The sequence below is a fragment of the Phocaeicola sp. RTP21359st1_B8_RTP21360_211022 genome (genome assembly GCF_040911965.1).
In the GTDB taxonomy this organism is placed as follows: Bacteria; Bacteroidota; Bacteroidia; order Bacteroidales; family Bacteroidaceae; genus Phocaeicola; species Phocaeicola vulgatus.
Genome location: NZ_JBDFXP010000007.1, coordinates 1 through 57,671, shown reverse-complemented (window position 1 = coordinate 57,671; position 57,671 = coordinate 1). Strand labels below are relative to the sequence as shown.

Sequence of the window (57,671 nt, the reverse complement as noted above, 5' to 3'; positions counted from 1 at the left end):
TGGCTAAGTATGATTTGAAGACCGGTTTGTTGCAGCCACTGACTTTCGGTTATCACAATGTCTGGGCTGCCGATATTTCCAATGACGGCCGGTATCTTTTGATGATGACCAGTCAGAGCCGTCTGACCAAGCGTCCTACTACTTTATTCTCACTATATCGGTTGGATATGCAGACTTTACAGGCGGAACTGCTGATAGATAAAGATGGTTTTATCAGTGGAGCCCGTTTTTCACCTGACGGAACGCAGGTATTGGTATCCGGCTCGCCTGAATCGCTGGGTGGAATAGGGAAAAATGTAAAGGAGGGGCAGACTCCGAGTATGACGGACGGTCAGCTTTATTTGCTGAATATAGCTGATAAGAGAGTCACTCCGCTGACGAAAGATTTTAATCCCAGCGTACAGCGTGCCGTGTGGAATAAGGTCGACGGGCAAGTCTATTTCACGGCCGAGAACCGTGACTGTTACAGTTTGTACCGGATGAATCCCGCTGATGGGAAAATTCAGCAACTGGAGGTTTCAGAAGATTTGGTCAACTCATTCTCATTGGCGCAAAATGCTCCGGTTATGGCCTATTATGGACAGAGCGCCTCAAATTCCGACCGTTTATACACCATGAATACCAAAAAGATAAAATCATCTTTGTTGGAAGACTTAAGTAAAGACATATTGAAAGATGTGGAGCTGGGCGAATGCAAGACCTGGAGTTTTACCAATTCTCGTGGTGATACCATTTATGGTCGTTATTACCTGCCGCCTCATTTTGACGCCAACCGGAAATATCCTATGATTGTGAATTATTATGGTGGGTGCAGTCCGGTCAGCCGTAATTTCGAAAGCCGTTATCCGCATCATGCATACGCGGCATTGGGCTATGTGGTGTATGTGATAGAACCTAGCGGTGCTACCGGTTTCGGACAGGAATTTTCTGCCCGCCACGTCAATACAGCTGGGGAAGGGGTGGCACAGGATATCATAGAAGGTACAAAGCAGTTTTGTAAAGAACATGCTTTTGTCAATGACAAGAAAATAGGCTGTATAGGTGCATCCTATGGCGGCTTCATGACACAATACTTGCAAACACAGACCGATATTTTTGCAGCGGCCATCTCTCATGCCGGTATCAGTGATCATACCAGTTATTGGGGGGAAGGATATTGGGGATATTCGTACAGTGAAGTTTCCATGGCGAATAGTTATCCGTGGAGCAATCCTGATCTTTTTGTAAAACAAAGCCCGTTGTTCAATGCGGACAAGATACATACGCCTTTGCTGTTCTTGCACGGTGATGCGGATGTGAATGTACCGGTGGGAGAGAGTATTCAGATGTTTACAGCACTGAAGTTACTGGGGCGCGAAACGGCTTTTGTGGCTGTAACGGGACAAGATCATCATATTGTAGATTATGGCAAGAGGATTCAGTGGCAGAATACGATCTTTGCCTGGTTTGCCAAATGGTTGCAGGATGATGCGACTTGGTGGAACGCTATTTATAAGCCGAAAAACTTATAACTTTTATATAGGTGTAAGAGACTTTGGAATGTTAGTATTGTTAGTATGTATAAGCTTATATGTTAGTATGTGTAGGCTTATACGTACTAACGTCTGACCTTACACATACTAACGTGGGCTGAGTCTGTTTTCACTATCCGTTTTCCCTATACTGTTTCGGTGACATTCCTGTATATCTTTTAAAATATTTCCCAAAGAATGAGATGTCTGGGAAATTAAGTGAATAGGCTATTTCCTGAATGGTAAAGTCTGTGGATTTTAGTTTGGCTTCCGCATCTGTTATCACTAGTTTGGCGATGATATCTGTAACAGTTTTTCCCGTAATCTTATTGACAGTAGTGCTGAGGTGCTGAGGGGATATATGAAGCAGGTCGGCATAAAAAGCTACACTCCGTTCTTTCGTATAATGTTTGATGATATATTGGACCAGGCGTTTCACAATTTCTTCTCCACGGTTGAAAGTACGTGTGGTTACATTGGTGTTCTGATGAATGCTGCCTACACCGTGCAATATAGTGAGCAGCATGGTGCTGATTAACTCTTTATTGGGCTTGGCTCCCATACGTTTCATTTTTATCAGCAACCGGAAATAGTCTTGAAACAACTCGGTTATTTCGGGACGCAGAGGGATAATGGGTGTGTCAATCAGGGCTGAAAGATAGTTCATGGTGGAATTGAAGAGATTTATTCCGTTCAGCAACTCTTTGTTGAATCCTATCAAGTACAGACGACAGTCGGGACTTTGCCGGTGAACATGTACAAAGGTTTCTGGCAGAATAGTGACAATGTCGTTCTTTTGTATCTTGTGTTCAGACAGATGGATCGTTATGTCACATTCACCTCGCAGGCACAGAAGGAACAAGCATCCTTCCATTCGTTGCGGGTAGTGGTAAATACGGCCTAATGATCCTGTCATGTCAATTTCTGCAACGAAATCCTTATTCGATTTAAATAAGTTAATGTCATCTATATACTTCATAAAAATAAAGAAGGTTTTGATTATGCACCACAAATATAGGGCAGTTAGAGCAGATAACAAAGAAAATGCTTAAAAATAGACTAATATATCTTACTGTTAGCACTTGTACGCTTTTAATAATTATAAGAACTTTGCAGCGAAACTAATAGTGAAGATAAACAGTATGAAAGGTAAAAATTTGTCTATTATGGCAATGATTGCGGCAGTGTTCTGTTCTTGCGGACAGCAACCTGCACAAGAACGCGGTCCTCGTCCCGTGAAATTGGCGGAAGTGACCTCGTTAAGCAGGATCGAAAAATCGTATTCAGGTGTTGTGTCGCCTGATCAGTTCAGTGACTTGGCATTTAAAATGTCCGGTCCGCTGGTAGCAATGAATGTACTCGAAGGACAACGGGTGAAGAAAGGACAGGTAGTGGCCGAAATTGATCCGACAGATTACAAACTGGATTATGACGCTAAGAGGGCTTCATTCCAAAAGGCGTCATCACAGATGCAACGCGCAGAAAAGCTGTTGGCCAAGAATGCTATTTCCATGCAAGAGTTCGAAACGACCCAAGCTTCGTATACCAATGCCAAATCGGCATTTGAAAATGCGCAAAACACATTGAATGACACCAAGCTACGCGCTCCATTTGATGGCTTTATCCAAAAAAAATATGTTGAAAACTATCAGCGTGTACAGCCAGGACAAGGAGTGGTGTGTTTGATTAATCCGGCTAAATTGCAAGTGGAGTTCACTATCCCCGAAACGAATATTTCTTATGTAACTTCTCCTTCTACTATTTACGTAGAATTTGATGCCTATAAAGGAAAATTATTTCAGGCAAAAGTAAAGGAGTATGTAGAGGCTTCTCCCGATGGGGCAGGAGTTCCTGTATTCCTTTACATTGATGATCCGGAATTTGATTTGAAAAAATATAAGGTATCGGTGGGCTTTTCTTGCCGTGTTATTGTCAATATTGAGAATGATGTGGTAAAAGAAGGAATTACAGTGCCTTTGTCCGCTGTAGTGTTTGATAATAACTTGAATAGCAAGATCGTATTTATATATAATCCGTCTACACAGAAAGTAGAACTGCGTAAAGTCAGTGATGAGGGAATTATTGTAGGACGTAACGACCTGATAGTATCCGGAAATATTGAACCGGGCGAACAGGTTGTGTCTGCCGGAGCGTCTTATCTGGTAGATGGCCAGCAAGTAAAAATATTAACAGAATAAAAAAGGAGAGAGCATATCATGAATATTCCAAAATATTCTTTGGAGAACCGGAAGGTTATCTATTTCTTTTTGGCTATTTTGTTGATAGGCGGAGTAATCTCCTTCTTCAAGCTGCCTAAGAAAGAAGATGCGCCTTTTGTGATAAAGACTGCGGTATTGGTTACCCAGTATCCGGGAGCGAATCCACATGAAGTGGAGAAACTGATTACGGAACCGATTGAACGTGAAATTCAGTCCATGACAGATGTATATCAGATTAAATCGGAATCTTATTTCGGACTGTCTAAGATTTCTATTGAACTTCAGCCTACGATTGATCCGGATTATATGCCTGTAAAATGGGACGAATTACGTCGTAAAGTGGCGAATATACAACCCAAGTTGCCTAGTGGGGCGTCTACCATTACTGTAAATGATGACTTTGGTGATGTGTATGGTATTTATTATGCTTTGACAGCTGATGAGGGCTTCTCGTATACCGATTTGCGTGACTGGGCACAGCGTATCCGTACTCAGCTGACCCCGATTGAGGGAGTACAGAAAGTAATGTTATACGGAGAGCAGACCGAAGTGATCAATGTCAAGATATCTACCTCCAAACTTTCGGCATTGGGTATTGATCCCACTTCGATTATGGGCATCTTGCAGAAGCAGAATATACAGGTGAATACAGGAGATATAGCGACAGAAATTTATCAGTTGCGCTTGCGTACGGAAGGGACTTATACCAGTCTGGAAGATATAGAAAACCAGTTGATTATCAGCAAGGACGGACGGGAAGTCCGTTTGGGGGATATTGCAACAGTGGAGCGTGGATACTATGATCCGCCTTCAACCTTGATGCGGGTCAATGGTAAACGTGCTATCGGTATAGGTGTGGCCAGTGGAGCAAAGGATAATGTGGTGGCTGTGGGTAAAGCAGTGGACGAAAGGTTGGCGGAAATAGAGCAATTGTTGCCTATCGGCATTGAACTGACCTCGCTTTATCCTGAGGACAAGATTGCTGATGAGGCGAATAATGGCTTTATCCTGAATTTGATAGAATCATTGGTTATTGTTATCCTGATTATCTTTGTGGTGATGGGATCGCGTGCCGGTATGCTGATAGGTAGTTCGTTACTTTTCTCGGTAGGTGGTACTTTGCTTATTATGTTGATGTGGGGGGTAGGATTGAACCGTACTTCTTTGGCGGCATTTATTATCGCCATGGGGATGCTGGTGGATAATGCCATTGTGGTGACAGATAATGCGCAGATAGGTATCAAGCGCGGAAAATCACGTTACCTGTCATTGATAGAGGGAGCCATCAAGCCGCAATGGGCATTGCTGGGTGCTACCTTTATTGCTATCTGCTCTTTCCTGCCTTTGTATCTGGCACCGGCATCCGTGGCCGAGATTGTGAAACCGCTATTTGTTGTATTGGCTGTATCACTGGGATTGAGTTGGATTCTGGCTTTGTGTCAGACTACGACTTTTGGTAATTTTATTTTGAAAGAAGCTGTTCCCGGCGGTGCGATGAAAGACCCGTATGATACTAAACTCTATCATAGATTCGAGAAGTTTCTGACCTTGCTGATTAAACGCCGTTTTGTGACATTGACCACGGTTTTTGTAACTTTGGTGCTTTCTTTGGTTATTATGGCTGTTATGCCTCAGAGTTTTTTCCCGAAAATGAATAAGCCTTATTTCCGTGCTGATCTGGTATTCCCTGAGGGATTTAGTATTCATGCGGTAGATCAGGATGTGATGAAGGTGGAGGATTACTTGAAGAATCATGAGAAAGTTAAATCATATTCGGTGACATTGGGTGGTACTCCGTTGCGTTACTATTTGGCAAGTTCTTCTTTTGGACCGAAGTCTAACTATGCCAATGTGATGGTGGAAACTAAAGACCCCGAAGATGCAGCCGAAGTAGAACAGCAGTTTTATGAGCACATGACTCAGAACTTTCCCAATATCATTACCCGTTCGGCACTTTTTGCTTTGTCTCCGGTGCCTGAAGCTGCTATTGAGATCGGTTTTATCGGTGAAAACCCCGATACATTGACCGCATTGGTTGAAAGGGCGAAAAAAATAGCCCGCCAGTGTGATATGGTGACGGATATCCGTTCCAACTGGGGAGATAAGGTGCCCGTGTGGAAACCGATGTTCTCTCAACAGAAAGGTTTACGCTTGGGGATTACCCGTCAGCAGGTTGCCAACTCATTCCGTACGGCTACCAATGGTTTGCCTTTGGGAGAATATCGTGAGGGGGATGTTTCCTTGCCTATCCTGCTGAAAGATGAGGATGTGGAAAAAATGAACTTGAATGATGTGAAAAGTGTGCCTGTATTCAGTACGAAAGGAAATTCCGTGAAAGTGGAACAGGTAATCGATAATTTCGCTTTGGGTTATGATTATAATGTAGTCCGTCGCTTTAACCGCGAGCGTTGTATGATGATGCAATGTGAACCTAAACGTGGAGCCAATACGATGGCTGCGTTTAAACAGGTGCTTACTGCCGTACAAGAGCAGATGCAGTTGCCCGAAGGGTATAAAATGAAATATTTCGGTGAGCAGGAAACACAGGATGTAAGTAATGCTGCATTGGCGAAGAATATTCCGCTGACTTTCCTGTTGATTTATGTGGTTCTGCTGTTTCTTTTCCCCAGCAACTACCGCAAGCCGGTATTGATTATGCTTATGTTGCCGCTGGTGTTTATCGGTGTGGTATGGGGATTGCTCTTGTTTGGCAAGTCATTGGACTTCTTTGCCATCCTCGGTCTGTTGGGATTGATTGGTATGAATATCAAGAATGCCATTGTGCTGGTCGATGAAATCGGACTTCAGTTGAAGGATGGAAAGGGGGCTGTGCCTGCCGTGGTCGAGGCTACCAAGACACGTATCGTTCCGGTGACCATGGCTTCCGGAACTACTATTCTGGGTATGCTTCCATTGTTGGGCGATGCCATGTTTGCAGGTATGGCGGCTACCATTATGGGTGGTTTGTTCGTATCGACGGTACTGACCATTTTTGTTCTTCCGGTAACTTATTGTATTTTCTTTAAAATCAGAGCAGACAGATAATGAAAACTAAGATGATCTATATTATAGGTGTGGCTTGTATGACCGGTACACTTTCGGCTCAGACTGTCGTGGATTATTCTACCTTTGAACAAAAGGTACTGGATTATAGCCAAACCTTAAAACAGAGTGTGGCACAACGTACAGCTATGCAGAAAGCTATGAAAGCGGCAAAAACCGCTTTCTTCCCGGCTGTTGATGCAACGGGAAGCTATCAGTATCGTATTAACAAATACGAGATGGATCTTGGCGGAATGGCTGTTCCTATGGAGCACGATTCATACAGTGCCGAAGTAGGGGTATCACAACCTATTTATGCCGGTGGAAGCATCTATCACAATTACAAGGCTTCCCAAATACAAACCCAGATGGCGGATAAGTCGGTGGATTTGACAACGGATAATATTATCTATGCTGCTGAAGCCAGTTATTGGGGAACAGCCGCACAAAAAGAAATGTATGAAACGATGTGCCAGTATGTGCAGATTATTGAGCAGTTGACCAAAGTGCTGCAAGACAAGTACGATGATGGCTATATCAGCAAGACGGATCTCATTCAGATGCAGACCCGTTTGAAAGAGGCTGAATTGCAACGTTCCAGCAGCTACCAGTCTTATCAGGTCGCCTTGCAGAATATGAATGTGCTGATGGGATTGGAACCGCTGGCTGAAATGGATTTGACGGATTCTATTTCTACCATATTGCCTATGCCTGCCTTTATTGGAGCGGAAACAGCCTTGAATGTGCGTCCCGATTATGCTATCTCACAGTTGGATGTGGATTATCAGAAAAGACAGGTAAGTCTGGCTGCCGCCAAGTACAATCCTTCTCTTTCTATCGGTTTTAAAGAGACATGGGGAACACAGATGTTGAACATTTCGGGCGAAACTATGTTTAATAGTAATGTGTATGCCTCTATTAAATTGCCGATTTTCCATTGGGGAGCCCGCTTTAAATCGACGGCTGCACAGAAGGCTATTTTATTAAGCAAGCAGTATGCATTGCAAGATAAGCAAGACCAAATAAGCAAAGAAGTGGCGAAGGCGTGGACTAGTCTGACCGAGAATACCCGTCAGATAAGTATTGCCGAGGAGAACTGCAAACTGGCAGAAGAGAATTTGGATTTGAACACTTTTAGTTATACTGAAGGTAAGTTGACTATTTTGGATGTGCTTTCTGCACAGCTGACATGGATACAGGCATATACAAACCTTATCCAATCTTATTATGAGCAGAAGATTGCGTTGGCTGATTACAGAAAAGCAACCGGTATAAGGTATTTAGGACAGAAATAGGTAAATTCAGACCAGATTCTTATTATATAAAAAAGTCACAATAAAGCAGGTTTGGCTATCTTTGTATCCAGACCTGCTTTATTTGTTTTTATTCAGTTTATGTTTACTGTAAAGCTTGTTTTAACAGTGGAAAAAAGAATAGATTACAATGAAGAAAATATCATTTTGGATCGTAATCTTTATATGTATGGCAGATGCGGCTTTGGCAGTCACGCAAGAGGGTGGGCTGTTTTATTTGCCTGAAGATACGACAACGCAACACAAAGACAGCACAGTACAGAAAAGGACTTTTTTCAAAAAGTTTCTGGACTATTTTAATGATGCTAATAAAGATAAGAATCATAAGAAATTTGATTTCAGTATTATTGGCGGACCACATTACAGTACGGATACCAAACTGGGGCTGGGACTGGTGGCGGCGGGGCTTTATCGTACCGATAGAAATGACATGCTTCTTCCTCCGTCCAATGTATCTTTATTCGGAGATGTTTCCACTGTTGGCTTCTATATGTTGGGGATACGCGGAACTCATATCTTTCCGCAGGACAAATACCGGCTGGATTATACTCTTTATTTTTATTCCTTTCCTTCCAAGTTTTGGGGAATAGGGTACGATATGGGTAAGGTAGATGCCAATGAATCTGATTTAGATCGCTGGCAAGCACAAGTTAAAGCTAGTTTCCTGTTTCGGATAGCGGATAATCTATATGTAGGTCCTATGGCATCTTATGATTATGTGCATGGTAAGAATATGGAACGCCCCGAACTACTGGAGGGGATGAATCTTACTACTGCTAATTATGGAGTGGGCCTTTCTTTGGCATATGATTCGCGCGATGTGTTGACCAATCCCCATAAGGGATATTATTTGAATATTACCCAGTGTTTCCGTCCTAAGTTTTTAGGAAACGATTATGCATTCAGTACTACGGATTTGCGTACCAGTTATTATCATCCTGTATGGAAAGGAGGATTGTTGGCAGGAGAATTACGCGGTACTTTTAATTTCGGTAATCCGTCATGGGCCATGATGGCGTTGTTGGGAAACTCGTATTCCATGCGTGGTTATTACGAAGGGCGCTATCGTGACAAGCATAAAATAGAGGGGCAGGTGGAATTGCGTCAGCATGTATGGAAACGTAATGGTGTTGTAGTTTGGATAGGGGCCGGAACTGTATTCAATAAGTTCAGTGCTTTGTGCATGGACAGAGTGTTGCCTAATTATGGAATAGGTTATCGTTGGGAGTTTAAAAAGAATGTAAATGTTCGTCTGGACTATGGATTTGGAAAAAATGGACAGTCTGGTTTTATCTTTAATATAAATGAAGCATTTTAAAGAATTTATTCAGTGGTGTTGTGAGCCACAACGGTTGTTCGTTCTGTTCATCGTTGTCTTGGCCATTCCCAATGTGGCATTGTTTTTTACAGAACAGCAAATGACACTTTGGGCACGTATTTGTAATGTCATTCTGCCGGTATCGGTTTATTGGTTGATTATGACATTGGGGCGTAAACCTGGAAAGACTATTTGGATCTTATTTCCGTTTGTTTTCTTTGCGGCATTCCAACTGGTATTGCTATACCTGTTCGGGCGTTCTATCATTGCAGTAGATATGTTCCTGAATCTGACAACTACTAATTCCGGGGAGGCGCTGGAACTGTTGGATAATTTACTGCCGGCTGTAATTGGTGTTTTTGTTGTTTACATTCCTGCTTTGGTCTTGGGAGGTTTTTCATGGGCCCGGGGTAATCAGTTGGAATATTCTTTTATTCGTTCTCAACGTAAGTATGCCTTGGCAGGCATTGTTGCAGGAGCGTTATTGACCGTTATCTGCTATGCGACGCAACGTGATTATCAAGTAAAGATCGAAATGTATCCGGCTAATGTATGTTATAATCTAGTATTGGCTGCAGAACGTGCGGGCGAAACAGCCGGATATGCGGAAACTTCAAGGGATTTTACTTTTAATGCCAGTGCCGCACATGATGAAAACAGCCGGGAAGTTTATGTCTTGGTGATAGGGGAAACGGCCCGTGCCTGTAATTTCGGACTTTATGGTTATGAAAGGAATACTACTCCATTACTTGATAAAATGGAGGGGGTGGTAACTTTCACGGATGTGCTTACCCAGTCTAATACTACTCATAAAAGTGTGCCTATGTTGCTTTCGGCAGCTTCGGCTGAGGATTATGACTGTCTTTATAGACAGAAAGGAATCATTACCGCTTTCAAGGAAGCAGGATTTCATACTGCCTTTTTTTCGAACCAGCTTCCTAACCATTCTTTTATTGATTTTTTGGGGATGGAGGCAGATGATTGGAAGTTTATCAAGAAAGATGCTCCGAAAGGAGCCAATATTTCGGATGACGAACTATTGTTTCTGGTAGAAAAGGAGCTAAAGGCAGGTCATCAAAAATTATTCATCGTGCTGCATGCCTATGGATCACATTTTAATTATAAAGAACGTTATCCCGAATCCATGTCTGTCTTTAAACCGGATAATCTGACAGACGCCAAATATGAGAATAAAGAGTATTTGATGAATGCATATGATAATACCATCCGTTATACAGATGGTTTCCTGGCTTCTTTGATCACTTTATTGCAGAAAACAAACTCTTTTTCGGCTATGCTTTATACTTCGGATCATGGAGAGGATATTTTTGATGATAATCGAAAATTATTTTTACATGCATCCCCAGTCCCGTCTTATTATCAACTGCATGTGCCATTTTTAATTTGGTTGTCCAAAACATATAGAGAAAAGAATGTGGAAGTACATGAAGCTATATTGCAGAACCGTGAAAAACCGGTGGCGGGAAATGCCTCCGTGTTTCATACCATGCTGAATTTGGCAGGGGTACAGACACCTTATAGGGCAGATAGCCTATCGGTAGCAAACAGACAATATCTCATTCGTCCGCGTTATTATCTTAATGACCATAATCTTCCTAAGTCATTGGATAAGATAGGATTAAAAAAGGAAGACATAGAACAGTTCAGACGGAATAATCTTGTTTTTCCTTGATGTGAAAAAGATTTAAAATGGTTGGAGAATTATAATAGAATTACGTATTAATGATTATTTTCGCACAGCTTTGTTATTGTATTTATTACGAAAACTATTATAATCCTTTTATTATGAAAAACAAGAAAAACAATTTCTATCTGATGGGAGTGGTGTTTATAGCCATTCTCGGCGGTTTACTTTTCGGTTATGATACAGCTGTTATTTCGGGGGCGGAGCAGGCTCTGCAAAAACATTTGGGATTAGATGCTTTCTGGCATGGCGTGACTGCTTCCAGTGCATTGATAGGTTGCGTCATTGGCAGTGCTTTTTCCGGTTATTTTGCTTCGGGGCTAGGACGTCGTAATTCGTTGCGTCTGGCTGCTTTATTGTTCTTCCTGTCTGCTTTAGGCTCTTATTATCCCGAATTTTTATTTTTCTCGAAAGGAGATACTTCGTTTGCATTGATCCTTGCTTTTAACTTTTATCGTATCATCGGGGGAATCGGTGTAGGACTTGCCTCTGCTGTTTGTCCGATGTACATTGCCGAAATTGCCCCTTCCGAAATTCGTGGTAAATTGGTTTCCTGTAATCAGTTTGCTATTATTTTTGGCATGTTGGTAGTCTATTTTGTCAATTATATGATTAAAGATGGTATGCCGGATGAAGTGCTTGTTTCCGATGGTTGGAGATATATGTTTGGTTCAGAAGCGGTTCCGGCTGCATTATTTGGCATTTTATTGTTTTTGGTTCCTGAAACTCCGCGCTATTTGGCTATGACCCATCAGGATGATAAAGCGTTTTCTGTACTTGAAAAAGTAAATGGAACAGATAAGGCTAAAACTATTTTGTCTGAAATAAAGGCTGTAACTTCCGAGAAAACGGAAAAACTGCTTACATACGGGCTGACAGTTATTGTAGTCGGCATCTTGCTTTCTGTATTTCAGCAAGCTATCGGCATTAATGCTGTGCTTTATTATGCACCGCGTATTTTTGAAAAAATCGGTGGCGGTGGCGATGGTATGATGCAGACTGTGGTAATGGGGGTAGTTAATATTCTCTTTACATTGATTGCCATCTTTACCGTAGAGAAGATGGGACGTAAACCCTTGTTGATTGTTGGTTCTATTGGCATGGCTGTAGGTGCATTCTGTGTTGCGTTTTGTGATGAGTTTCAGGTGGAAGGTATTCTTCCTGTTCTTTCCATCATAGTTTATGCTGCATTCTTTATGATGTCATGGGGACCTATCTGCTGGGTGTTGATTGCAGAGATATTTCCGAATACTATCCGCGGTAAGGCAGTGGCTATCGCTGTAGCTTTCCAATGGATATTCAATTATCTGGTTTCTTCCACTTTTCCTGCCATGTATGAATTCAGTCCGGTATTTGCCTATGGGCTTTATGGCGTGATTTGTGTGCTTGCAGCTCTGTTTGTGTGGAAGATGGTTCCTGAAACAAAAGGAAAGACTTTGGAAGATATGACTCGTCTTTGGAAAGAAAGAGCAAGATAAGTTGGTGCGATGCCGGAAACGGTGTCTTTCATACCGGAGAATAGAAACCATCCCTTTCAACTTAACAAATAGAAAGTTGGACGCGAAAATGCCCTCATGCCCTCACTTTGGCTCTAACTGGTTTATAATGAACTGCTTATTAGTGATGGTAGTATCTGTGTTAGTGAGGGCATTGCCCTCACTAACACAGATGCTTGAAAATAAATTATTCTAACTTTATCATGTGATATAAAGTACCTTTTCTGCTGGCTTTTGGGTGAATGTTCAGTTTGCGGATAATGTGTCTGTATTAATTTATCTTGTTGATTGACAGGTTTTTCACGCTTGTACTCTTGCAAATAATTGAAAATCTTCATGTGCGGTCAGCCTTTCTCCCTTCTTCTCTGTAGTGGCGGAATAGAAGTGACATTTAAACAACTGTTCCAAAGGCGAAATTTACTCAAATTCGGTGTTGTTTTGCCAAAATACCTTCTCATTTTCATCATTCAACCCATAACGTTCGTTCTTATAAAGCAGCTGCATGGCTTGTGCAGCGAGTTGGCGGTAGTCTATGTATGCATATTTCCCTGTCTCTTATCTGTTTTCTCCCTTTTATTTTCTCACTTTTATATGTTTGTAATTGCTTATTCACTACTGTGACTAAGTTTAATTACAGTAGTGGTTAAAGTTAACTACAATAGTGATTAGACTTAATTACATTCGTGATTAACAGATATTGAACTTTTAATCGTCAAAGAAGAACAGTATGATACAAACTACGACACCGTTATTTATGCCGTTTGTGCAAGGAAGAAAAACTGAAAAAACAGGGGGCTTACCAAATAACCGGTTTATAGGCTTGTGAATGTATATTATATTGTGAATGAGTGTCTTAAGAGATGAGAATGAGGAATAAGGAGTGAGGGTAATGACTTTACAATGAGTGGGTTATAGTTGGAAATGAGGGCATGAGTGGGAACAACTTATAGAGCATCATTATGACATATTTAAGTATGCTCAGCATAGATGCCCCATACATTATCTTGCTGTAATGTATAAAAAAGAGCCGTATCATTACTTGGGAGTAGAGTTGATACGGCTCTTTTTATGGCTGATAAAGGGTGTCAAAGTATCCTCGGATGAAAAGTCCTTTTCCTCAAAGGTTGTGTTTTGACACCTTTTTCTTTTTATCAGGATGGGATTGTTTTATTTCTTTTCCCCTATTGTTTTCAGCATTTCTTGTACGGCTGCTTCCAACTGCTGGTCTTCACCTGCCAATGCCTTTTCTGGAGTATTATAAACTTCAATGTCTGGAGAAAGTTGGTGATTTTCCGCATATTGTCCACGCATATCCATACAACCCACCTGAGGAATACCGAACACAATGCTCGGGTCGATCTGGTTTTCCCACCATACGGCAGTCATTGTGCCCGGAACCGGAGCACCAATCAGTTTGCCTATCTTTAATTCCTTGTAAACCCATGGGAAGCCATGTGCGTTACTGTAATTGTCCTCGCATACCAATACGCAGGATGGCTTGAGCCATTTATTGAATGGGTCGCTGCCTATGTATTGTCCGCGTGGAACGAAACGCTGATATTCCTTGCCGCTTAATAAAGTGGCCAAGTCATCATGTAGCCATCCGCCTCCATTGTGGCGTGTGTCTACAATAATAGCTTCTTTGTTGCGGCAGCGTCCCAATACTTCACTATATACTTCGCGGAAACTTTGACTGTCCATGCCTTTTACGTGTACATAGCCGATGCGGTCTTCGGATAACTTATCGACTATATTGCGGCAACGTTCTACCCAACGTTTGTACAGCAAGTTACTTTGTTCGCCCATGCTGATAGCTTTGATGGTGATATCAAAACGTTTGCCGGTAGCCGGATTATATATGGCCAGTAACACTTTTCTTCCGGCTTTGCCTTCCAGCAGCGGGAAGTAGTCTTGCCCTTTCACGATAGGTTTGCCGTCAATTTTCTCGATGATGCAACCGGGAGTAACATCCGTTTTTTTCACGGCAAATGGGCCTTTTGCCAATATTTCTTTAATTTTTAACCCGTCACCATCATAAGTTTCGTCATAGAATACTCCTAGGGTCGCTGTGGATAGTATAGGACCGTTTGAGTAGTAACGTGCTCCGGTGTGCGAACCGTTTAACTCACCCAGCATTTCACTCAGCATTTCCTGAAAATCATAATTGTTATTGATGTATGGAAGAAAGCGTGCGTATGCTTCGTGATAGCCTTTCCAGTCTACTCCGTGCAGATCTTTTACATAGAATTTATCTTCTACTTGTTGCCATACATGATCGAAAATATATTCGCGTTCACCATAGGGTTGGTAGTCGAAGAAAGCTTCGAATTCTACAGGTTTGGTTTCACCACTGCTGACAGTGACTTTCTTGATACCACCTTGGCTGCAAAGGAACAGATTCTCGCCTTTCTTATCAGGAAGCAGGGCTCCGCCACCGACTTTTTTCATGACGATTTTAGTCTTGTTTTCTTTAAGATCGTGTTCCCATAAATCATATCCGCTTTCGAAGGCTGCTTGATAATATAGTTTGTCACCCTTCGGAGTTAATACAGCATCTCCCAATCGTGAAGAATTTACAGTCAGACGAATCACACGGTCACGGCTGTTTTCAAGGTCGAAAACCAGTGGCTTTACTTCCTTCTTGTCATCTTCTTTCTTGGAGTCTTTCTTTTTATCTTTTTTATGATCGGCCTTCTCCTTCTCTTCACTCTTCTCTTTGTCTTTCTTTTCCGAGTCTTCCAGTAAGGCAAGCTCTTCCTTGCTCATTCTGAAACGGTCGTATGCGTCCAGGTCGAAGAACATGATATAGATATCCGCTTCAGCACCCCAGCTTCCGTGACTGCGGAATCCTGCGCGGTCACTTTCCCAAATCATGGCTTTTCCATCCAATACCCATTTGGCATTGCCGTCACTGTATCCACTTTCGGTCAGATTATGAATTTCTCCGTTACCAGATGCGTTGACCAGTGCAACATCCTTGTTATTCCATCCGCCAATACCTATGTAGTTGGTAAGAATCCATTTGCTGTCCGGACTCCATTGATACCATTGGTCGCCGTCACTATAAGAATATTCGTACTTGCCGTCCATGACGGTGCGTACAGCTTTTGATTTCAGATTCAGAACACGGATGGTAGTACGGTTTTCAAGAAAGGCTACTTCTTTGCCGTCAGGACTGTATTGAGGTTGGAATGAAGTGATATCCGAATTGGTCAGTCTTTCCTCTTTGATATCGGTTGCGTAAGCGAACTGTTTTTCTTCCTTTTTAGCTAGACTGGTTTGATAAATCTGCCATAATCCGTTTCTTTCGGAAGCGTAAACAATACTTCTTCCGTCCGGAGAAAAGTGAATATCGCGTTCCTGTTGCGGAGTATTGGTGATTTGTTTGGTAGTGCTGTATTCTGTTGATGTGACATATACATCTCCGCGTAGTACAAAAGCAATTTCCTTTGCATCGGGCGAAAGGGATATCTCTGTTGCTCCGCTACGCTTGATCTGGCGGATGAGATCTTTGTCGTTCTTGTCGGTGACAATGGAAATCTGAACTTTTTGCGGAATGGCACCTTCTTTTACCGTGTAGATTTCGCCATCATATCCATAGCATAATGTTCCATTGGAGGCGGCACTCAGGAAGCGTACCGGATGTTTGGTATGGTTGGTAATTTGTTTGGATGTATTACCGTCAATATCACGTTTGAAAATATTAAATGAGCCTTTTTCCTCACTTAAATAATAGAATGATTTATCATCTGAAGCCCAAACGGGAGTGCGGTCCTCACCATTGAAAGCAGTTTGTTTGCGAAAGGTACGGTTTCCATTCAGAGAACACAGCCAAATATCGCGGGTAATGGATGAAGTGTGATGTTTACGCCAAGGGTCTTCATATCCTTTTTTGTCATGGTAGAGTAAAGTATTGCCTGTATGATTGATACTGATATCTTCCATCGGCATGGAAGAGAAGAGGATGGGGCGTCCGCCTTCGGTATTGACTTCATATACTTGTTGGAATTGTCCGGAGGGGAATTGTGCGTCTTCTGCTGTTGGCATTATATTGGCTAGAAACAGAATGTGTCCGGCATCTTTATAAGCCACCGGTGTTTCATTACCCGAATGGGTAGTTAATCTTTTGGGGATACCCCCTTCCTTGTTTACCTCAAAAATATCCATACTTCCCATTCGGTCTGATGCGAAAGCAATTTTTTTTCCGTCAGGGCTCCAGATGGGTTTGGTGTCGTGGGCAGGGTTGGTTGTAATCTGACTGGCCCTGCCGCCTGTAGAGGGTACTGTGTAGATGTCACCTTTATAGGTGAATGCGATGGTGGTTCCATCCGGAGAAATGGCACAATAACGCATCCATAATGGATTGTCCTGTGCATACGTGGAAATTGACAACAAAATTGCCGCCACACCTAGTAGCTGTCTTTTCATGTGGATAAAATGTTGTGGTTAATACTAAGTTATTTCTTTTTTTTCAGGAAATATCCTCTGATTCTTTGCATGATCTTGATACCGGTCCGTACTCCGTCATAAACGGCGATTCCTGTATTGATATGTTGCATAATGCCTTCTACGCCTCCTTTGTGTTCTACAGGCGCAAAAAGTTCATGTATGGTTTGTACCATTTCTTTTTTAGCTTGCTGTACTTCTTCCAACTTCTCAGCTTTTCGTTGTGCTATCACTTCCAAAGTGATGATGGGCGTTTTATTAGGAGTATTCTCTTTCATAATCAGTTGTCATTTAAAAGCAAGTTGGCAAGGAAATTTACCATAGGCTGAACAATCAGCCGTTTGCGGAATAAAACGATTAACAGAATCAGCAGAATAATGCATCCGGTAATGATTCCATAACTGGCCATAAGCCCGCCTACATGAGGTGCGAGTACATAGGCCAATGTAAATGATAAGTAGAAAAGGGCGATAATACCTAATATCAATAATATAAAGACAAGGATGAGGGTTGATATCAGTATAGTAAGTTTTTCTACTAAATGTAGTTTTACATAATCCTTTTGTAACTCTGCGTACTTTTTAAGCTCTGCCAGAAGTTGTTGCAGATTATCTATATTTTTATCGTTTGCAAACATGCGTGGAGTTTTGATTTAAAAATTATTGTCATTCCGGACTTGTATCCGGAATGACAATACACTTTTGTGGGCGTTGCTTATTCTTTTACCTCGGCTGCAATTTCATCGACCAGATTTTCCATATCTGTGCGACTTAATTTGATACCTCTTTTACGTAAAGCATCAGCAATTTTGCTACGAGTGTCTTCTCCGCTTTCAGGAGCAAATAAAATACCGGCTGCTGCACCAACTACGGCTCCGCCTAGGAATGCAGCTAAAATACTTAATCCTTTCATAGTTTTTTGTTTTTTGTACCTTACAAATCTAACAAATAAAACTGAATGTTGTTGTTTATTTTGTCTATTTTTGAATAGAAATTGGAGATTCTTCTCTGATTAACTAAATTTAACTCCGTTCTTGCTGTGAAAGCTGTTGATATATTGCTACTTTTGCACCAATATAATGGAATTAAACTAGAGTATTAATTTATAAAAGATTGAGTAATCATGAAAAAATTAGTTGTGTTGGGTATGGGATTGTGCGTAGCCTTGGCATTTTCCTCATGTAAATCTAGCGAAAGTGCTTACAAGAAGGCTTATGAAAAGGCAAAACAACAGGAATTGGCTGAAGCTCCTGCCGATCAGGTAGAAGCGACTCCGGTTGAAGCTGCTCCGGTAGTATCTGCCCCCGTGACAACTGCTCCTGTTGCCGGTCCGGTTCGCGAAGAGAAAGTAGAACTGGTTTCAGGTGACGGCTTAAAAGCATATAGCGTAGTATGTGGTAGCTTTGGCGTGAAAGCGAATGCGGAAGGTCTGAAACAATATTTGGATGGCCAAGGCTATAATGCCAAAGTGGTTTATAATGCTGAAAGAAATACGTATCGCGTTATAGCATCTTCATACGATGACCGTGCGGAGGCTACTCAGGCAAAGGAGGAATTTAAGGCAAAATATCCTAACCGTGACGATTTCCAAAAGGCATGGTTACTATATAGAGTATATTAATGATTTCTTTTTGGTAAATTAAGAAGAAAATATAGTCTATTTTTCTTTATTAAAAGCGGCAACTGTGAAGTTGCCGCTTTTTTTTATAGCTTTGCCGGTTCTAAACAACAATAAAAACTAAGGGTATGAAATATTATGGCAGATTATCGGTCGCTGCTCTTTTGGCTATAGCACCGCTGTATGGCTTTGCCCAGGAAAAGGTGGTACCTATTAAATACGGAGATATGGATCAGTGGATAATCCGTAAGGTTCATGAGTCCGGTGTTATAGGCGGCAATACCAAACTTCTTTATGAGATAGGCCCTACAAAGGAAATAGATGGTAACAAACCTTATAAGAATATGGGAGGGTCTCCTTGGGGAACCTCTAATGTGATGGCTAAGGTAGTGGGCATTGTTAAAACAAATAATTCTGTTTACAGGGACAAACGGGACAATGGATATTGTGCTCGTCTGGAAACGCATATAGAGAGCGTCAAGGTATTGGGAATGGTGAATATTACTGTATTGGCAGCCGGATCCATTTATTTGGGTGATATGTTGGAGCCGATAACAGGAACCAAGAATGCTGAGAAGAATATGAATTGGGGAGTTCCTTTTACCCAACGTCCCAAAGCTGTCCGTTATGATTATAAGGTAAAGATGTCTGGTGAGAAAGATCGTATCCGGTTGACAGGCTTCAGCAAGAAAGGTCAGGTGGCAGGGCAGGATTGTGCGATAACTGTTTTCTTTTTGCAAAAACGTATGGAGGACGCTGAAGGAAATATTACTGCGAAGAGGGTAGGAACTATGGTGGTGAAGTATGATAAGGACTCGGATGGTTGGGTGAATGGTGCTACTTATGAAGTGCTGTATGGTGATATAACCAAGCATCCGTCTTATGATCATGAAACGATGGGGTTGAGAGAGAGAGATTATACTAGAAATAGTAAGGGAGAAAGTGTCTTGATTAAAGAAACAGGATGGGCGGGGGCCAATGAGAATCCTACCCACATGATACTGCAATTTTCGTCCAGTCATGGGGGAGCTTTTATCGGTTCTCCCGGAAATACGCTTTGGGTTGACAATGTGAAGCTGGTCTATTGAAGATAAGTAAATGCTTTTGTTTGTGTAATGTTGCAGGTGCAAGATATATATCTTGCACCTGCAACATTATATGCCCTTTGCTTATATATCCTGGGAGTATTTTAAAAAAGCTTTTTGTTTGTGATATAGCCCGGTATCTTGTTACAAGATTCGGTAAATGTTGCCTCAAGTTTCCGGAATTGTATAGCCGAGATTCGTAGATTCTTGTTATACGGTTTGTTTGCTGTTGCTGTTTGTGTGATTAAAATGCAGTTGAAGAAAAAAAAGAGGGAGCATCGTTTGTTACGATACCCCCTTCTTTAATTTATCAGAGTTTTATCAGGTAGCAATGATTATTTTACTTCCAGAATAACTACGCGGTTCAGATAGTTCTTGCCAAACATATTGTCTGTTCCACCCATAGCAACTTTTTCAAGTTGGCTTTCTTTTACGCCTTCTGCAACCAATGCATCGTAAACAGCCTGAGCACGTTTTTCAGACAAAGTCTGGTTGAATGAAGCAGATCCTGTAGCTTTATCAGCGAAACCTGCGATTTTGTACTTAGCGTTAGGATTAGCTTTGATAGCTTTAGCCATTAACTGTACATTAACCATGCCTTCCGGACTGATCTTTGCTTTACCGATCTTGAAGAAGATAGCAACTTCTGCAGCGCTAGGAACTTCTTTAATCACTTCCTTGACTACTTCTTTCGGAACTTCACGAACCACTTCCTTGATCACTTCTTTTTCTACTACACGGTCTTCAACTTTAGCAAACTTCTTGCCGCCAAAAGTATAGCTTACACCTGCTGTGATCATACCTGTACCTTCTGCCTTACGGTGATCGCTGATGTTACCGAAGATTGAAGGAGCGATTGCACCACGAGCTTCAACATCGATAGCCCATTTATTGTTTAAGTTAAACTTTAAACCTAAACCGGCAGAAGCGCCTATACGAGCTTTAGCTTTTGCTTCACCGGATGTAGAAACACCAGTTCTTTCACCTGTGTTGCCATCGTAAGTATAAACAACATTTGCAGATTTTGCAACAGATAACTGAGGACCTACAAAACCATAAACTTCAAAGAAACGGTTAGGATTAGCGCCTGCAAATAAAGATGACAAGTTTACCATTGCATCAATATTCGCTCCAACATAGTTCTTGTTGTGTTCGTGATAGCCAATTTCTTGTAAACATAAACTTTGCCATATTCCGTTCACTTGACCGCGTATTCCCCAAGTCGGAGTAATATATTTACCAAGCGAAATACTGAAATTCGGAGATATTCTGTTAAATCCATCGTTTGCTACAGAGTGTATACCACCACCTACGCTAATAAAAATATTATCGCTCCATTTCGGAGTATAATAATTAGTTTCTTGTGCTTTAATTGTTGTTGCACATACGCCTGCCAATAATAAAGACAGGGTTAAAAATTTATATTTCATTATATTATGTTTTTAGTGATTAAATCAAAATATTAACTGGCTATTAGTCTGCAATAATAATACCACCACCGGCATTGCTGTCATCTCCATGTCCATGACCGTGGCCGTGACTTGGAGCATGTCCATGACCCGGTATTTGCTCATTTTTAGGAGAAACTATAGTATTGTAAGAATCGACTGTGAAGCTTGCAACAGGATTTCCATCTCTTTTAGGTGATTTTTCGAATATCTGATAAACAGATGTTGTTTTCATATAGTCCACAAAAACACTAAAACGGGAATGTGCTAATACCTGTACATCATTTAGAGTCACTTTGTCTTCTCGGACACCTTTATCATAAGCATCTATAATGTTATTTATTTCGCTGTCGTCTCCCTCATAATCGTTCTTTATAACTTCACTACCTTCTTTTTTAGTGTAAGTTACTGTAATGTAATACCAATAATCACTGGTATTATCCTTGAACCCACTGTGTTTAGTTGTTTCTATTTGAGAATTACTACTTTCTTCTTGTGCAAAGAAATTCTCGCTTAAGATAATAGTAACTTCTTTTGCACCGAATTGACCTGCTTTTAGTGCAGGAATAGTAACTGATGCAGAACCAGTCATTCCCTTGTATTTTGCATTTATATTAATGGATTCACTAGCTAGTTCAGGTGTACCTTCGTAGGTTCCGTTACCTTTACTGAAAGAAATTTCTGCACTTTGAGTTACATCTGTACCTGTAGTCGCATCAATAACCACGGGGGTTATAATAAATTTTGCATTTACGGGGGTAACCTCAATTCCAATATTTTCCTTCTCACAAGAAGTAAACATTGTTGTTGTCAATGCTACTATGGCCAGTGCCAATTTAGCACTTAAACCACTTAAAAATTTGTTTTTTTTCATCTCGATAAAATTAAAATTTTAATAATTCTGATTTAATAAAATATGGATTAAAACTATTACTTTCCATTATGTTGTCACTCGTTTCAGCTTTATATTGTTTATAATATTTTCGTTCATTTCCTGCGTTATAAATAATTCCCATATTATTTGAGAAGTTTACACGCGGTATATATTTATGTCTTTTGTTTTTATAAAAAGGAAGCGCGACTTGAAACCTGAATCCACCATTACTGTTGGCATGTTCTGCTTTCATTGCGTAAAAACCTATGGACGCATATCGGAAATGACGTATCATTTCAAACTTGATACCTTTTTCTCCTAATAAATATCTTTCTCCTTTTAAGCTAAATTGTGTATTATATCTCGGCCAATAAAAGTTTCCTCCAATTGTCCATGTTGTTGTCATTTTCGTATCATAATGTAGCTTGAAGCCATTCCAATAACCTATACCTACATAACCAATACGTGCTTCTATAGAGAAACGTTCGTCTTTAAACGGATAAAACAATGATAAATCACTTCCCCATCTGTCTGCATTAAAATAGCCTATAGTTGCTTTCCCATATATATTATATGGCAGACGGAAACGCTGGGAAAGGGTTATATGTCCCGGATGAACTTTATCTTCCAATATCCCATATCCATCGTTATACACAGGTATCTTTATCTGTCCTGTTAACTTACTTCCTGGCCATAAGGAAACTTCAATAGCTGGGCTTAAGTCAAATAACACCTGATATATTTGTGTAATAATCATATTCATATATGATAATTGAGGATATACCATAATATCTACTTTAAACAGCGAACTGTTCTTTTTCTTTTCTTTCTTCACCTTGTCCCAACTGTCACCTATATCATAACTGACTTTCCAGTCTTCACCGCTTACCACTGTTGTGTCACCGGCAAGAGGCTGATAGGTCAGTGAGACCTGAGGTATATTATAGTTGGTAACAATCAACTTACAAGATTTGTCCTTGGGTAATCCCATCGACTGTATGATATCTACAGCCTTTCTGATACCCAACGCTTGAATTTTGTAAGCACTGTTTTCAACCACATAAACTCTTTCTTCAGGAGTATCTGTCCATCTTACATTTTCAAATCCCATTTTTACAAGACTATCTGTTGTTAATTCTCCTGTTGATTGGCTGAAACTTTTTAATGGAATCATAACAAGCAACAATATAGCTATACAATACAACAAACATCTATATGAAACTCCTTTGGAAGAGCTCTGATTTTTCATTTTATAACAAATACTTGTTTCGATTTAACAATTATGCGGCCTCTACGTTAAGCCACATATTCGGTGCAAAAATAAGTACTATTTTTTAAATAGCAAATAAAATTAAACGAAATGAATCATTCCTTTTGAAAAAACAGTTGAAAAAGCATATTTTAATCTTTATATATAAAATAGGTATGGAATAAATTTGTATTTTTGCAAACTATATGAGTAGAATATTAGCGATAGATTACGGTAAAAAGCGCACAGGTGTGGCTGTGACGGATGTTTTGCAGATTATTGCAAACGGGTTGACGACTGTTCCTACACACCAACTACTGGACTTTATTCTGAAATATGTGGAAAAAGAGCCTGTGGAACGCATCATTGTGGGGCATCCTAAGCAAATGAATAATCAGGAGTCGGAAAATATGCGTAATATTGTCCCTTTTGTCAATCAACTAAGGAAAAAATTACCGGATATACCGGTAGAGTTTGTTGACGAGCGGTTTACGTCCGTATTGGCCCACCAAGCCATGTTGGATGGAGGCTTGAAGAAAAAAGACAGGCAGAACAAAGCCTTGGTTGATGAAATCAGTGCTACGATAATCTTACAGTCTTATTTGGAGTCGAAGAAATATATTTAATAAATAAAAACAGATTAAGAAAAATGATATTACCTATTTATGTGTACGGACAACCGGTGTTGCGTAAAGAAGCAGAGGATATTACCCCGGATTACCCTAATTTGAAAGAGTTGATAGCAAATATGTTTGAAACCATGAATCGTGCAGATGGTGTGGGCTTGGCTGCTCCGCAAATAGGTCTGCCTATTCGTGTTGTAACTATTGATTTGGATGTGATGTCTGATGACTTGCCCGAATTCAAGGATTTCCGCCGTGCCTATATAAATCCTCATATTTTAGAAGTGGGTGGAGAGGAAGTCAGCATGGAAGAAGGTTGTTTGAGTTTGCCCGGTATCCATGAAACGGTGAAACGTCCGGACCGTATTCATGTGACTTATTTGGATGAGGAACTGAAAGAACATGACGAGTGGGTGGAAGGCTATTTGGCAAGGGTCATGCAGCATGAATTTGATCATCTGGACGGAAAAATGTTCATTGATCATTTGTCTGCATTACGCAAACAGATGATTAAAGGAAAGCTGGGGGCCATGCTGAAGGGCAAGGCGCGTTGCTCCTATAAGGTCAAGACTATAAAATGATAACTCCGCAATTTTGATCTATGCGCCACTAGTGGCGCATTTGTGGGAAAACCGTATTTTTATAAATACAAAATGATAAAACGGATACTCTATACATTATTAATAATGTTCCCTGTAGTGGCTTCGGCACAGATAAATACGGACAGGGTGATGGCGATAGGGCGTAATGCGCTTTATTTTGAGGATTATGTCCTTTCGATTCAATATTTCAATCAGGTGATTAATGCAAAGCCTTATTTGTCTGATCCTTATTTCTATAGAGGTCTGGCGAAGATAAATTTGGATGATTTTCAGGGGGCGGAGAGTGATTGTTCGGAAGCTATTGAGAGGAATCCGTTTGTGGTAAGTGCTTATCAGGTGCGTGGATTGGCACGGATCCAGCAGAATAATTTTGCGGGAGCTATAGAAGATTATACCAAGGCGTTGGAATTTGATCCTGAGAACATAGGGGTATGGCATAATATGGCCCTTTGCCGTATCAGGCAGGAGGATTATAAGGGGGCGAAGAATGATCTGGATAAGCTGATCGCCATTTCCCCCCGATATACAAAGGCCTATTTGATGCGTGGTGAGGTGGATTTGAAGCAGAAAGATACTTTGGCTGCCGAAAAAGACTTTGGCAAGGCGATTGAAATAGACCGTTATGATGCAGATACATGGGCCAGCCGTGCTATCCTTCGTCTGCAACAGCAGAGATATAAAGATGCGGAAGCCGATTTTGATCATGCCATCCGTCTGTCCACCCGGAATTCAGGTGTTTATATCAACCGTGCTTTGGCCCGTTACCATCAGAATAACCTGAGAGGAGCGATGAGTGACTATGATATTGCATTGGATATTGATCCCAATAATTTCATCGGCCATTATAACCGGGGTTTGTTACGTGCACAAGTAGGAGATGACAACCGGGCTATTCAAGACTTTAATTTTGTTATCGAAATGGAGCCTGACAATATGATGGCTATTTTCAACCGTGGTCTGTTGTTGGATCAGACAGGAGATTATAAAGGGGCAATTAAAGATTATTCTACGGTGATAAATGAATATCCCAATTTCTTGCTGGGATATCAGTACAGAGCGCAGGCGCGTAGGAAAATAGGGGATGTGAAAGGTGCTGATGCAGATGAATTCAAGGTGTTGAAAGCACAGTTGGATAAACAGAACGGAGTAGATCCTAATAAGCAGACTGCCGATAATACGGAGAATAATAAAACCCGTAAGAAGTCCGACAAGAACATGAACAACTATCGTAAGATAGTGGTTGCCGACAACGAAGAGGGAGAAGAAAAATATAAGAGTGACTATCGTGGACGCGTGCAGGATAAGAATGTGAATATTGTTCCCCAGCCCATGTTCGTGCTTACCTATTATGAAAAGCACGATGATGTGAAACGGCAGGTCAACTATTATAAGTTCATTGAAACATTGAATAATCAGAAAGTACTTCCCGGCCGTCTGATTATAACTAATGAGGAAGCTCCTCTGACGGAAGAACAAGCTACAAAACATTTTGCATCCATTGACGAACAGACTGCTGCCATTGTGGCTGATCCGAATGATGTGAACAAACGTTTTGCACGTTCATTGGACTTTTATCTGGTGCAGGATTTTGCAAGTGCCATTGAAGATTTGAATCAGGCTATTATTATAGAAGATCATTTCTTCCCGGTTTATTTCAACCGTGCTCTCATCCGTTATAAGCAGCTGGAATACCAGAAGATGGAAAAAGAGTATGATTTGAAAGCCGGTCCGGGAGAGAAGAGTGCAGTGAAAGCTGCGGACTATGAAATGGTAAAGCGCGATTTGGACAAGGTGATTGAGCTGGCTCCGGATTTTGTCTATGCTTATTATAATAGAGGTAATGTGCTTTCTATCTTGAAAGACTATCGTGCGGCAATTGTTGATTATGACAGAGCCATCCAGTTGGATCCTAAATTTGCGGATGCTTATTTCAATCGCGGCTTGACACATATTTTCTTGGGTAACAACAGGCAAGGTATACAGGACCTGAGTAAAGCAGGTGAGTTGGGGCTTTTCTCTGCTTACAATATCATCAAACGCTTTACGGAACGAAAAGAATAACATTTTTTTGCTAAAAAGAGGATAAGTCAAAAAGATTTCGTTATTTTTGCATCCTCAAGAAAGAATATAAATAGAAGATTATGATAAAGATAACATTCCCCGACGGCTCCGTTCGCGAATATAACGAAGGAGTTACTGGTCTGCAGATTGCAGAAAGTATCAGTTCACGGCTGGCACAAGATGTTTTAGCTTGTGGCGTGAACGGTGAAACGATTGATTTATCTCGCCCTATCAATGAAGATGCAAACTTCGTTCTTTATAAATGGGAAGACGAACAGGGCAAACATGCTTTCTGGCATACTAGTGCCCACTTGCTGGCCGAAGCATTGCAAGAACTTTATCCGGGCATTCAGTTTGGTATCGGTCCGGCCATTGAAAACGGTTTTTACTATGATGTAGACCCGGGTGAAGCAATCATTAAGGAAGCAGATCTACCCGCTATCGAGGCCAAGATGGCCGAGTTGGCTGCAAAGAAAGAGATATTGGTGCGTCAGAGCATCGCTAAAGAGGATGCGTTGAAGAAATTCGGTGAAAGAGGTGAAACTTATAAATGTGAATTGATTTCCGAACTGGAGGATGGACACATCACCACTTATACACAAGGTGCGTTTACCGACCTTTGCCGTGGTCCTCACTTGACCTCTACCGCTCCTATCAAAGCTATCAAGCTGCTTTCTGTAGCCGGTGCTTATTGGAGAGGACAGGAAGACCGCAAGCAGATGACACGTATTTATGGTATAACTTTCCCGAAGAAGAAAATGCTGGACGAATATCTGGTAATGCTGGAAGAAGCCAAGAAACGCGACCATCGTAAGATAGGTAAGGAAATGGATTTGTTCATGTTTACCGATATGGTGGGCAAGGGACTTCCCATGTGGTTGCCGAAAGGTACTGCCTTGCGTATCCGTTTGCAGGATTTCTTGCGCCGTATCCAGGCCCGTTATGATTATCAGGAAGTAATGTGTCCGCCTATTGGCAACAAGAACCTGTATATCACTTCCGGACACTACGCCAAGTACGGTAAGGACTCGTTCCAGCCTATTCATACACCCGAAGAAGGGGAAGAATATTTCCTGAAACCGATGAACTGTCCTCATCACTGTATGATTTATAAGAATTCTCCACGTTCTTATAAGGACCTGCCGTTGCGTATCGCGGAATTCGGAACCGTATGCCGCTACGAACAAAGTGGTGAATTGCACGGACTGACCCGTGTGCGCAGTTTTACACAAGATGATGCTCACTTGTTCTGTCGTCCCGACCAAGTGAAGGAAGAATTCCTTCGCGTGATGGATATCATCAACATTGTGTTCAAGTCTATGAATTTTGAGAATGTGGAAGCTCAGATTTCTCTTCGTGACAAGGTGAACCGCGAAAAGTACATCGGTAGTGATGAGAATTGGGAAAAAGCCGAACAGGCCATTATTGAAGCTTGCGAAGAAAAAGGCCTGATTGCGAAAGTGGAATATGGTGAGGCTGCATTCTATGGTCCTAAATTGGACTTTATGGTGAAAGACGCTATCGGTCGTCGCTGGCAATTGGGAACAATTCAGGTAGACTACAACTTGCCCGAACGCTTCCAGTTGGAATATATGGGCTCAGATAACCAAAAGCATCGTCCGGTAATGATTCACCGTGCGCCTTTCGGATCAATGGAACGTTTTGTTGCCGTATTGATTGAGCATACTGCCGGTAAATTCCCGCTGTGGCTGACTCCTGACCAGGTAGCTATTCTGCCTATTTCTGAGAAATTCAATGAGTATGCGGAACAAGTGAAAGCGGAACTGAGAAAATTCGATGTTCGTGCTATTGTGGATGACCGTAATGAAAAAATCGGCCGTAAGATTCGTGACAATGAAATGAAGCGTATTCCTTACATGTTGATTGTAGGCGAGAAAGAAGCTGAAAACGGTGAAGTTGCAGTCCGCAAGCAGGGCGAAGGCGACAAAGGAACCATGAAAATAGAAGAATTCGGAAAAAATCTTGCCGAAGAAGTTTCTAATATGATAAATAAATGGTAACTTTGCAGCCGTTTGCAAAAGAGCGCATTGTTAAACCTTTATGTATTCTTTTGCGTTAAGATAAAGAAATACTAATTAAAATAAGAAGAAACAAACAGGAACTAAAAGTTTTTTAATGAAGAATGACAGTTTAAAAGGGCAACACAGAATCAATGAACAGATTCGTGCCAAAGAAGTCCGCATAGTGGGCGACGATGTAGAATCGGCAGTTTATCCGATAGCTCAAGCTTTAAAAATGGCTGAGGATCATGAGGCTGACCTAGTTGAAATTTCACCCAATGCTGTTCCTCCAGTTTGTAGAATTATTGATTATTCTAAATTTCTTTATCAATTAAAGAAACGTCAAAAGGAACAAAAGGCTAAACAGGTAAAGGTAAACGTAAAGGAAATCCGTTTCGGACCTCAAACAGATGATCATGACTACAACTTCAAGTTGAAACATGCCATCGGATTCTTGCAGGACGGAGACAAGGTGAAAGCATATGTGTTCTTTAAAGGTCGTTCCATTCTTTTCAAAGAACAAGGCGAAGTATTGTTGCTTCGTTTTGCGAATGACTTGGAAGAATATGCAAAAGTAGAGCAGATGCCCTTGTTGGAAGGTAAGAGAATGACTATTTCTTTGGCTCCGAAGAAAGCGGGCTCTCCGAAGAAGGCAGAAACGGATACTGCTAAAAAGGAAAATCCGAAAAAGGCAGTAGAAACAAAAGAATGAAAAAAGAGTGCGTAACGCGCCGGTATAGTGCGTTACCACCATTTGAATAATAATTTAAAATTAAAAACAAGATGCCAAAGATCAAGACTAACTCCGGTTCTAAAAAAAGATTCGTTCTTACCGGAACAGGTAAAATCAAAAGAAAGCACGCTTTTCACAGTCATATTTTGACTAAGAAGACTAAAAAGCAGAAAAGAAACCTTGTACACTCAGGTCTAGTAGCTAATGCTAACTTGGATCAGGTTAAGGAATTGCTTTGCATGAAGTAATCTAAAAACAACGAAAGCGTAAACGTATTATTTAAAGTATTAACCGAATGTCTTTAGCTTTAAGTTCACCGTGTGAAACAGTGGCGCTAACATTCAAAAAGAATTAAAACTATGCCAAGATCAGTAAATCATGTTGCTTCTAGAGCAAGAAGAAAGAAAATTTTAGGTCTTACCAAAGGTTACTTTGGTGCAAGAAAGAATGTATGGACAGTAGCAAAAAACACTTGGGAAAAAGGTTTGACCTACGCATACCGTGACCGTAAGAACAAGAAACGTAATTTCCGCGCTTTGTGGATTCAGCGTATCAACGCTGCCGCTCGTCTGGAAGGAATGTCTTATTCTAAATTGATGGGTGCATTGCACAAAGCAGGTATCGAAATCAACCGTAAGGTGTTAGCTGATTTAGCTATGAACCATCCGGAAGCATTCAAAGCAATTGTTGCTAAAGCAAAAGCAGCTTAATTCTTCTGTAAACGGCGATATAAAGATTTATGAAAGAGCAATCTCTAAGGGGTTGCTCTTTTTTATTGCGGATGCCTTGTGATGTTTCCTTAAGAAATGGAAACAACAATAAGCAGAATTACAGAGAGTTATTTTCTTGCTTATTATTTTTAACAAACAAATTCTGCTATACTCTTGTTTATATCATAAAAAGGACGTATATTTGTCATACGGAAAGAGATGAAAAGCGAGCCGCATTAGTTGGATTGGGAAACTCATCAAACTAATCTGAAAACCGAGACATAGCTTCATCTTCCAATGGCGGGCCACGCCTTCGGGTAGCATTTATGCCGGTGGATTACAAAGGAGGAGAGCACTCAAAACCTGTCATTCGGAGTTTCATCGCATCACTGGTGCGGCTTCATTATAAGGCGATGCTAATTCAAAAGATTAGCATCGCTTCTTTTTATAAAAATAGTACGGATATGATATTTTATTTTTCAGGTACAGGTAATTCGGCTTGGGTGGCAAGGCAGCTGGCGGAAGGACAGAATGAGGAATTGTTGTCCATAGCTATGGAAATAGACAGGAACAAAGCGTATAAGCTGAAAGAAGGGGAAAAAGTAGGTTTTGTTTTTCCTGTATATGCATGGGGCCCTCCCAAGATAGTACTTCGTTTTATTCATCAGCTAAAGTTGGATAAGCCGGGATACCTTTTCTTTGTCTGTACTTGCGGAGATGATACAGGCCGGACTGCACAAATTTTTTCTTCTGCCGTTACCCGGAAAGGTTGGCAATGTGTTGCCGGCTATTCGGTTACTATGCCGAATACGTATGTTTCTTTGCCCGGTTTTGATGTAGATGATAAAGATATAGAAACCCAGAAAGTACAGAATGCTGTTGCCCGTGTGCGTTTTATCAACGAAGAAATTACATCAAGGGCTCAAATGAAACAATATAATTGTCATGAAGGTGCGCTTCCATTTACTAAATCCTATTTGCTGCGCCCTCTTTTCAATGCTTTTCTGATGTCTCCCAAGCCTTTTCATGCAACGGAAGCCTGCATTGGTTGTAAGAAGTGTGAGAAGGTTTGTCCTGTGGGCAATATAACAGTGACGGATCGTCCCGTTTGGGGAGGTAACTGTACTCAATGTCTGGCTTGTTACCATGTTTGTCCGGTACATGCAGTGGAATATGGAAAGATGACCGGGAAAAAAGGACAATACAAAGGAAGGTTGCTGAAAGATTTATAGATACACATTAAATAATCCATTGGGAGGGCGGACCTATAGTCCGCTCCTTTTATTTTATTTTTCGCCGGTTTAACGCTTGTTGATAGCGTCTTGCATTAGCTTGATGCTGGGCTGCTGTGACAGCGAAATTATGAGTGCCTGAGAAATCTTCTTTTGCACACATATAAATATAATGATGCTGTGTATAGTTCAGTACGCTTTCCAATCCTTGGATGGATGGGATTCGGATAGGTCCCGGAGGTAAACCTGCATGTTTGTAGGTATTATAAGGAGAATCCACTTCCAGATGTTTGAAAAGAATGCGTTTCAGTCCGAATTCCTGTAAACCAAATTTTACCGTCGGGTCTGCTTGCAACAACATCCCTTTATTCAATCTGTTAATATAAAGTCCTGCGACCATGGGCTTTTCGGGACCATTGGCCGTTTCTTCTTCCACGATAGAGGCCAGGGTGGACACTTCTTCAGGAGTAAGTCCGATATGTTGAGCCTTTTTCAGCCTGTCATTATTCCAAAAGGCAGCATGTTCTTTTTGCATTCGTTTCATGAAAGCGTCAGCACTCATATTCCAATAAACCTCGTAAGTGTTAGGAATAAAAAGGGAGGGTAGTGTCTCTTGGGTATATCCCATTTGTGCACAGTAAGCACTGTCGGAAATTAATTTGGCAATATCCAGAGAATCAATCATGAGCTGGCGCGAAACGGCCCGCACTAATCTGTCCACGGTGCGTACACTGGGTACAGTCAGATTAATGGGAGTCTGGTATCCCATGGAAAGACGTCGGAAGAGGTAGCGCATATTGTCCGATGGATTGAGAGCGTAACGTCCTGTCCGTATATTGTCGCCATACTTCTCTTTTTCTGCCAGATATTGAAAACCGAACATACTTTTAGGATGTCCGTTCCGGATTATTTTATGGTATACAGAATCCAGGTTATCATCTCTGTCTATATAAATATAGGTGGTTTTTGTAAGTTGGAATTGTTTGGCAAAGAAATAGTAATATATACTTCCTGCACCGCCTGCTCCTGTCAGGATAATGATAAGGATAACAATCCATACAATAGTACGCTTCTTTTTATTCATTTTAGTCTATCGGGCTTTTTTGTATGCAAATATAGGCAAATATCCGTTTCTTTTCTACTTTTGACGATTTTGTACCCCTAAAAATACAATTTTGTCCACTATCCGGTTGATGTAAAATGTGTAAATTTGACCAAACGAAAAACGAGAACGCAAATATAGTATAATTAATTATTTTATTTTTAATCATGAAAAATGCACTTATGGGCTTGGCATTGTTCGCTGCAATGCCGGTATTTGCCCAACAGAAAGCGACTATCAATGTACATCCCGAGCAAGGGAAAGAAATCATCAGTAAACATATTTACGGGCAATTTGCAGAGCATTTGGGAACCTGTATCTATGGAGGCTTGTGGGTAGGTGAGGATTCTAAAATTCCCAATACCCAAGGCTATCGTAATGATGTGCTTCAGGCATTGAAAGACTTGAAAGTGCCGGTGCTTCGTTGGCCGGGCGGATGTTTTGCCGATGAATATCATTGGATGGATGGTATCGGTCCGAAAGAGAACCGCCCCCGAATGGTCAATAACAATTGGGGAGGTACAGTGGAAGATAATAGTTTCGGAACACATGAATTTCTGAACTTGTGTGAGCTGATAGGTTGTGAGCCTTATATCAGCGGTAATGTAGGAAGTGGGAGTGTGGAAGAAATGGCGAAATGGGTGGAATACATGACTTCCGAACAAGGTAGCCCGATGGCGAAACTGCGTAAGGAGAACGGTCGTGAAAAACCATGGAAAGTGAAATTCTTTGGGGTAGGTAATGAAAGTTGGGGATGCGGAGGCAGTATGCGTCCTGAATATTATGCAGACTTGTACCGCCGTTATTCCACTTATTGTCGTGACTATGATGGCAATCACTTGTTCAAGATTGCAAGTGGTGCCAGTGATTATGACTATAACTGGACAGAAGTACTGATGAAGAATGTAGGTCACCGTATGGCCGGTGTGTCTTTACATTATTATACAGTGATGGGATGGAGTGGAAGCAAAGGATCGGCTACACAGTTCACTGATGATGATTATTATTGGACTATGGGCAAATGTCTGGAAATAGAACCGGTGCTGAAGAAGCATATGGCAATTATGGATAAATATGATCCGAAGAAGCAAATCGGTTTGATGGTGGACGAGTGGGGAACCTGGTGGGATGAAGAGCCGGGAACTGTCCGTGGACATCTGTATCAGCAGAACACGTTGCGCGATGCTTTCGTGGCCTCTTTGACACTGGATGTTTTCCATAAATATACGGATCGCATCAAGATGACAAACATTGCCCAGATTGCCAATGTGCTTCAGTCTATGATTTTGACAAAGGACGACAAGATGGTTCTGACACCGACTTACCATGTCTTTGAAATGTATAAAGTGCATCAGGATGCTACTTATCTTCCTTTGGAACTGAACTGTGAACGCAAGATTGTACGCGACGACCGTATTGTCCCGATGGTAAGTGCTACAGCTTCACGGGATGCAAACGGTTTGATTCATATTTCCTTGTCTAATGTGGATTTGCAGGAATCGCAGGAAATAGAGTTGAACTTGGGTGAGGTAAAGGCCAAGAGTGTTACCGGCCGTATTCTGACTGCTAACAATATAGGTGATTACAATAGTTTCGAGAAACCGAATGTGGTTGCCCCGAAAGAATTTACCGGAGCAAAGGTCAATAAAGGAAGCTTGAAAGTGACTCTTCCTGCCAAGTCTATCGTAGTGCTGGAAGTGAAATAAAACCCGTACGTTCGTGTGCCCCCACACATACGTATGTGTGGGGGTATACATACGTATGTATCGTTTCATGCCTGCGTATGTGTGATAGACTACGGTAATTCTTGTACCAACTCCGCTTCGATTCTGTTTTCTATTTCATCCGGCAGGGCAGGGAAGAAATCGATATCCGTTCTTTTCTCTACGCTGTCTACTGTTACCATATATTTCTTCAGTGGCTTATGTCCGGCGCTGTTGGGGAAAATAAATCCTATGGCTTGCGGATTTTTCTTATCATTTATCAATATGACTTTATAGAAAGCATGGGGGACTGCCACTTTATTGTTGCCAATTCTTTTGGGGCGTTTAGTATCATATATAGGTCCGCAGGCAATATACACGGCTCCATATTTTTTTGCCCATTGGCGTGACTTTTCCTCCAGGTCATTCCAGTCGCCGCGGTTCAGATTCGGATTTTGCGGACAAATGTTGCTCATATAAAAAGATTCTTCCATGGCTTGTTTGTTCCATTTCATATCGGCGGCAGGGGCCATGTGTCCCCGGTCGTATCCTGATTTTGTATAATCTCCCGTATATGCTTTGGCTCCACGTACGTCCGGGTCGGGCAAGAATTTATTTGTTCGCCCTTCTTTTCCTTTTGTTTCTTTTTTAGTAAGTTCCCACGCCACCCATTGTGGAGTTTTGTAATCGGCATTATAAGACAGGGTATATCCTTTACGTTTCAGAATCTGGCCGCCTGTACTTGATTGTATCATCGGAATTTCCAATGCACCGCCATGTTGGGGCGAGGTCAGTATTTCTGGCTTTTCTTCATTGCTTTCGATAGTGGGGATATTTTCAAGCAGTTTCCCGTCAAACAATTGATGTTTATATGCCAAAAGTCCCAGTAATACTAAAATAATGATGACTCTCAGGGGACTATTGGATTGTTTCTTTTTCTTTGCGCTCATATTTGTTCTGTTTTAGGGGTGCAAAGATAGAATAAAATATAAAAATACATTATCTTTGTCCATTATATAGCTGTAAATTTTAATAATACTGACATGCTATCCTAACTAATCAAACCTATTATATATGAAAAAGAACCGATTATCGTTAGCGTTCCTGAGTCTGCTGATTGCAGCTTCTCCTTTACGGGCACAAGATACGCTACAGAATGAAACAGTCGAGCAGAAAGACAAGAGAATGGAATGGTTTTCACAAGCCAAGTTGGGTATCTTTATCCATTGGGGAATTTATTCCGTCAGAGGAGTGTCCGAAAGCTGGTCCTTCTTTAACAACTACCTGCCCTATGATGAATACATGGAGCAGGAAAAAGGTTTCACAGCCTCCAAGTATGATCCGAAGGCTTGGGTGGATCTGATAAAAGAAAGTGGAGCCAAATATACAGTGATAACTACCAAACATCATGACGGAGTTGCGTTATGGGATACCAAAGTAGGAGATATCAGCGTCGTGAAAAGCACTCCGGCAAAACGTGATCTCATAGCTCCCTTTGTAAAGGAAGTAAGAAAACAAGGATTGAAACTTGGCTTCTATTATTCTTTATTGGACTGGTCTCATCCTGATTACCCAAACAAAACCCGTACGGAAGTACGTTATAAAAATGATCCTGAACGTTGGGCCAGATTCAACAAGTTCAATTTCGGACAATTGGCGGAGCTGAACAAAACCTGGAAGCCGGATCTGTATTGGTTCGACGGGGATTGGGAGCAAAGTGCGGAAGCATGGAATTCCAAAGGTATTGTAGATCTGCTCCGTTCGGATAATAAGAATGTGATTATCAATTCGCGCATACAGGGATATGGCGACTATGCTACTCCCGAACAGGGAGTGCCGGTGGTGCGTCCCGAGGATAAATATTGGGAGCTTTGTATGACCATGAATGATTCATGGGGATATCAGCATACAGACAGCAACTATAAATCACCCTATATCTTGCTTCGTACATTTGTAGACTGCCTGAGCATGGGCGGTAATCTTTTATTGGATATCGGTCCGAAAGAGGACGGTTCCATTCCTGAAGAACAGATCGCTGTGTTGAAGGAGTTCGGCCGATGGACCAAGAAGCATAAAGAAGCTATTTATGAAACTCGCGCAGGGATTCCTACCGAGCATTTCCAGGGATATACCACACTGAATAAGGCGGGGGATATTCTGTATTTATACCTCCCTTACAAACCTAACGGTCCGGTGGAAGTAAAAGGGCTGATGAACAAAGTGAACCGTATATGGGTGGTTGGTAACGGAGCTATGTTGAATTACAAGGTCTACAATAAAAATTATTGGAACTCAGTACCGGGCAATCTTTATATTGATGTACCCCAACAGGTACAGGATGAGCAGATTACCGTGCTGGCCGTGTTGCTGGATGGACCGATCAAACTCTATCGTGGAGTGGGACAAGTGCAAGATAATAACTAATCTGAATCAGAAAAATAGATGAAGAAACTTATTTATACCCTGTTGCTTCTGCTGGTTACTTTTCCGGCAATGGCACAAAGCCTTTTTGAACAATATGAACGTTTTCTGGCCGAACCGCGTACCTATGTATGTTATCGTCCGGATGGAAAGTTGAAAATAGATGGTAAACTGAATGAAAGTTCCTGGAAGAAGGCGGCGTCTACCGCTCCGTTTGTAGATATAAGCGGCGAAGGATTCCCGACTCCCAAATATGAAACTACCGCCAAGATGCTGTGGGATGATGAATATTTATATGTAGGAGCTGTTCTTCAAGAAGAGGATATCAAGGCACGTCTTACCCTGCGTGATACCATCATCTATTATGACAATGACTTTGAAGTGTTTATCGATCCGGATAGCGACGGACACAATTATTTTGAAATAGAAACCAATGCGCGTGGCGTGATTTTCGACCTGATGCTGGACAAACCTTATCGTTCGGGTGGAAATTTCATGGTGCAATGGGACTGCCCCGGATTGAAGACCGCCATCCATTGTGAAGGTACACTGAATAAATCAAAAGATAAAGATAAGTATTGGAGTGTGGAAATGGCCATTCCTCATCAGGCGCTGACCATGAACTTTAACAATCCGTTGAAGGCCGGCAACACCTGGCGCATCAACTTCTCGCGTGTACAGTGGCTGAAGGAGAAAGGACCCGAGGAAAATTGGGTATGGACTCCTACCGGAAGAATCGATATGCACATGCCCGACCGTTGGGGATATCTTTATTTTGTAGACAAGCAAGTGGGAATCTCGCAGGATGAGTTGGTTTATCCGTACAATCAGGCTATCTATAAACTGCTATGGGCTATGTTCTACGCACAGCAGGATAATTATAGTAAACAACATAACTACTTGCGTGCCACAGAACAATTCTTTTTGACTGATAAAGAGTTGAAAGATCTTCCGGCTGATGCCCGGATTGCGGTGGAAGCGACTCAGAACACCTATCAGATAGCTATAACCAATCCTGCTGAAGGAGTCCGTTATGTGATAAATAATGAAGGACGTTTCCGGACAGAAAAGATACCTGCCCGTGAAGTTAAAAACTGGTTGTGGATGCGTCTGAATAACCGTTCGGATGCCGAATGGAAAAAATGGTTTGCGTTGTTGAAAGAATGTGGTATTTCGGGTGTCATGTTCGAGGGATACAATGAAAATATTTATCGTCTTTGCAAAGAAGCCGGACTGGAGGCACATTATTGGAAATGGACGATGAACCGCAGGGAACTGCTGGACAAGCATCCCGACTGGTATGCCGTGAACCGTAAAGGCGAGTCTTGTCACGACAAACCGGCCTACGTGGATTATTATCGCTTCTTGTGCCCTAATCACCAAGGTGTGGCAGAGTATCTGGCAGAAGACTATGTAAAGGAAGCCCATAAGCCTTATGTGGATGGTGTTCATCTGGATTATGTCCGTATGCCGGATGTAATCTTGCCTGTCAGCCTATGGAAAAACTATGGTATAGAGCAGAAAGAAGAGTTGCCGGAATATGACTATTGTTATTGTGATGTCTGCCGTGAATTGTTTAAAGCTAAAACAGGACAGGATCCGTTGGAGTTAAAGTATCCGATGGAAAACCAGAGTTGGATCAATTTCCGTCTGGATGCCATCACTCGTGTGGTGGATGCCATTACCAAAGCGGTGAAAGCCGATCATAAAGCTATTTCTGCCGCAGTGTTCCCGGGGCCGTCCATGGCTCGCAAGATGGTGCGCCAAGATTGGGGAGAATGGACGTTGGATGCTTATTATCCGATGATTTATAATAAATTCTATTATGAAGGTCCTGAATGGATCGGGCGTTCGGTAAAGGAAAGCGTTGAAACGGTGAATGGGCGTGCCAAGATATATGCCGGACTGATGTTTGGTGATATTAAGGACAATTTTGAAGAGGCGCTGGATGAAGCGTACAATAACGGGGCATCCGGTGTATCCTTCTTTGATGGTCCGGATGAAGAATATTTGCATAAATTCAAAGCTTATCTGGATAAGAGAGGATTTGTGGTGAAGTAACTCCGTACTGTTAGATCCTTATATTAGAGAAATAAATCTCTTTTTAGCGGTCACTTTCGATTTTTATCGTAAGTGGCCGCTTTTGCGTTTTATCATTTGTTCTTTTAATGAGTGCGGAAAAGGAATTTATGTGTTCCTTTTTGGTCTTTCTTGGATCTATCTTGAAAATGAATCTGTTAGAATAAAAAAAATGGAGTTCTCTTAGTAAGAGAACCCCATTCCGCTGCAAATGTAGCTATAATAATCCAAATACGGAAATCTTTTATTCAGGAATCAGTCTCTGATAAGGATTCTTATAATATTTGTTTGCAAATTATCCATCTCTGATTATATGTAAATATCTTATTGTCAGTAGTATATGTCTTTTTGGGGTTCTCTTACTAAAAGAACCCCAAAAAGACATACATAAAAAGTAATGTTTTGATGGTAACAGAAAATAGTATGGAGCTTGAAAATCAAGCGTTCCTTTCAAATCAAGACATAACGGGCGAAGCGCCTAAGTTACTGCTCTGCAGTTCAATCGCTTCTAGCTCAGACCTGGGGTCAAATGAAGGAATCACGCCAATGGCGGGAATAGGAAAAGAATACCCTGAACTCAGCTGGTATTATCTGTATCTTTCCAACAAAGAACTGAAACGCTATATCAGTGTTTTCAGTGGCAGGAAAGCTGTTCGGCTTCGTACACCATCAGGTACCGTAGAAGAGAGATTTTTTTGCTTCAAGGTGTTTTCTTACACTGCCACCGATCATAGGAAACGTTTCGAGCAATGTGCTTATACCAAAGAGGAATATACCGCTCGCCGTGACTCTGCCCGGGTGGTGAAAGAGGCTTTTGCTACCGGCTCCACTCAGAAACTGAATGCGTTGACGAACGAGAAAGGGATTGAAGGCAACGGTTGGCTGTTTGTATGTGCCCCCTTGGGGCAGTTGGAATGTATTCTGTCTGCCATGCTTCCCCGCCAGTATCTGGTGACGGACTATAACACACACCGTGCGGCGGTAATTCCTCAACGTCAGATGGAAGAATTTATCTATCTGTATGAATCCATGCCTTACAATATCGAGCTGATGAACCGGCCTTTGGAGGACTATCTTCAGAAAAAGCAACGAATCCGTATTACCGGTGGTGTCTTTCGGGGGAAAGAGGGGTGTATCATGCGTTTGCACCGCAATACAAGGCTGGTATTCGCTTTTGGCAATATGACGGTGGCAGTGAGCTATCTTCATGCGTTTCCGTTTGAAAAAATCGATTAGTTTAATTAAAGCCATCCATACATCCCTTGCAGGACGATGGATGGCAGATAAGACTACAGACGTAACTAAGGTTGCAAATCTATATATTCAGCTGTGACATGGAAACATGGACAGGCTTTTTGCGGATTCAAGTCATGATGGCCTACAATCAGTGCCTTGGGATAACGTTGATGCAGTTGTTCAATCAGTTTTCTCAGCGTAGCCTTTTGTGCTTCCGTCCGGGTGTCTTTCGGCGTTGTTCCGCCATCATCCAGTCCGCCTATGTAGCATATACCTATACTGTGGCTGTTGTGGTGCTTGCAATGTGCTCCAACCAACTCTTCCGGGCGTCCGGCTTCTATCGTTCCGTCTGTAGGAATCACATAGTGGTAACCACAGCACTTCCAGCCCAATGAACGATGGTAGCGGTCAATGTCCTCCGCTCGCAAGGCACTGCCCGCCTTGTTGGCAGAGCAGTGCACGATAATCAACGAAACCGTTCTCATAAGCCGCTTCCAAGTGCTCCTCCGGCAGCGCCTGTAATGAGCAGCTCAATGATGCGGACGATGTACAGCAGTACATTTTTCCAGTTCTTTTTCATACGCTTTGTCTTTAAATAGATGAATAATATAAGTTCCATGACGTTAAAAGATTCGTGGAGTCATTTTATATTCCATATCTGCAAATGTCTCCTTGAGTTTGCGACACGGGGCAAACACGATGTGCGCGCCCTTGATGTTTTTCTTGGAGAACAAAGCCTCCGAAGCGGCTCCTTCGCATTTTAGGGAGACACTGAATGTTCCGAGGCCGTCCAGGGTGACTCGGTCGCCTTGGGCAAGATGCTCGGACAGGCGGTTGAAGACTTCCTCCAGCACCGCTTCCATCATGCCGTGTGGGAAAAAGCGGAGATGTTCCGTCACTTCCTTTACGAGTTTCTTATGCGAAACCGTTTCGTTGGGCACACACTTTGCGTATGCTTTCTTGGGCATCGTCCTGTCGGACGCATTTCCCATCGAGAAAACGTGGTATTTTATCATAATGACGGATTGTTTTCATTCGTGGAAGCCGGGGTCTTTCCTTTGGCGGCATCCAAGTCGACTGTGCCTTTACCGGCCTTTTCGGCCTTCAGGGTGGCGGCTTGGGCTATGCGGCTTGCTACGGGATTGAAAGCGGCGCGGGAACGAAGATTTTGGAAGTCTTCTCCCGGCGTGAACACAATGTTGACGGCGGTGATGTTACTTTCTGTAAATTTCTTCAGGTCTTCCGCACCTTCCGAGCCTATAGAAATCCAGAAATTACCTAATTCTGCCAGTTGTACTTTTTTGCCTTCCAGAAGCATTTCTACAAGGCACTCGCACATATCGGCTATTACACCTTTTACCGTTCCGCGAGTGAATACGCCATTGTGGTCGGCAATGTGTTTGACAAACTGGCTGAATGGCATGATTTCAGAAACTTGAGCTTTTGCATACGCTTTTTGGGCGGCATCGACATCCATCGGGTTGCCCATCATAAATACACTGTAATCAATCATGATAAAATAAAGTTTAAAAGTTTTGTGTTTCCGGGATGTTCGTTCATCCTTCCGACACGACAAAATTAATGCGGGGAAATACCGTAAAAAAATCTATTTATTATCGTTTACTAACTGTTGACTGCCGTTCACTAGCTATTGACTGACCGTTAACTACCCGTTGACGAATCATTCAAACAATAAGCTTATGGATAGTGAGACACACTTCAGCATCGTCTTCAACATTTATGGAGGCAGCAACCAGATTCTTCCCAATGCTACTTCCGCCACACAGAATTATTATGGTGATGAGACGGAACTAGAGAAGGATGATGTAAGCAAGGACAAGGAACCTGCTTTATCTCCCGAGGCTACGCGCCTTTTCTCTTATATAAATAAGGTGGAGGATTTACGTATCTATCTGGTACAGATAGCAGAATGTACCAATGCGGTGGAACTGGCCAGGGTTATAGTTAAGATGGGCGAACGGGAACCGAAGATTACTTCGGAAGAGATGGTGAAGGAGCGTTTTATTTCGTTGTTTTTTCCTCTCACACCTTTGTTCGTATCGGGCAAGACTGTCAGTAATATCCGTGCGCGTATCAATAACGCTTGGGCAAGACGACCGAGAAAGCGGTTATGACCGGAGGTGAAAAACTGGTGAAAAGTGTGGAAAAAAGTAAGATATGTTCGTGGGCAAAGTAAGTTCACTTACTTTGCGATTTAAGTCCACTTACTTTGCTCGGGAATATATCTTACTAAAGATCGGAAAAAATAGCTTTCGTGAAAAGTATGGTAAGTACCTTTGCTTTTGGAACAATATCTATAATCGATAATAAGAGGTAAGAGTGTTTACCGAATAAAATGCTTATGTGATGAATGATTACGCAAATATTACCCAAATAACACTTTTGGTCAGAAGACTGGATATTGGTACAAAAGTAATTAGGGTTAGACAGCATTCTCAAGAAAATCAATTGTTCAAATATAGAAAAGATCTATCTTATCCACCGAAAGAAAAGGTTAAGTTGGCAAGGGCTAATATGGATGGACAACCTATGTTTTATGGTGCTGTTTTTTCAAACTTCTGTATAAATGATAATCCACGTCTTACATGTCTTTTAGAAACCAATAAGGAAGTCTTAGATGATACTTTTGTAGGGAAGAAAGATTTGACTTATTCACTTTGGCTGAATAAGAGAGAGATTAATCTTTTTGTAATCCCTGTATTTGATAGCTATCCACATCCTGCGAAGGACTTTGAATGGTATTATGAACTATGGAAAGAACTGATGCAAGATGATAGAATCAATAAAGAACAGATAAACGTTTTAAAAGAATTGTCACGACATTTTTCCTTGACTGGAGAGAAAAAAGAAGAGGAAAACAGCTATGCTTATACAGCTGATTTTACAACTCATTTATTTAAGACTCATCCTGAAATTGATGGAATTATTTATCCTAGCGTAAGACTAAAAGAAGAAGGTATAGGTGTTAATGTAGCTATTCGTCCTGAAGTGATTGATGATGCTTTTGAGCTGAAAGCGTGTTCTGTCTGTAGATATTTCAAAAGAAATAAAAAACAACAACTAATATTGAATTATAAACATTCTCGATTTAGACAAAATGGTAAGATCTATTATGTGATAGATAGAGAATTTTATCGGGATTTGGATTTTAAGAATACCGAATACGACTTTAAAACCTTACAATTTAAGTATTAGCGTCCCAAAAAGACTAATATGAAAATTAATAAATACTGATGATATTTGTCACTGTGATCAAAAAATGAATTATGTATAGCAACTCAGATTGGCTGATGACATTTGTAAGAACTATGACGAATTAATACGTATAATGCGTGCCAGTGCATGATGAAATAGAAATAATTTTTATATGAAAGTAGTGATTTTAGCCGGAGGTTTTGGTACTCGTATTAGCGAGGAGAGCCAGTTTAAGCCCAAACCGATGATTGAGATAGGTGGCAAACCTATCCTATGGCATATCATGAAATGGTATTCCAAGTTTGGTCATAATGAGTTTATTATCTGTTGCGGATACAAGCAACAGGTTATCAAGAATTATTTTGCCAACTACTATATGTATAATAGTGATATGACATTCGACTTTTCTGCCAATGGGAAAGTAACTGTACATAGTGATCATACGGAAGACTGGAGAGTGACGGTGGTTGACACAGGTTTGAATACCATGACGGGCGGACGTCTTAAACGCGTTAAAGATTACATATCTGGTGAGCCGTTTCTTATGACTTACGGTGATGGTGTGTCAGATGTTGACATTAATGAATGTATCCGGTTTCATGAAGAGACAGGGACTATGGTCACGTTGACAGGTGTGCTTCCCGAAGGTCGTTTCGGAGTAATGGACATTGACGGTTCTATGATAAGGTCTTTCCGTGAAAAGAGTCGGGATGATATGGGATGGATCAACGGAGGTTTCATGGTTGTGGAGCCGGGAGCATTGGAATATATAGAAAATGACACAACGACCTGGGAGCGTGAACCTCTTGAAACGCTTGCCTCCCGGGGGCAACTTTCCTGCTATAAGCATCATGGCTTTTGGCAGTGCATGGACACGTTGCGTGACAAGGAGAAACTGGAGAGCCTCTTGGCTTCGGGCAAAGCACCTTGGAAATATTGGAAATGATAAAAATAAAAGGATAAATATGGCATTCAATAATGTATATAGAGGAAAGAAAGTATTGATAACCGGTAATACCGGTTTCAAGGGGAGCTGGTTGTCAGCATGGTTACTCATGCTGGGAGCGGAGGTATACGGCTATTCAAATAGTATACCTACCCAACCGTCCATGTTCGAGGTTGTTGGCCTACCCGACAGAATCCATCACCATTATGGTGACATCCGTAATAAAGAGGAGATGAGTGATTATGTTCAGGCTGTAAAGCCTGATTTTATCTTTCATCTTGCTGCACAGGCCATTGTTTCTACTTCCTACAAGGAGCCTTTTGATACCATCACTACCAATGTGGTAGGTACGGCTTCCGTGCTGGAGGCCATCCGTAATATCACATGGAATTGTACCTGTGTTCTTATCACCAGTGACAAGGCTTACGATAACGTGGAGTGGATCTGGGGATATCGTGAGACAGATGCGGTAGGCGGAAAGGATGTCTATTCCGGTTCAAAGGGTGCAGCCGAACTTACTATCAAGTGTTATTGGAAATCCTTTATCCAAGCTATGCCCAATATCAAACTGGGAGTGGCCCGTGCCGGGAATGTTATCGGAGGTGGTGACTGGGCGAAAGACCGTATCATCGTAGATTGTGTCAAGGCATTTTCAAGGAATGAGGTGGTGGAGATACGTAGTCCCAAAGCTACCCGCCCCTGGCAACACGTATTGGAACCATTGAGCGGTTATCTCAATCTTGGACAATACCTTTATGAAGGAAAGGTGAAGAATGGAGAACCGTTTAACTTTGGCCCTCGTGCGGAGCAGACCAAGACAGTGTTTCAGTTGGTTCAGGACTTGGCCGAACTTTGGGGGCTGGATAGGAATACGGCAGCCCGGCTGACCGGCAATGTGCCTTTCGAAGAGGCTACTTTATTGAAGCTTAATTGTGACAAGGCACTGGCTTATCTTGACTGGCATTCTACATTGCACTATGAGGAATGTGTACATTTTATTGCTGACTGGTACAAAGCTTTTTATACAGATGCCAATGTGGATATGTACAGCTTGACCACTGCCCAGATAGATTCCTATGTCAGGGCTGCCGGAGCACAACATTTAAAATGGGCGGAATAATGATGGAAGGAGTGACAGTTCATCCCCTGAAGCATATTGTCGTACCCAAAGGGGATATTTATCATGCTTTAAAATCTACTGATGAAGGTTATGTCGGATTTGGTGAGGCTTATTTCTCACAGATAGAACACGGTGCAGCCAAAGGCTGGAAACGCCATAACCGCATGACCTTGAATCTGGTTGTGCCCGTCGGTGCTGTCAAGTTCGTAATCTATGATGACCGTGAGGGCAGTCCCACCCGTGGGCAGTTTGAAGAAATAACCCTGTCACCTGAAAGCTGCTATCAGCGGCTTACTGTAGCTCCCGGACTATGGATGGCCTTTTATGGAGAGGGGGAGGGCATATCCATGCTGATGGATATCATACCTGAACCTCATGATCCTTCGGAAGCAAGCCGGATGGAGCTGGAGGCGATAGACTATAAATTTTAAACATTGTAGCTTTATGAAGATATTGATTACAGGAGCTACCGGATTTGTAGGTCGGACACTGATTCCTTATCTGTTCAGTCATTCATTGACAGATATTTGTCTGTTGGTAAGGGACAGACAGAAAGCAGAAAGCATGTTTCCTGGTCTTTGCTTGGAAATAATTGCTACGACAGAGGGCGGATGGTGCAAGCAGGTTATCGGTTATTCTCCTGATGTTGTCATCCATATGGCAACTTTCTTTACTGCAAGAAGGGATGATATGTCCATAGAAAAACTGATTGGATCAAATATCCTGTTTACCACCCACTTGCTTGAGGCAGTTTCCCATACTTCCTGTAGCCACTTCATTAATATAGGTACATTTACTGAATTTTTAAATGGCGCGGGTGAATATTTGCCCAATAATCTTTATTCCGCTACCAAAACAGCGGTACGCCCTATTATAAGGTATTATCAGGCACAGTCATGTTGGAATTGGATTAATGTGGTAGTCTACTCTCCCTATGGGCGGTATAATTCAAGCAAGAAGGTGATTGATTATCTGGTCGATGCGGTAAAGGCGGAAAAGCCCGTGGATTTTTCTCCGGGTAACCAGGTACTTGACTTCATACATGTTGATGATATAGCAGATTTCTTTTATACATTAATCCTTTCCTTGGATAACTTGAAAGACAGCTATTACCAGTTTCATCTTGGAACAGGTGAGGGGCATTCGTTACGCGGAGTGGCGGATATGATAGAGTCAGTCTGGAACCGTCCCGTAAAAGCAAATTGGGGCGGCTGCCCGTATTCTCCTTCTGATGCCATGTATGCCGTGGCTCCTATAAATAGGAACATCACTTTGCTGGGATGGAAGGCGTCCATCTCCTTGAAGGAAGGTATTAGGATATTGCATGAAGATATGAAGACATATGAAAATGAATAATCCCGTTCTAATCCTTGGTGCTGGAATATCCGGTCTTGGAGCTGCATACAAGTTATCTTGCAATGGTCAGCAGACTGTAGTTTTGGAAAAGGATACTACTTATGGAGGTCTTTGCGGTAACTTTACCATTGACGGTTTCCGTTTTGACCGTTTTGTTCATTTTTCCTTTGCTAAAGATGAACAAGTAAATAGAATCTTTATGGATGGAGCCGGAGAGGTATTCAGACATGTTCCTAATGCATATAATCTTTATCAGGGAATATGGATAAAGCATCCGGCCCAAAATAATCTTTATCCGCTCAGTCAGAAGATGAAGGATGCCGTAGTAAGAGATTTTTTATCCCGTCCGACAGATATTGACTCTTCTCAGATACAAAATTACGACCAATGGTTACGGCTTCAATTCGGTCATTTTTTTGCAGAACATTTTCCGATTCCTTATACTAAGAAATATTGGATGACTGAAGCAAAGGATTTGGAAACAAGATGGATGGGCAGCCGGGAAGGAAGCCGTTTATACCAGCCTTCCGTTGAAGAAGTGATACAGGGGTGCAATACATCCGAAACTCCTGTAACCTATTATAGTAAGGAGATGCGTTATCCACGAAAAGGTGGATTTAAGCAGTTTTTGTCTGCTTTGGTAGAAAACCAGGATATTCGTTATAACCAACAGGTCATATCGATAGATGTAGAGAATCGTCTTCTTCGTACATCAAAAGGCGATGAATATCAATTTGACCGTTTGATTAGCAGTCTTCCGCTTCCTGAGGTAATTAAGATGCTGAAAAACGTTCCTGTTGATGTTTGCAATGCAGTTGCACGGTTACACTGTACCTGTGGTTATCAGATATCGGTCGGACTGAAGACGAAGAATATCCCTCCTTATCTTTGGTGGTACATTTATGATGAGGATATTCTTCCTGCTCGCGTCTACTCACCTTCCTTGAAGTCGCCCGACAATGTTCCCGAAGGTTGTTCCTCACTTCAGATGGAAGTGTATTGTAACCGTAATGAATATACCCGGGAAGAGCTGTTGGCACGTTCAGTGGGAAAACTTGTTTCTTTAAACATTTTAAAACAAGAAGATATCCTTTTTACTGATATCCGTTTCGAACCATACGCCAATGTCATTTTTGACCATAATATTTATGAAGCCCGTAAGACTGTCCGTGATTACCTTTTTTCCCTTGGTATTGAAACGATTGGGAGATTTGGAAAATGGGGATATCTGTGGAGTGATCAGAGTTTGATGAGTGGATTGAAAGTTGAAATGTAAATAAGCATACTAAGAAAATGGATAGAGATATTTCATTGGATGCCATAAAATTAGTGGCCTGCATTTTTGTATGTACTCTTCACACAATAGGGATGTTTATGTCTGAGTCTTCAGATTTTCATTTATCCTATCTTTTATTTTATATGTCGGGGATTGCAGTTCCATTGTTTTTTATGGTAAACGGCTTTTTATTGGCCCCTAAGGATGGTGGAATGAAGTATTATTATAGGAAGATTTTTAATATTGTCAAGATCGTATGTGTATTTACTTTCATTTTTGATATTCCTAAACTTGTTAGAGGTGATATCTCTATATTAATGCCGTTTAAACAAGCTTGTAGTAGTCTGTTTTTTCAAGGTGGAGTGTTCCCTGTATTTTGGTTTTTGGGAAGTCTCATTTTTATATATGCCCTAATGCCATTTTTAAAGAAATATATCATATCAATAAGAACTAGATTATACGGTTTATTGCTTTTCCTGTCAGTGCTGCAGTTTATAATATACACTTGCGATATTTATACAAATTACGTTTATTCTTTTATATTTGAAAATGTGTATATACCGCAATCTTTTCGTTTGTATTCCCATCTGATGTATTTTCTATTAGGTGTTTGTTTGAGGTTATATCTTACAGATAATAATATGTTAAAAAATGTAATAGGGGGGGGGTAAAGCGGTCTTGTGCTATATAATTTATATTTTATGTGCTGCGTTAATTTGTTATTTATTATATCGCAATGTTGGTGCGATAGAATATTTTCAAAATTCAATTATCTGTGTATTGGCTTCTTTGTCTTTTTTCTTGAGCTTAAGGTCGATAGTTTTTAGCGGTTATATAGGGAGGACTATTGTTAATCTTTCATCTTGTAGTATTTTAGTTTATACCATTCATTATCCGATTCTTTCATTATTGTATATGAAAACAGATCTGTTCGTACATACAGATTTTTCCTTTCTTGCTTGGGCCGGTTTATTGTTGTTATGGTTCTTCATATCTTATTGGGTATATCAGATACCGTATATTAGCTCTTTCTTAAGAATTTAGTGAAAGTCTTGTTTCATCTATGTCTGTAAAACAAAACTATTTTTATAGTTTGCTGAATACTATTTCAGGGCTGTTATTTCCGATTGTAACATTTCCGTATGTTGCCCGTATCTTGATGGCAGACGGGATAGGACAGGTAAATTTCTATCTTTCCATCATTAATTATATATCCATGTTTGCAGGGTTAGGAATACCGACTTATGCCATTCGGGAAATAGCTAGGGTGAAGAGCAATGTGAAAGAGATGAATCAAGTGGCAGTGGAAATACTTCTATTACATACCTTTCTTACTCTGTTGGGATATATTGTAGTAGGTGTTGTAGCGCTTACCGTAGCGCAAGTTCAAGTCAATCTTCCTCTTTTTCTGATTTTAAGCATGAATCTCTTTTTTATTGCTATTGGATGTGAATGGTCTTATCAAGGGATGGAGGACTTTAAGTATATTACAATAAGAGGTTTGATTGTTAAGATGTTGTCGGTGGCATTGCTTTTTGTTTTGGTGAAAGACCGGTCGGATTTACTTTATTATGGTGTGTATTCAGTGGTAGGAGTCGTTGGAGGTAATATCTTTAATGCATTCCGGTTAAGAAAGTATATAAAGTTCCATCTATTGGAATTAAAAGAACTTCATCCTATGCGGCATCTGATTCCTGCCTTGCGGATATTCCTTTTGAATGTTGTGGCCAGCATTTATCTCCAACTGGATACAGTCATGTTAGGATTTCTTAAAGGGAATGAGGCTGTAGGCTATTATACCGGTGCCATTAAATTGACTAAAATGCTAATGGGCATCACTTCTTCTTTATGCGTTGTCCTTTTGCCACGTCTGTCTAATTTGGTGGTGGAGAATGAACGTGAGGAATTTGAGCGGCTATTAAGGAAAGCATTGGATTATGTGATAACGATAGCGGCACCAATGAGTATGGGGCTTGTTATAATGGCCCCCACTTTAGTCTATCTTTTTTGTGGTGAAGGATATGTACCCTCCATTTCAACCATGCAGATAACGGCTCCTATCATTCTTTTTATCAGCATCTCGTATGTGTTGGTGCAATCCATATTTTCTCTGGGTAAGGAAAATATAACTATTATCACAGGCATAGTGGGTGCTTTGACCAATGTTGCTATAAATTTCATGCTTATACCACATTGGGCTCAGGACGGGGCGGCAATAGGAACTTTGTTGGCAGAATTTTCTGTTATGATAGCCTATCTGTTTATCATACGCCGTTTTTCAATTATTTCTATATTCACTCGCCATACCGCCCTGTGTCTGTTTGCCGTAGCCATTATGGGGACCTGTCTATGGGGAGTGTCTTTGTGGAAGTTTTCTCATACCTTAAATCTGTTTGTAATGCCATTGGTGGGAGGTGCGGTTTATGCCACAGTTTTAGGCTTTGCTAAAGAGCCTTTACTTCTGGATGTATGCCGTATGGTCAAACAAAGAATAAGAATAAAATAATATTGATATAATAATGGATACAGCAGTTCTTTTTGAGACATTTGCACGGCCTCAATATGCCCGTCAGGTTTTTGACCAGATAAAGAAGGCAAAGCCTAAGAAACTTTACTTTTATTCTAATAAGGCGCGTGTTGACCGTCCTGATGAAGTAAGGAATAATGAAGAAATTCGTTCATGGGTGAAAGAAGTGGATTGGGATTGTGAACTTCACACTTTTTTCCGTGAAGAGTATGTGGATGTTTATACTTCGGTTCGTGGTGCAATGGACTGGGTATTTGATAATGAAGAACAGGCAATAATACTTGAAGATGACTGTGTGCCGTCCGTTGCATTTTTTGAGTATTGTGATTTCTTCCTTGATAAATATAAAGAGGATAAGAGCATAGGATTTATTTCCGGAGCAAATTATTTAAAAAATTATGTTCCAGAGAAAGAAAATGACCATATATACTGTAATCTATTTTGTTTTTATGGCTTTGCTACTTGGAAGGATAGATGGAAAACTTTGGATTTTAATATAACCTGTGAAGAGGTTATTGAAAAGGGCTATATCAATCGATATTATAGAGGGGAAAAAGAGTCTATTATTATGGAACAATATTTTATGAGAGTGGATGATTTCGTGAAACGTACTCATTGTTGGGACTATATATTTGATTTGAACTCCTTTAAAAATGATTCGTATGGCGTTTACCCTATTGTTAATCTTGTTATGAATATAGGAGCGTATGGCGTGCATACTAATGCGAGTGTCTTGAAGTTAGTTGAGGGATTTTTTGGAGAACGACATTATCCTTTTGCTCCAAAACATAAAGGTGTGTTTACAAAAAGATTTAATAGAATAATGATAGAAAAAATTTATAGAAACGACAAAAAGGGGGAAGTTATAAAAAGGGGATTAAAATTTTTGTTGGGACAGAACTTCTATTCATATCTGAAGAGTATTGTAAAACAATAATAAGTATTTGTGATATTAATAAATCAATTACAAGATGAAAGTTTTACATATATCTACATCCGATCGTCAAGGTGGAGCGGCAATAGCTGCATATCGTCTTAATGAAGCTTTACAAAATGAAGGAGTAGATTCAAAAATGTTGGTATATAATAAAATAACTTTGAATCCTACAGTCGAACGTTTTTCTTCTTTTTGTAGTATATGGGAAAAGTTATTCTATAAACCGTTAATCCCTTTGCGTACTTTAATAAAAGAAAAAATGTTGCATAATGTTGTGACATTTTCTATGGGTAGATATTGGAGCTGTCGAATTCACAACTTGCCTCTTGTACAAGAGGCTGACATCATATATATCCATTGGATTAATGGCGGTTTTTTAACTGTTAAAGAAATAGAAAGCATACTTAAGTTAGGGAAACCGACTTTTATTTTCCTTCATGATATGTGGCTGTTGACAGGTGGTTGTCACCATGCCTTTTCTTGTCAAAAATATTACTCGTTATGCAATGAGTGCCCTACTATAAATAGAACTAGTGTGAAATGGATATGTAAATATGTATTTAAGAATAAAGAAAGATTGAAGAATTATAGTAATCTTCATCTTATATCTCCAAGTCATTGGATGGATGATTGCGTAGGAAAAAGTGCTTTATTCCATCATGTTGATAGGATGATTATTCCAAATTTGCTTAATACTGTTAGATTTAGTCCGATAGATAAAATCATAGCCCGTCAATTATTACAGCTTCCTTTAAATACTCAACTAATTTTATTTGCAGCAGATTCAGGAACACAAAATCCATATAAAGGATGGCCTCTTTTAAAGAAAGCACTAGGTAGAATGTCTGGGTTAAACATGGCAATAGTGGTGCTTGGAAACTTTCTTTGTCCTGACGAAATTTCTTCTTCTCCATTTGCGTCTTATTCTATGGGGAAAATATCTGATGAGTACTCTTTGACATTGTTATATAATGCAGTTGATGTTTATGTAACATCTTCTTTGGCTGAATCATTTGGACAAACCATAATAGAAGCGCAAGCGTGTGGTACCATTCCTGTGGGGTTCGATTTGGGAGGAATCCCTGATATTATAGAACATGAGAAAACTGGATATCTAGCAAGAGAAAAAGATATTGAAGATTTGAAAGATGGAATTCTTTGGGCATTAAGTCATTCTGAGGATGAAGCAATAAAGAAGAATATGATTGACTCTGTTTCAAATAAGTTTTCATATAAAATAGTGACAGAGCAGCATATGAGAAAATGGAATATGATAAAATGAGATATAGATGAATTTATTTAAAGAAACAGATACTTTGATTTCAATTGTGACAGTGTCATATAACGCTGTTTTAACTATTGAACAGACTATCCTTTCCGTTATTAATCAGACTTATCCGAATGTTGAATATATTATTATTGATGGAGGAAGTACAGATGGAACAGTGGACATTATCAAGAAATATGCGAATAAAATCGCTTATTGGGTGAGTGAACCAGATAAGGGGATTTATGATGCGATGAATAAAGGTGGGCTTAAGGCTACAGGTGATTTTATTCAGTTTCTTAATGCTGGGGATTGGTTTGAGAATGAACATGTCATAGAAAAAATATTTAAAGATTGGTATAAAAGGGTGGATGTAATTTATGGTGATATGATTATTCGTCGTAGTGATGGGGTGTATTATGCAAAAGCTCAAGATTTGTCACATTTTGAAAATGACTTTCCTTTATTTCATCCTTCGACGTTTATAGCTAGATCTGTATTTGTTAGTCATTTATTTGATGTATCATATAGGATTTCAGCAGATTTTAAACTTCTACGTGATGTCTATTATGAGCATGGCAAATTCTTATATCTTCCTTTTGTTTTTACTAATTTTGATGCTATATATGGACTTTCTTCATCAGAGTGTGCCTTAGAAATATTTAGGGAACGAGGAAGGATTTATGGTAAGGATAAAACGGTAGGATGGAAATTTATATATATGATTTACAGCGTGAATTTAAAGATTAAATCCTTGTTGAAGTGGATTTTGAAATTTTGTAGTTCATCTTGTTATCAAAGAGTAATAAAGATGCGTGTTCCAAATCATTTAGAGAGAATTTCATGATACATTCTTTGATTTTATCTGATAGGAGGAATAATCATAAGTTAAACCTTGGGTATATTGATATTCATAATATATCCTATATTGTCATTTCCGTTCATTCTGAAAGGTATTTTAAAAAGGGAAAGATGGGCTTATTTGTTAGGTGCTATTCTTATGGGGTACATAGGGATGTTATATCCACCGGCAGGAGATATGTATAGATATGCTGAAGACTTTAATTTATATAAAGAACTAGATTGGGAATATTTCTGGATTTTTATGGCATTGAAATTTGATTATTTCTTGCCGCTACTTTCATGGATATTGGGTAAATTGGGTGCATATCCAGAATCGACTCGATTTCTGTTTGTGGCATGTTCTTACTATCTGTTATTGGATTTGTACCATGATATAACATTGTCAAATAAGGATATGACTAGGCGGACTAGAGTTTATTCTCTTATATTACTTGTTCCTTTAACCTTTTCAATTTATCTCTTTCGAATGGGATTTGCCCAAGTTGTCTTAGTTTATGGAATTTATTGGTTTCTAATGAAAAATAGAAAGAAAGGACTTTTCTTTATAATATTTGCAGTCTTTATTCATGTCAGTTATATGCCTTTTATTTTTATTGCAATAGCTAGTAGATATAAGATATTTAATTTTTCATCTAATGTATTTTGCTATCTTTGCTTTCTCTTGATTTTTATAGAGTCATCATCATTGGGGGTAACTCTTTTACGCTCTCTTCCTTTTTCGGAATCTTTGTTGGTTCATCTCGAAGAGTATATTTCCGGAAGTCAATCAGAAAATTTGAGTTCTCAATTTACTGTAAGACAGTTAATTGCAAAATATTTCTTTAATATTGTTTACTATATAACTTTATATCAATATTATGTATTCTATAAATTAAACCCACAACCATTGAAAATTAAACGGTTTGTGAATATATTCATTATTGTTATTATTATGAGTTCTTCGGTACCTATATTGCATGCTCGTTTACTCGATGTTTTGAAGGTATTTTTGATATTGTCATCACTATGTTTCATGAATAATTCGTTTAGAATGCAAAGACTTTTACGAATAGTAGTAGTATTTACAATAATAAACATATTGTTTTCTTTTTGGCAAATACGTTTCTTCTTGAAATTTAGTCGAATTGATGTTTTATTTACATCTTCATCAGTGCAATTGATAGATTTTCATTATACGGATAAATGGGTATCTAAAAATATAGATGAAGAAGGACATCTTATAGAATGGCTAAAATTAGGATATAGACCTTTATGAAGAACAGGATTTTAAAAATAGCTTTCTTTTTGCCTACTTTAAATGTTGGAGGGATTGAGCGTGTTTTTATCACTTATGGAAATTCACTGAGTGAATTTTATGATGTGGAATTTGTTTTGTGTAAAAAAGAAGGAATTCTGTTGAAAGAATTGTCTTCTAAAGTAAACGTATATAATTTAGGTAATGTAAGACTGGCTAATTCTTTTTATTATTTAAGAAAGTACTTGAAACAGAACAGGCTTGATTGTATAATAACTGGAGGTGACTATCCTAATATGGTTCTAGTTTTAGCTTCACTGCATTTGAGTCATAGGCCAAAAATTGTAATTTCTCAACATAATTATTTTAATATCGAAATTGAACATTTGGGATTATGGGCAAAATTTTCAAAAATATGGACAAGAATAATTTATCCATATTCACATAAAATAATAGCTGTATCTGATGGTATATATAAGTATTTGATATATGATTTAAAACAAAAACCTACTAAAATCATTAAAGTTCCTAATCCTATTAATGTAAAAGAAATTAATGTAAAATCAAAAAAAAATGTGAGTTTAATTTGCCTGATAATTATATAGTTTTTATTGGTAGATTGGGTGCTGTGAAAAATATATATATGTTATTAGATGCATATGAGAAAGCAAGATTGAATGAATGTTATTTAGTAATTGTTGGGGATGGTGTTGATATGATGTCTCTACAAAAATATGCAATAAAGTTATCAAAAAAAAAGCGCATTATTTTTACAGGGGCTACTAATAACCCTTTGCCTGTCTTGAGGAATGCGAAATCTTTAGTCCTTCCTTCTTTTTCTGAGGCTTTCCCTACTGTCTTATTGGAGGCAATATGTTTAGGCGTTCCTGTGGTAGCGACTCCTACAGAGGGTGCAAAGGAGATTTTAAATAACCTTCCCAATGCTTATATAAGCAATAGCTTTACTGATAGTGATGAATTTGCTAAGTTATTGGAACAGGCTTATTGCCAACCTAAAATAGATTTATCTTCTTATTTAAAAATTTATGATGAAAAAGTTATATGTGCTTCCCTAATTAACAGTTGTATATAATTTATTTCTGTTGATTTAAGCTTGGATTGGGATAAATTATTTATTAAAGATGTGTTTGAGGTATGAAAACTAAGATAGTTATATCTGCTGTAAATTTAGTAGAAGGTGGTCCATTGACAATTCTTCGTAGTTGCTTGAAAGCTTTAAATGATTATTCTGCATATAATGATGTAGAAGTACTGGCTTTAGTCCATAAAAAGGAATTGTGTTCATTCTCCAATATTACATATATTGAGGTGCCTTGGGCAAAAAATAATTGGATATATCGCATCTTCTTTGAGTTTTTTTATTTAAAAAAAATTTCTAGGAAAATAAAGCCATATTTATGGTTTTCCCTACATGACACTTCTCCTAATGTAAAGGCAGCAAAAAGAGTTGTGTATTGTCATAATCCAACTCCATTTTATGTTCCTAAAATGTCTGACTTATGGTGTAATTATAAAGAATTCTTTTTTTCTTTATTCTATCGTTATTTATATCAAATAAATATCCATAAGAATGATTTTATTGTAGTTCAACAGAATTGGTTGAGGGAGGCTTTCTCAAATATGTATTCTTTAGATAAAAAGAAAATCATAGTAGCTGTACCGAGAAGTGCGAATGTACAAATAAAACATAAGGAAAAAGAGGAAGCAACTAGTATTTGTAAATTTTTCTTTCCTTGCTATCCCCGTTCATTCAAAAACATCGAAGTGATATGTAAGGCATGTGAGATTTTGGAAAAGAAAGATAATGCTAAATATAATGTATTGCTGACTCTAAAAGGTAATGAAAACAGATATGCCAAACTATTATATAAACAATATTCTTCTTTAAAAACTATCACGTTTGGTGGACTATTGTCTTATGAAGAGGTGTATGAGAAATACAATAAGATAGATTGCTTGATATTTCCTTCCAAATTGGAAACATGGGGATTACCTATATCAGAATTTATGGCTTTTGATAAACCGATGTTGATAGCTGATTTGCCGTATGCGCATGAAACAGCTGCGGGTGCAAAGTATGTGGCTTTTTTTAATCCTGATACTCCAAAAATGTTAGCGGACAGGATGAGTGAGGTTATAAATGGTGATTTGTTTAATTTTTCTTCTGTTCCATTGGTAAATATAGAGTTACCCCATGTTACTAGCTGGAAAATGCTGTTTGATAAATTATTAGTTGATAATGATTAAGAATTCTTATTCTTTTTGGGGATACTTGCGATTAGCAATATTCGTGATACGAACCAAATTTATTTCGAGTAAAGCTCGTATAATTCGTTTCCCTATTGAAATTAGAGGGAAAAGATTTATTGATTTTGGCTCTAGACTTACAACAGGTAAGGGGTGTCGATTAGAAGTGTTTTCTACAAAAGAAAAAAAACTATTTTTCGGGAATGATGTACAGATAAATGATTATGTGCATATATCTGTAATGTCTAGTGTTAGTATTGGCGATAACGTATTGATGGCTAGCCATATTTATATTGCAGATAACTCTCATGGATTCTATGGAGGGGGGCTCAGTCAAGTCCTGATATACCACCTATAAAGCGTGATTATAAGATAGCTCCTATTTCTATAGGGAACAACGTTTGGATAGGTGAAGGGGTAGTGATTATGCCTGGTGTAATAATTGGAGATGGTAGTGTAATAGGTGCAAACTCGACCGTCACAAAAAGTATTCCTCCAAATTCAATAGCAGTAGGTCAGCCAGCAAAAGTTATAAAATTATTTGATCGTGAAAGTCAACAGTGGATTATGAATTGATTGAATGTAAGCAGTCAAAAATTGGCTCATAATTGAAACCTCTATCTTCTCTGCGAACAAAAATTTTAGAATTTATGTATAGCAGTGAAGATCTTGAAAGGTTTTACTTTCAATACCAGACCGAGGCTTTGCCTCATGGAGAATCTCTCCAATCGTTTTGCGTTAAGAACAAAGTTCCTTATAACATCTTTCAGAAATGGTACAGGGATACCCGGAAAAAAGTAGTTGAAGTCCAGGT

The 57,671-nt window shown here is 40.1% G+C and carries 51 protein-coding genes and 1 pseudogene (1 of these 52 running past the window's edge); 38 read left to right on the top strand and 14 right to left on the bottom strand.

Translation table 11 applies throughout. The features are described from left to right. A protein-coding gene (locus AB5062_RS05260; RefSeq protein ID WP_032952381.1) for a prolyl oligopeptidase family serine peptidase crosses the window boundary here: on the top strand, positions 1-1,511 show its 3' portion. Its footprint begins 940 nt before the window's first position; 1,511 of the gene's 2,451 nt are visible here — the last part of the coding sequence; its start codon lies off the left edge, out of view; its stop codon occupies positions 1,509-1,511. A 133-nt stretch (positions 1,512-1,644) separates the two neighbouring features. Here the strand turns inward: AB5062_RS05260 and AB5062_RS05255 are convergent, their stop codons facing one another. Continuing rightward, positions 1,645-2,490 carry an AraC family transcriptional regulator gene (locus tag AB5062_RS05255; protein ID WP_032952362.1) on the bottom strand — a complete coding sequence of 282 codons (846 nt, stop codon included), beginning with the start codon at positions 2,488-2,490 and terminating at the stop codon, positions 1,645-1,647. Positions 2,491-2,653: 163 nt separating this feature from the next. Between AB5062_RS05255 and AB5062_RS05250 the strand changes: the two genes are divergently transcribed. From AB5062_RS05250 to xylE, 6 genes are all read left to right on the top strand, one after another. After that, entirely contained in the window at positions 2,654-3,709 is a 1,056-nt protein-coding gene (locus tag AB5062_RS05250) for an efflux RND transporter periplasmic adaptor subunit (protein ID WP_005847068.1), read from the top strand. 18 nt (positions 3,710-3,727) lie between these two features. Further along, positions 3,728-6,775 (top strand): efflux RND transporter permease subunit, encoded by a 3,048-nt coding sequence (locus AB5062_RS05245; RefSeq protein ID WP_016270702.1) that lies wholly within the window; start codon positions 3,728-3,730, stop codon positions 6,773-6,775. Then, the gene (locus AB5062_RS05240; RefSeq protein WP_032952363.1) at positions 6,775-8,067 is read left to right on the top strand and encodes a TolC family protein; all 1,293 of its coding nucleotides are present in this window, start codon (positions 6,775-6,777) and stop codon (positions 8,065-8,067) included. The genes AB5062_RS05245 and AB5062_RS05240 overlap by 1 nt, the downstream gene beginning before the upstream one ends. A gap of 148 nt (positions 8,068-8,215) precedes the next feature. Continuing rightward, complete coding sequence (locus AB5062_RS05235) at positions 8,216-9,403, top strand: BamA/TamA family outer membrane protein (protein ID WP_008782195.1); 1,188 nt, start codon at positions 8,216-8,218, stop codon at positions 9,401-9,403. Next, on the top strand, positions 9,390-11,096 hold the full coding sequence (locus AB5062_RS05230; RefSeq protein ID WP_005847079.1) for a phosphoethanolamine transferase: 1,707 nt from the start codon (positions 9,390-9,392) through the stop codon (positions 11,094-11,096). The genes AB5062_RS05235 and AB5062_RS05230 overlap by 14 nt, the downstream gene beginning before the upstream one ends. Before the next feature lie 50 nt (positions 11,097-11,146). Next, positions 11,147-12,586, top strand: coding sequence for a D-xylose transporter XylE (xylE, locus tag AB5062_RS05225; RefSeq protein WP_005847080.1), 1,440 nt, complete (start codon positions 11,147-11,149; stop codon positions 12,584-12,586). A 1,185-nt stretch (positions 12,587-13,771) separates the two neighbouring features. Here the strand turns inward: xylE and AB5062_RS05220 are convergent. The 4 genes from AB5062_RS05220 to AB5062_RS05205 all read right to left on the bottom strand — a co-directional run bounded on the left by AB5062_RS05220 (position 13,772) and on the right by AB5062_RS05205 (position 17,962). Continuing rightward, the gene (locus AB5062_RS05220) at positions 13,772-17,032 is read right to left on the bottom strand and encodes a S41 family peptidase (protein ID WP_032952364.1); all 3,261 of its coding nucleotides are present in this window, start codon (positions 17,030-17,032) and stop codon (positions 13,772-13,774) included. Positions 17,033-17,061: 29 nt separating this feature from the next. Continuing rightward, a complete protein-coding gene (locus AB5062_RS05215; protein WP_005847085.1) occupies positions 17,062-17,328 on the bottom strand; it encodes a hypothetical protein in 267 nt (88 codons plus the stop codon). A gap of 2 nt (positions 17,329-17,330) precedes the next feature. After that, complete coding sequence (locus AB5062_RS05210; protein ID WP_005847087.1) at positions 17,331-17,687, bottom strand: phage holin family protein; 357 nt, start codon at positions 17,685-17,687, stop codon at positions 17,331-17,333. Positions 17,688-17,764: 77 nt separating this feature from the next. After that, complete coding sequence (locus AB5062_RS05205; protein ID WP_005847090.1) at positions 17,765-17,962, bottom strand: YtxH domain-containing protein; 198 nt, start codon at positions 17,960-17,962, stop codon at positions 17,765-17,767. 210 nt (positions 17,963-18,172) lie between these two features. Between AB5062_RS05205 and AB5062_RS05200 the strand changes: the two genes are divergently transcribed. Continuing rightward, on the top strand, positions 18,173-18,670 hold the full coding sequence (locus tag AB5062_RS05200; protein ID WP_005847093.1) for an SPOR domain-containing protein: 498 nt from the start codon (positions 18,173-18,175) through the stop codon (positions 18,668-18,670). Positions 18,671-18,795: 125 nt separating this feature from the next. Further along, complete coding sequence (locus tag AB5062_RS05195; RefSeq protein WP_032952365.1) at positions 18,796-19,755, top strand: PCMD domain-containing protein; 960 nt, start codon at positions 18,796-18,798, stop codon at positions 19,753-19,755. Between the two features lie 332 nt (positions 19,756-20,087). On the opposite strand, the gene AB5062_RS05190 is transcribed toward AB5062_RS05195, so the two are convergent. The 3 genes from AB5062_RS05190 to AB5062_RS05180 are packed head-to-tail and all read right to left on the bottom strand — an operon-like array spanning position 20,088 to position 23,323. Continuing rightward, the gene (locus AB5062_RS05190) at positions 20,088-21,182 is read right to left on the bottom strand and encodes an OmpA family protein (protein WP_032952366.1); all 1,095 of its coding nucleotides are present in this window, start codon (positions 21,180-21,182) and stop codon (positions 20,088-20,090) included. A gap of 43 nt (positions 21,183-21,225) precedes the next feature. Next, the gene (locus tag AB5062_RS05185; RefSeq protein ID WP_032952368.1) at positions 21,226-22,074 is read right to left on the bottom strand and encodes a DUF3869 domain-containing protein; all 849 of its coding nucleotides are present in this window, start codon (positions 22,072-22,074) and stop codon (positions 21,226-21,228) included. Positions 22,075-22,084: 10 nt separating this feature from the next. Next, on the bottom strand, positions 22,085-23,323 hold the full coding sequence (locus tag AB5062_RS05180; protein WP_008782197.1) for a hypothetical protein: 1,239 nt from the start codon (positions 23,321-23,323) through the stop codon (positions 22,085-22,087). 206 nt (positions 23,324-23,529) lie between these two features. Here AB5062_RS05180 and ruvX point away from each other — a divergent pair, with 206 nt between their 5' ends. From ruvX to AB5062_RS05140, 8 genes are all read left to right on the top strand, one after another. Then, complete coding sequence (gene ruvX, locus AB5062_RS05175) at positions 23,530-23,949, top strand: Holliday junction resolvase RuvX (protein WP_008671433.1); 420 nt, start codon at positions 23,530-23,532, stop codon at positions 23,947-23,949. A 23-nt stretch (positions 23,950-23,972) separates the two neighbouring features. After that, positions 23,973-24,527, top strand: coding sequence for a peptide deformylase (gene def, locus AB5062_RS05170; protein WP_016270694.1), 555 nt, complete (start codon positions 23,973-23,975; stop codon positions 24,525-24,527). 72 nt (positions 24,528-24,599) lie between these two features. Continuing rightward, the gene (locus tag AB5062_RS05165) at positions 24,600-26,609 is read left to right on the top strand and encodes a tetratricopeptide repeat protein (protein ID WP_005847108.1); all 2,010 of its coding nucleotides are present in this window, start codon (positions 24,600-24,602) and stop codon (positions 26,607-26,609) included. An 80-nt stretch (positions 26,610-26,689) separates the two neighbouring features. Next, on the top strand, positions 26,690-28,630 hold the full coding sequence (gene thrS / locus AB5062_RS05160) for a threonine--tRNA ligase (protein WP_368326849.1): 1,941 nt from the start codon (positions 26,690-26,692) through the stop codon (positions 28,628-28,630). A gap of 115 nt (positions 28,631-28,745) precedes the next feature. Further along, the gene (gene infC / locus AB5062_RS05155) at positions 28,746-29,342 is read left to right on the top strand and encodes a translation initiation factor IF-3 (RefSeq protein ID WP_005847112.1); all 597 of its coding nucleotides are present in this window, start codon (positions 28,746-28,748) and stop codon (positions 29,340-29,342) included. A gap of 71 nt (positions 29,343-29,413) precedes the next feature. Then, positions 29,414-29,611, top strand: coding sequence for a 50S ribosomal protein L35 (gene rpmI / locus AB5062_RS05150; RefSeq protein WP_005851390.1), 198 nt, complete (start codon positions 29,414-29,416; stop codon positions 29,609-29,611). Between the two features lie 111 nt (positions 29,612-29,722). Next, positions 29,723-30,073: a 50S ribosomal protein L20 gene (rplT, locus tag AB5062_RS05145; protein WP_005847114.1), complete on the top strand. Its 351-nt coding sequence runs from the start codon at positions 29,723-29,725 to the stop codon at positions 30,071-30,073. Between the two features lie 464 nt (positions 30,074-30,537). Continuing rightward, entirely contained in the window at positions 30,538-31,305 is a 768-nt protein-coding gene (locus AB5062_RS05140; protein ID WP_005851391.1) for an EFR1 family ferrodoxin, read from the top strand. Between the two features lie 49 nt (positions 31,306-31,354). Here AB5062_RS05140 and mltG read toward each other — a convergent pair whose 3' ends face one another. Beyond that, the gene (mltG, locus tag AB5062_RS05135; protein WP_012055998.1) at positions 31,355-32,389 is read right to left on the bottom strand and encodes an endolytic transglycosylase MltG; all 1,035 of its coding nucleotides are present in this window, start codon (positions 32,387-32,389) and stop codon (positions 31,355-31,357) included. Positions 32,390-32,589: 200 nt separating this feature from the next. Between mltG and AB5062_RS05130 the strand changes: the two genes are divergently transcribed. Next, positions 32,590-34,113 (top strand): alpha-N-arabinofuranosidase, encoded by a 1,524-nt coding sequence (locus AB5062_RS05130; RefSeq protein ID WP_005847120.1) that lies wholly within the window; start codon positions 32,590-32,592, stop codon positions 34,111-34,113. Positions 34,114-34,202: 89 nt separating this feature from the next. Here the strand turns inward: AB5062_RS05130 and AB5062_RS05125 are convergent, their stop codons facing one another. After that, complete coding sequence (locus tag AB5062_RS05125) at positions 34,203-35,060, bottom strand: DNA/RNA non-specific endonuclease (protein ID WP_005847122.1); 858 nt, start codon at positions 35,058-35,060, stop codon at positions 34,203-34,205. Positions 35,061-35,184: 124 nt separating this feature from the next. Between AB5062_RS05125 and AB5062_RS05120 the strand changes: the two genes are divergently transcribed. The 3 genes from AB5062_RS05120 (at position 35,185) to AB5062_RS05110 (ending at position 39,846) form a co-directional block, all read left to right on the top strand. Further along, positions 35,185-36,534 (top strand): alpha-L-fucosidase, encoded by a 1,350-nt coding sequence (locus AB5062_RS05120; RefSeq protein WP_005847124.1) that lies wholly within the window; start codon positions 35,185-35,187, stop codon positions 36,532-36,534. Between the two features lie 18 nt (positions 36,535-36,552). Then, the gene (locus tag AB5062_RS05115; RefSeq protein ID WP_005847125.1) at positions 36,553-38,592 is read left to right on the top strand and encodes a sugar-binding protein; all 2,040 of its coding nucleotides are present in this window, start codon (positions 36,553-36,555) and stop codon (positions 38,590-38,592) included. 423 nt (positions 38,593-39,015) lie between these two features. Further along, on the top strand, positions 39,016-39,846 hold the full coding sequence (locus tag AB5062_RS05110; RefSeq protein WP_032952374.1) for a hypothetical protein: 831 nt from the start codon (positions 39,016-39,018) through the stop codon (positions 39,844-39,846). A gap of 65 nt (positions 39,847-39,911) precedes the next feature. On the opposite strand, the gene AB5062_RS05105 is transcribed toward AB5062_RS05110, so the two are convergent. From AB5062_RS05105 to AB5062_RS05090, 4 genes are read right to left on the bottom strand one after another with little or no spacing between them, the layout of a single operon-like run. Then, the gene (locus AB5062_RS05105; protein WP_005847130.1) at positions 39,912-40,331 is read right to left on the bottom strand and encodes an N-acetylmuramoyl-L-alanine amidase; all 420 of its coding nucleotides are present in this window, start codon (positions 40,329-40,331) and stop codon (positions 39,912-39,914) included. Then, positions 40,328-40,465, bottom strand: coding sequence for a hypothetical protein (locus tag AB5062_RS05100; RefSeq protein ID WP_005847132.1), 138 nt, complete (start codon positions 40,463-40,465; stop codon positions 40,328-40,330). The genes AB5062_RS05105 and AB5062_RS05100 overlap by 4 nt, the downstream gene beginning before the upstream one ends. A gap of 4 nt (positions 40,466-40,469) precedes the next feature. Next, positions 40,470-40,862: an HU family DNA-binding protein gene (locus AB5062_RS05095; protein WP_032945310.1), complete on the bottom strand. Its 393-nt coding sequence runs from the start codon at positions 40,860-40,862 to the stop codon at positions 40,470-40,472. Beyond that, positions 40,859-41,359 carry an HU family DNA-binding protein gene (locus AB5062_RS05090; RefSeq protein ID WP_012055996.1) on the bottom strand — a complete coding sequence of 167 codons (501 nt, stop codon included), beginning with the start codon at positions 41,357-41,359 and terminating at the stop codon, positions 40,859-40,861. Before AB5062_RS05090 ends, AB5062_RS05095 begins: the two co-directional genes overlap by 4 nt. A gap of 187 nt (positions 41,360-41,546) precedes the next feature. Here AB5062_RS05090 and AB5062_RS05085 point away from each other — a divergent pair, with 187 nt between their 5' ends. The 17 genes and pseudogenes from AB5062_RS05085 to AB5062_RS05005 form a co-directional block, all read left to right on the top strand. Next, on the top strand, positions 41,547-41,981 hold the full coding sequence (locus AB5062_RS05085) for a hypothetical protein (protein ID WP_022508255.1): 435 nt from the start codon (positions 41,547-41,549) through the stop codon (positions 41,979-41,981). 232 nt (positions 41,982-42,213) lie between these two features. Then, the gene (locus AB5062_RS05080) at positions 42,214-43,062 is read left to right on the top strand and encodes an RES domain-containing protein (protein WP_022508254.1); all 849 of its coding nucleotides are present in this window, start codon (positions 42,214-42,216) and stop codon (positions 43,060-43,062) included. Positions 43,063-43,234: 172 nt separating this feature from the next. After that, positions 43,235-44,008, top strand: coding sequence for a glucose-1-phosphate cytidylyltransferase (rfbF, locus tag AB5062_RS05075; protein WP_007850828.1), 774 nt, complete (start codon positions 43,235-43,237; stop codon positions 44,006-44,008). Positions 44,009-44,027: 19 nt separating this feature from the next. Then, complete coding sequence (gene rfbG, locus AB5062_RS05070) at positions 44,028-45,128, top strand: CDP-glucose 4,6-dehydratase (RefSeq protein ID WP_007853875.1); 1,101 nt, start codon at positions 44,028-44,030, stop codon at positions 45,126-45,128. Then, complete coding sequence (locus tag AB5062_RS05065) at positions 45,128-45,559, top strand: hypothetical protein (protein ID WP_007853879.1); 432 nt, start codon at positions 45,128-45,130, stop codon at positions 45,557-45,559. Before rfbG ends, AB5062_RS05065 begins: the two co-directional genes overlap by 1 nt. Before the next feature lie 13 nt (positions 45,560-45,572). Further along, the gene (locus AB5062_RS05060) at positions 45,573-46,484 is read left to right on the top strand and encodes an NAD(P)-dependent oxidoreductase (RefSeq protein WP_032953208.1); all 912 of its coding nucleotides are present in this window, start codon (positions 45,573-45,575) and stop codon (positions 46,482-46,484) included. Further along, the gene (locus tag AB5062_RS05055; protein ID WP_032953211.1) at positions 46,477-47,760 is read left to right on the top strand and encodes an NAD(P)/FAD-dependent oxidoreductase; all 1,284 of its coding nucleotides are present in this window, start codon (positions 46,477-46,479) and stop codon (positions 47,758-47,760) included. Before AB5062_RS05060 ends, AB5062_RS05055 begins: the two co-directional genes overlap by 8 nt. Before the next feature lie 17 nt (positions 47,761-47,777). Beyond that, complete coding sequence (locus AB5062_RS05050; protein ID WP_118121666.1) at positions 47,778-48,431, top strand: acyltransferase family protein; 654 nt, start codon at positions 47,778-47,780, stop codon at positions 48,429-48,431. Between the two features lie 392 nt (positions 48,432-48,823). Next, on the top strand, positions 48,824-50,266 hold the full coding sequence (locus AB5062_RS05045; RefSeq protein WP_032953205.1) for a flippase: 1,443 nt from the start codon (positions 48,824-48,826) through the stop codon (positions 50,264-50,266). Positions 50,267-50,279: 13 nt separating this feature from the next. Then, the gene (locus tag AB5062_RS05040; protein ID WP_007853890.1) at positions 50,280-51,224 is read left to right on the top strand and encodes a hypothetical protein; all 945 of its coding nucleotides are present in this window, start codon (positions 50,280-50,282) and stop codon (positions 51,222-51,224) included. A 34-nt stretch (positions 51,225-51,258) separates the two neighbouring features. Beyond that, on the top strand, positions 51,259-52,506 hold the full coding sequence (locus AB5062_RS05035; protein WP_032953201.1) for a glycosyltransferase: 1,248 nt from the start codon (positions 51,259-51,261) through the stop codon (positions 52,504-52,506). 7 nt (positions 52,507-52,513) lie between these two features. Beyond that, positions 52,514-53,338, top strand: coding sequence for a glycosyltransferase family 2 protein (locus AB5062_RS05030; RefSeq protein ID WP_032953199.1), 825 nt, complete (start codon positions 52,514-52,516; stop codon positions 53,336-53,338). Positions 53,339-53,473: 135 nt separating this feature from the next. After that, positions 53,474-54,610, top strand: a complete 1,137-nt coding sequence (locus AB5062_RS05025) for an EpsG family protein (protein ID WP_254909093.1) — start codon at positions 53,474-53,476, stop codon at positions 54,608-54,610. Then, positions 54,607-55,194: a glycosyltransferase gene (locus tag AB5062_RS05020; protein WP_032953196.1), complete on the top strand. Its 588-nt coding sequence runs from the start codon at positions 54,607-54,609 to the stop codon at positions 55,192-55,194. Before AB5062_RS05025 ends, AB5062_RS05020 begins: the two co-directional genes overlap by 4 nt. After that, positions 55,176-55,682 carry a glycosyltransferase gene (locus tag AB5062_RS05015; protein WP_182001998.1) on the top strand — a complete coding sequence of 169 codons (507 nt, stop codon included), beginning with the start codon at positions 55,176-55,178 and terminating at the stop codon, positions 55,680-55,682. The genes AB5062_RS05020 and AB5062_RS05015 overlap by 19 nt, the downstream gene beginning before the upstream one ends. A 62-nt stretch (positions 55,683-55,744) precedes the next feature. Beyond that, a complete protein-coding gene (locus tag AB5062_RS05010; protein WP_032953194.1) occupies positions 55,745-56,857 on the top strand; it encodes a glycosyltransferase family 1 protein in 1,113 nt (370 codons plus the stop codon). A gap of 378 nt (positions 56,858-57,235) precedes the next feature. After that, positions 57,236-57,433 (top strand): annotated as a pseudogene (locus AB5062_RS05005) (DapH/DapD/GlmU-related protein); the annotation flags it as partial. Between the last annotated feature and the right edge of the window lie 238 nt (positions 57,434-57,671).

What these genes read in the sequence shown, in the direction of transcription:
- AB5062_RS05255 (WP_032952362.1), bottom strand. Translation starts at nt 2,490, where the DNA reads ATGAAGTATATAGATGACATTAACTTATTTAAATCGAATAAGGATTTC.
- AB5062_RS05250 (WP_005847068.1), top strand. Translation starts at nt 2,654, where the DNA reads ATGAAAGGTAAAAATTTGTCTATTATGGCAATGATTGCGGCAGTGTTC.
- AB5062_RS05245 (WP_016270702.1), top strand. Translation starts at nt 3,728, where the DNA reads ATGAATATTCCAAAATATTCTTTGGAGAACCGGAAGGTTATCTATTTC.
- AB5062_RS05240 (WP_032952363.1), top strand. Translation starts at nt 6,775, where the DNA reads ATGAAAACTAAGATGATCTATATTATAGGTGTGGCTTGTATGACCGGT.
- AB5062_RS05235 (WP_008782195.1), top strand. Translation starts at nt 8,216, where the DNA reads ATGAAGAAAATATCATTTTGGATCGTAATCTTTATATGTATGGCAGAT.
- AB5062_RS05230 (WP_005847079.1), top strand. Translation starts at nt 9,390, where the DNA reads ATGAAGCATTTTAAAGAATTTATTCAGTGGTGTTGTGAGCCACAACGG.
- xylE (WP_005847080.1), top strand. Translation starts at nt 11,147, where the DNA reads ATGATTATTTTCGCACAGCTTTGTTATTGTATTTATTACGAAAACTAT.
- AB5062_RS05220 (WP_032952364.1), bottom strand. Translation starts at nt 17,032, where the DNA reads ATGAAAAGACAGCTACTAGGTGTGGCGGCAATTTTGTTGTCAATTTCC.
- AB5062_RS05215 (WP_005847085.1), bottom strand. Translation starts at nt 17,328, where the DNA reads ATGAAAGAGAATACTCCTAATAAAACGCCCATCATCACTTTGGAAGTG.
- AB5062_RS05210 (WP_005847087.1), bottom strand. Translation starts at nt 17,687, where the DNA reads ATGTTTGCAAACGATAAAAATATAGATAATCTGCAACAACTTCTGGCA.
- AB5062_RS05205 (WP_005847090.1), bottom strand. Translation starts at nt 17,962, where the DNA reads ATGAAAGGATTAAGTATTTTAGCTGCATTCCTAGGCGGAGCCGTAGTT.
- AB5062_RS05200 (WP_005847093.1), top strand. Translation starts at nt 18,173, where the DNA reads ATGAAAAAATTAGTTGTGTTGGGTATGGGATTGTGCGTAGCCTTGGCA.
- AB5062_RS05195 (WP_032952365.1), top strand. Translation starts at nt 18,796, where the DNA reads ATGAAATATTATGGCAGATTATCGGTCGCTGCTCTTTTGGCTATAGCA.
- AB5062_RS05190 (WP_032952366.1), bottom strand. Translation starts at nt 21,182, where the DNA reads ATGAAATATAAATTTTTAACCCTGTCTTTATTATTGGCAGGCGTATGT.
- AB5062_RS05185 (WP_032952368.1), bottom strand. Translation starts at nt 22,074, where the DNA reads ATGAAAAAAAACAAATTTTTAAGTGGTTTAAGTGCTAAATTGGCACTG.
- AB5062_RS05180 (WP_008782197.1), bottom strand. Translation starts at nt 23,323, where the DNA reads ATGAAAAATCAGAGCTCTTCCAAAGGAGTTTCATATAGATGTTTGTTG.
- ruvX (WP_008671433.1), top strand. Translation starts at nt 23,530, where the DNA reads ATGAGTAGAATATTAGCGATAGATTACGGTAAAAAGCGCACAGGTGTG.
- def (WP_016270694.1), top strand. Translation starts at nt 23,973, where the DNA reads ATGATATTACCTATTTATGTGTACGGACAACCGGTGTTGCGTAAAGAA.
- AB5062_RS05165 (WP_005847108.1), top strand. Translation starts at nt 24,600, where the DNA reads ATGATAAAACGGATACTCTATACATTATTAATAATGTTCCCTGTAGTG.
- thrS (WP_368326849.1), top strand. Translation starts at nt 26,690, where the DNA reads ATGATAAAGATAACATTCCCCGACGGCTCCGTTCGCGAATATAACGAA.
- infC (WP_005847112.1), top strand. Translation starts at nt 28,746, where the DNA reads ATGAAGAATGACAGTTTAAAAGGGCAACACAGAATCAATGAACAGATT.
- rpmI (WP_005851390.1), top strand. Translation starts at nt 29,414, where the DNA reads ATGCCAAAGATCAAGACTAACTCCGGTTCTAAAAAAAGATTCGTTCTT.
- rplT (WP_005847114.1), top strand. Translation starts at nt 29,723, where the DNA reads ATGCCAAGATCAGTAAATCATGTTGCTTCTAGAGCAAGAAGAAAGAAA.
- AB5062_RS05140 (WP_005851391.1), top strand. Translation starts at nt 30,538, where the DNA reads ATGATATTTTATTTTTCAGGTACAGGTAATTCGGCTTGGGTGGCAAGG.
- mltG (WP_012055998.1), bottom strand. Translation starts at nt 32,389, where the DNA reads ATGAATAAAAAGAAGCGTACTATTGTATGGATTGTTATCCTTATCATT.
- AB5062_RS05130 (WP_005847120.1), top strand. Translation starts at nt 32,590, where the DNA reads ATGGGCTTGGCATTGTTCGCTGCAATGCCGGTATTTGCCCAACAGAAA.
- AB5062_RS05125 (WP_005847122.1), bottom strand. Translation starts at nt 35,060, where the DNA reads ATGAGCGCAAAGAAAAAGAAACAATCCAATAGTCCCCTGAGAGTCATC.
- AB5062_RS05120 (WP_005847124.1), top strand. Translation starts at nt 35,185, where the DNA reads ATGAAAAAGAACCGATTATCGTTAGCGTTCCTGAGTCTGCTGATTGCA.
- AB5062_RS05115 (WP_005847125.1), top strand. Translation starts at nt 36,553, where the DNA reads ATGAAGAAACTTATTTATACCCTGTTGCTTCTGCTGGTTACTTTTCCG.
- AB5062_RS05110 (WP_032952374.1), top strand. Translation starts at nt 39,016, where the DNA reads ATGGTAACAGAAAATAGTATGGAGCTTGAAAATCAAGCGTTCCTTTCA.
- AB5062_RS05105 (WP_005847130.1), bottom strand. Translation starts at nt 40,331, where the DNA reads ATGAGAACGGTTTCGTTGATTATCGTGCACTGCTCTGCCAACAAGGCG.
- AB5062_RS05100 (WP_005847132.1), bottom strand. Translation starts at nt 40,465, where the DNA reads ATGGAACTTATATTATTCATCTATTTAAAGACAAAGCGTATGAAAAAG.
- AB5062_RS05095 (WP_032945310.1), bottom strand. Translation starts at nt 40,862, where the DNA reads ATGATAAAATACCACGTTTTCTCGATGGGAAATGCGTCCGACAGGACG.
- AB5062_RS05090 (WP_012055996.1), bottom strand. Translation starts at nt 41,359, where the DNA reads ATGATTGATTACAGTGTATTTATGATGGGCAACCCGATGGATGTCGAT.
- AB5062_RS05085 (WP_022508255.1), top strand. Translation starts at nt 41,547, where the DNA reads ATGGATAGTGAGACACACTTCAGCATCGTCTTCAACATTTATGGAGGC.
- AB5062_RS05080 (WP_022508254.1), top strand. Translation starts at nt 42,214, where the DNA reads ATGAATGATTACGCAAATATTACCCAAATAACACTTTTGGTCAGAAGA.
- rfbF (WP_007850828.1), top strand. Translation starts at nt 43,235, where the DNA reads ATGAAAGTAGTGATTTTAGCCGGAGGTTTTGGTACTCGTATTAGCGAG.
- rfbG (WP_007853875.1), top strand. Translation starts at nt 44,028, where the DNA reads ATGGCATTCAATAATGTATATAGAGGAAAGAAAGTATTGATAACCGGT.
- AB5062_RS05065 (WP_007853879.1), top strand. Translation starts at nt 45,128, where the DNA reads ATGATGGAAGGAGTGACAGTTCATCCCCTGAAGCATATTGTCGTACCC.
- AB5062_RS05060 (WP_032953208.1), top strand. Translation starts at nt 45,573, where the DNA reads ATGAAGATATTGATTACAGGAGCTACCGGATTTGTAGGTCGGACACTG.
- AB5062_RS05055 (WP_032953211.1), top strand. Translation starts at nt 46,477, where the DNA reads ATGAATAATCCCGTTCTAATCCTTGGTGCTGGAATATCCGGTCTTGGA.
- AB5062_RS05050 (WP_118121666.1), top strand. Translation starts at nt 47,778, where the DNA reads ATGGATAGAGATATTTCATTGGATGCCATAAAATTAGTGGCCTGCATT.
- AB5062_RS05045 (WP_032953205.1), top strand. Translation starts at nt 48,824, where the DNA reads ATGTCTGTAAAACAAAACTATTTTTATAGTTTGCTGAATACTATTTCA.
- AB5062_RS05040 (WP_007853890.1), top strand. Translation starts at nt 50,280, where the DNA reads ATGGATACAGCAGTTCTTTTTGAGACATTTGCACGGCCTCAATATGCC.
- AB5062_RS05035 (WP_032953201.1), top strand. Translation starts at nt 51,259, where the DNA reads ATGAAAGTTTTACATATATCTACATCCGATCGTCAAGGTGGAGCGGCA.
- AB5062_RS05030 (WP_032953199.1), top strand. Translation starts at nt 52,514, where the DNA reads ATGAATTTATTTAAAGAAACAGATACTTTGATTTCAATTGTGACAGTG.
- AB5062_RS05020 (WP_032953196.1), top strand. Translation starts at nt 54,607, where the DNA reads ATGAAGAACAGGATTTTAAAAATAGCTTTCTTTTTGCCTACTTTAAAT.
- AB5062_RS05010 (WP_032953194.1), top strand. Translation starts at nt 55,745, where the DNA reads ATGAAAACTAAGATAGTTATATCTGCTGTAAATTTAGTAGAAGGTGGT.